This is a genomic window from Lacipirellulaceae bacterium, assembly GCA_040218535.1.
Classification (GTDB): domain Bacteria; phylum Planctomycetota; class Planctomycetia; order Pirellulales; family Lacipirellulaceae; genus Adhaeretor.
On record JAVJRG010000005.1, the window covers coordinates 1,441,785 to 1,499,455 of the forward strand.

Sequence of the window (57,671 nt, forward strand, 5' to 3'; positions counted from 1 at the left end):
GAGCGGCAACACGCCGACGACTTGAGAACCAGAAACGGCTCTCACCATCGCCGATTGAGGTCGGCTCTTCGGAATTAGCTTCGACCCATTGTTGCTCCCGGATTGCTTCTAGCATGGCCGCCCAAGAGTAGGAGTCTCGGGTGGCCAGCGTGATGAAGGCTAGCAATAAGGAGGCTGCTAGTCCGGTTGCCAGATAGAGTTGTCGACGCAGTTTCCGTTGTTGAGGGGTTGGTGCGCTCGACTTCGGGGTGCTGGCAAGTATCTCTGACGATTCGGCTAACTCGACTTGATTAACGGGATAAGACTCTCTGTAGGCTTTGTCGAGGCGATGGCTGAGTGCGTCGGTGAATTCTTCCCGCAGTGGCGGAACTGCATAAGCGTCTTGCAGCTCGCGCTTGAGCGCCATCTCCTGGAATCCGTCGAGCGGATTGCCTTTGCCAGGATTGTCAATTCCAGAGGGCTCGTTCATGGAATCGTCGTTAGGTAATTTGGATTGCGACATGCTTTCTTGAACTTCTTCAACCGGCGGGGCGGTCGTGCAGTTTAGCGCTCGGGGTGAGGTTGCTATTAGTCGAGTTCGACAGGCTCTCGGTGATCATCTCAGGGAAAGCAACTCCATTGGTCTCGGGCTGGCTGCTTCCATTTCGAGTGCTTCGCTCGTCGACTGCTAATCGTGCGCTTCTCTGCTCAGCTTGCTTCTCTTGAAACTCATAGTGTCTGCGGAACTCGCGACGTGCACGGTACAGCGTCGCCTCAACTGCTTTCTCTGTTTCTTCCAATCGCACGGCAATCTCTTTCACACTCAGATTTTCTACGTACTTTAGTTCGAGTGCTGTTCGTTGGCGATCTGACAGAGTCTCGAGAATCTCGACGACACCTAATTGCCGCTCTGCTGTTTCCAGTTGCCCGCTGGGGCGTTCTTCTTTCTGTTGTTGGCTGGTGCGGATAGCCGACTGCTCGTAGGCGTGTTTGGTGCGTTTCTTTTTTCTAAAATGGTCTGCTGATTTGTTGCGAACGACAGCACGGAGCCAGGCCGCGATTGAGGTCTGTTCGAGATTCACCGCGTTGCCGCTGTTCTCATCAAGCGCCCGCAGCAGGGCGAACATGGTCTCGGCGACGACATCTTCAGCGACATGCCGATCATGCAGCAGCGCGTACGCATACCGCCATGCCGTGGGGACATGCCTTTCGTACAGAGCCTGCCACGCCTCCGCACAGGAACCCCGTGCGCGGCGCACCAGTTCGGCGTCGCTAAGCTGGTCGTTCAAAATATCCCTTCGCCCGGGCGTGGGAATCACGGCTAGTTGTTGTGAAAAGCCGTAAGGATCGATTGGGGGAGTCGGATTCAACCACACTGATCCGCAATGCAGAAGTGACCGACTGAAAATACCTCGCTAGAAAAGCTGCGTTTCGTACCCAATAGGAAAGCGAACATCACGTGTGCGGTTGTTTTCCGCACACGTTCCATGCTACCCGTTAGGTCGCCGCCACTGCACGCCCCACGCAAGAAAATGGGGTAGAAAGTAGGATAAACTAAATTGAGAGAAGGTTCTGAGAGCCTAAAAAGGTCACCAGTAGAGCCGATTAGGAATGATTTACGTAGAACGTCTTCTTTTCGAGGTAATTCTCCAGCCCGTACTTGCCGTCTTCGCCGCCGGTCCCACTTAGCTTGTAGCCGTTATGGAATCCCTGACGTTGCTCGCCCATGGCGCGGTTCACGTAGATTTCGCCGAAGTCGAGTTCGAGGATTGCCCGCTGGATTCGTCCAACGTCTCGTGTGAAGAGGTAAGCACTCAGGCCGTAATCGCTATCGTTGGCTAGCTGCAGGGCTTGATCATAGCTGTCGACTTTCATGATGGGGCTGACGACGCCGAAGACCTCTTCCTGCATGATTTCCATATCGTTGGTGACGTTGGTCAGGATGGTTGGCTCGTACCAATGCCCCTTCTCGAAGTCACTCCCCTCGGGGCGTTTGCCTCCAAGGGCAACTTCGGCTCCTTGATCGACCGCACGCTGGACCACCTGCTCCATCTGTTCCAGTTCGTGGCGGTTCACCTTCGGTCCGATGTCGGTGCCTTCCACCATCGGATCGCCAAGTTTCAAGTCGGCACTTTTCGCGATGTACTTTTCCAAGAACTCATCGTAGACCCCCGCTTGGATGTAGAAGCGTTCGCTGCAAGTGCAGACTTGGCCGCAGTTCAAGTACCGCGAGATCATCGCTGCATCGACTGCTTTGTCCACAACGCCATCGTCGAGCAAAATGAAAGGCGCTTTGCCACCAAGTTCAAGGCGCACCGCTTTGAGATGATCGGCACAGTTGCGGAAGATCTCTTGTCCGGTTTTCGTGCTGCCGGTCATGGTGACGAGCTTGGTGATCTTGTTGCTCACCAGTTCGGCACCCATCGTCGAGCCACCGCCTGTGACGAGATTCAGCACACCCTTGGGAATTCCCGCCTCTTCGGCAAGTCGGCTCAAGGCTAAGGTGGCTACCGGAGTGACTGCGGGCGGCTTGACGACCATCACGTTGCCAGCAGTTAGTGCTGGGCCGATTTTGCGACAGGCTAGCGCCAAAGGAAAATTCCAAGCAGCGATGCCGACACAGACGCCGTAGGGAACCTTGTGAATGTAAATGTGCTCGTCAGGGTTGTCCGAAGGATAGATGTCTCCCTCAATACGGCGTGCTTGCTGGGCTGGGTAGTTCAGGAAGTCCGCGGAGACATCGACTTCTCCAAGAGCAAGTGAGTAAATCTTTCCTTGCTCCAAGGTTAGAATGCGAGCGAGTTCCTCGCGATTTTCACGAATAAGTTCGGCTAGACGGATCAAATAGTTTCCGCGCTCAACGGCTGGCGTTGCTACCCAAGCCGCTTGGGCTGAGGCCGCGGATTCGAGCGCCAGTTGGGCGTCGCTTGCGTCACCTTTAGGAACGCGAAAGAGAACTTCCTCAGTGGTGGGGCTTTCAACATCAATCCACTCGCCCGTTGAGGCTTCACGCGAGGCTCCGTCGATCCACATGGAGTAGTGGTCGATTCCGTCGATGGTTTGTTTGTGAGGCATACGTGTTTCTGGGGTTGTAGTTGGTTGGGGTGGGTGCGGCTAAGCCGCGAGCGGCCAATTCTTTCTTAGCGGCCCATCCAGCCGCCGTCGACGAGGAGAGTCGTGCCGTGGACGTAGTTGGCGGCTTCCGATGCGAGGAATATGACGGGGCCTTTGAAATCATCGGGATCACCCCAACGTCCTGCCGGGATACGGGCGAGGATCTGTTCACTGCGGACCGGGTCGTCACGCAACGCTTGCGTGTTGTCTGTGGCAATGTAACCGGGTGCGATGGCATTCACGTTCACGCCTTTGCTTGCCCATTCGTTGGCGAAAGCCATCGTTAGTTGGCCGATACCGCCCTTGCTGGCTGCGTAGCCGGGAACTGTGATGCCGCCTTGAAAGGTGAGCAGTGAAGCAGTGAAGATGATTTTTCCGGCCTTGCGTTGAACCATTAGTTTTCCAAATTCGCGAGTCAGGATGAATTGGGCATTCAGGTTCACTTCAATCACCTTGTCCCAGTATTCATCAGGATGTTCAACGGCTGGTTTGCGCAGAATGGTTCCGGCGTTGTTCACCAATATGTCTACGTTACCAATGTCGGCCCTGACATTACCCATGAAGCCGTAGAGTTGTTCGCGATCGCTGAAATCGCATTGGTAGGCTCGAAAGCTTCGGCCCGTTGCTTCGACCTCTTGCTCAACCTCGCTGCCTGAGGACTCTAGCGAAGCCGAAACACCGACGACGTCAGCGCCAGCTTCAGCAAGGCCGATTGCCATCGCTTTGCCGATGCCACGCTTGCAGCCGGTGATGAGAGCGGTTTTTCCTGAGAGATCGAAATCGTTGTTCATGGTTTGATTCAAGGTTGGTCAGGAAGTGGTGTCATTCCGACGGGAGGCTCGCCGACCGAGGAATCGGGTTAGTACTCTCGTTCGCCTTCTAACCGGATTCCTCAGTCGCTGGCTCCTTCGGAATGACAAGGAAGGCTAGTTAAGATCGGCAGTCGATGAGCGTTTTAATCCCATCAGGGTTGGCGTCAATGGATTCGAATGTCTGTTGGACGTCATCGATTGGATTAATCGAAGTAACTAGTTTGTCGAGATGGAGTTTGCCTTTTGCAGCCAACTGGATTGCTTCGTCGAAATCTTCTTCTTCATAGAGCCGGGCTCCAATCAATTCGATTTCGGACCAGAAGAACTTAAACAGATTCACGGGCTTTGGTTGAGGGTGGATCGCGACCATGACGATGCGACCCCTGACGTTGGGCAGCTCGGTCATCAATTCAACCCCAGGGGCTGAACCGGAGACCTCAAACACGCAGTCCGCCATCGCGCCGTCGGTGAGCTTGCTGACACTTTCGGGCACATTACTCTTGATCGGGTTCACAATCTTGAGGCCAAGCGACTCTGCCAACTCGAGGCGAGACTCGTTCACCTCGGAGAGTATTACTTGCGCCCCTTTTTCTTTTGCGACTAAAGCGATAAGCAACCCAATCGGGCCGCCACCGATCACCACCACATTTTCGCCTGCCTTGACACGACCTAACCGAACATCGTGACAGGCAACCGCGGCAGGTTCAATCATTGCGCCATGTTCCAGGCTCAAATCGTCAGGTATTTTGTGCAGTGTATAGCCTGGAACCGTCCATGAGGACTGCATGCCGCCGGGCAAATCGATGCCGATGAACTTCAGGTTCTTGCCAACATGGGCGTAGCCCTTGTCGAATGCCGCGGGCTCGCCAAACTTCAGGGGGCGAACAGCAATGCGATCTCCTGGGCTGACTGACGTAACTCCTTCACCGACTTCTGCCACGGTCGCAGAAGCTTCGTGCCCGATGATCTGCGGCATGGCGACTCGCTGGTCCATTGCGCCGTGGAAAATGTGCATGTCCGTGCCACAGATTCCGCAGAACGCAACCTCCAGGCGGACTTCGCCTTCAGCAGGAGCCAACGCTTCGCTCCTGCCGACTTGTATCGTTTTATCGCCTTGGTATTGAGCGCTTTTCATAATTGGTGAGTTCTTATTTGGCCACGGATCGCACGGATTTCACGGATTGGTTTCGATCGTGTCATTCCGACGGGAGGCTCGCCGACCGAGGAATCCAGTCTCAATGAATGTTCGTCGACAATTCTAGATAATCCGTGCTGCCGACTATTAGAGTTTTTTCTTGTGCAAAAAAATGTCTTTCACCCTGCATCACTTTTTCATCCGTGAAATCCGTGTCATCCGTGGCTAAAACTTGAGGATTCATCTCGTGAGAGTTTTACGCTGTGGTGCCACCACCGCTCCAACTTAGTTTATAGACGGTGGTTTCTTGGTAGGTCTCGCCTGGCTTCAAGATGCTACGCGGAGCCCCTTCGATGTTCGGGCCATTGGGGTACTTCGAGGTCTCGATGCAGAATGCGCGGAACTGACCGAACTGATCGCCTGACTCACGTTGCAAATCGTCTGAAGTATAACGTCCCGTGTAAAAGAGTGTTCCCGGCTCGGTGGTGAAGACTTGCAATGTGCGTCCAGAGGTTGCCTCGGTCACTTCTGCGATCTTTTGCAACTCGCCTGAGGGGTTGTCGAATGCGTAGAAATGTTCGAAGCCCATCGGTAGTTCCTCGAAAGCGTCGCCGATGCGCTTTGCAGTGTTGAAATCGCAGACCGTGCCGGCAACCTTGGCTTCTTCGCCGACGGGGACGTTCGTTTCGTCAGGGACCAAATAACGATCGCTATTGAGTTTCAGGTGGTGGTCGAGAATCTTGTCTTGGAAACTGTTGAGATTGAAGTAAGTGTGATTGGTCAGTGAAACGGGCGTCGCCTTGTCCGTTTTCGCAGAGTAAAAAATGCGAAGTTCATTGTCGTTGTTGAGTCGATACTCGACCGTGACTTCGAGATTGCCCGGAAACGACTCCTCGCCATCGGGGCTTGTCCGAGAAAGAACAAGCACGGCGGCGTTGTCCTCCGTTCGGGCGTCATCTGCGTTCCAAACGACTTTGTCGAAACCGACGATGCCGCCGTGCAAATGGTTAGGGCCATCGTTCGTAGCGACTTGGTGCTCCTGACCGTCGACGGTGAACTTGCCATCCTTGATCCGTGCCGCGTAGCGACCGACTAGACAACCAAAGTAGGGAGAGTTTGCCTTGTAATCGTCGCTGAAGTAGCCTGCGAGCGTATCGAATCCACAAGCGATGTCGCCACGGTTGCCATTCTTGTCAGGGGCGACCAGCGAAGTGACGGTTCCGCCGTAGGTGGTGATCTTGACCGTGATGCCGTTGTCGTTCTCTAGAGTATAGAGTTCGACCGGTGTGCCGTTATGGTCGCCAAACGGCGCTTTACTGATGTTCATTCTGCCGCTTCCTCCTTTGCGGTACTCTCAATGGTGTCGGTCTGCTTTGTGTCCTCAGCTTCGCCCGCAAATTTGTTACCGAGAGCGATAATCACGATGCCGACGACCATTCCAACCAAGCCAAGATATAGCAGTTTCTTCGCCTTGTCGGACGCTCTTGCCCACTCGCCTGCGACAATGCCGCTGACAATAGCCGTAACCACGCATGTAGCATTGAAGATCGCGTAGCCAACGGTGTTGCCAACGTCCCCAAGCTTAAATGCCGCGAAAGCAAATACGGCTGAAGCAGCGTAGTGAAAGAACGCCATGATAAGAATGAGAACGAAGTTCTTGCCAAAGCTGGGCGTCTTGAACGAGCCCCAGGAATTCTTTGACGTTAGTTGCCAACCGAAGTAGCCGGCCATGATCACGCCGCCGCTCAAGAAAATCGGCAGCATGACAGCTAGAGCGGTGATCCATTCTGCGTTGCCCTGAGCCTGGCTTGCTTCGTGCAGAGGAGGACGACCAACGGCGTTGGCGAAACTGAACCCCGTAGCCAACAGTCCCCCCACGACGGCGATCGTAATGCCCGTCGATACTGACTGCTTGCCGTGATCATCACCTTCTGACTGTTCCTCAGCCTTATTCTCAGCCTCGTCTTTCTCACGCTGAATACCTGCCTTGCCGTTGGCAACAATGCCAAGGAGAACACACGCCAGTCCGGCAAGAATCGCAATCAGGGCTTTTTGAGGCGGCAACCCATCTTGATAGAAGGGTAGTAGCGAGCCCACAAGAATCACCGTCCCGATAAAAATCGAAAACCCTAGTGAGACGCCGATGTGATGGATGGCTTTTCCCCACATCATCACGCCGATGCCCCACAAGACACTGCTCACTACCATCTGGGGAAGAATCTCTTTCACGGCTTCGGTGCCGTAGATTTCTCCCACCCCTTTCATCATCGCAAACGTCGCGATCAGTGGGACCGCGAACATCGTGAGCATGAAGAACAGGCCCCAGGTGTTTTCTTCCTTGAAGCCTTTGGTGAATTTTTCTGGGAGGGCATAGAGGCCGAGCATGACCCCTGCGACGAGTGCCCAAGCGATTCCTTCGACCATAGTTTGAGTCCGATGTGGGTGGGGCTGGATGAGATTGAGAAAAAGGTTGTGCTACCGCTCCAGCGAAGTAGATTCGCGAAGCCACCTTCATTGCATATTGTCTACGATGCGCGATTGTAGCTAGCAATCTCGGCTTGGTCTACCGCTCTGCTAGCGTTTGATCGCGAAAGGTCGGCAGACGATAACGCTCTTGCTGCTCTTGGGACATGTCGATAAAGACACAAGAGCGTGAAGTGAAATCCTGACGATTCCTCTGAGATATTGCGAGTCTACCGATGGCTGTCGATTCCAAGAAAGTATTGCTGACCTTCCTAGTGCTGAGCCTTTTCGTATCGCCAACAGCAGCCCAGCAATACTACTACCAGCCGAATCAGGGCTACTATCGCAACGATACTCGCGAGGGAACTATCGTGGGGGGCGGTTTGGGCGCGCTGACCGGCGCTCTCATTGGCGGAAGCAAAAACTGGGAAGGTGGGGCGCTCATCGGAGCCGGTGTGGGAGCACTCACGGGTCGTGCGATTGGCAGCGCTCAAGATCGGGCCGACACGCAGCAAGTGATCGTGGGAAACTCGATCGCTAATCAAGCCAACGCCCAAGCTGCAGCAACCGCTGTGACCAACTTCGACCTCACTCAAATGACCGCTGCCGGACTGAGCGACGATCTGATCATCAGCACGATTCAAAGCCGCGGAGGTCGATTTGATTTGAGTCCAAATGGTCTTATCTCACTCAAGCAATCCGGCGTTAGCGACCGCGTTGTTCTGGAAGCACAGCGCGCAGCGGGACGTGCCGTGCCAACGCCGATCAATCCCCGCCCAGTGGTCCAAGTCGTTCGGCCAGCTCCGGTCTACGTTCGTCCGGCTCCTGTGATTCATTACTACCACGGTCCCAGAGTTTATCGGCATCACTATCATCGCGGATGGTAGCGTTCTACAGGCGTTCTACATCGACGTAGTAAGCCCCAACTTCGGTCCCATCATCAAGGATGAAAACGCCTGTGAGGTCGATTGGGCCAGCTTCCAAAGATGCTTCAAAGCGGACTTCATCTGCACCTGCACCTAAGTTTTGCTGTTGGAAGTGATCTCCAAGCTGCAGTTTTGCGTGCCCAATTTCCAAAGCTTTTCCCTTGGTTTCACGATACGCAGCCAGGCCGGGTGAGGGCTCACCTGCTGGCAGTGAAGAGGCAATCGGGTGAGCGATGCTCGCTGGCCAGCGTCGAAGCGAAATCTGATACTTGCCAGCCTCTTCGACATGAAGCGCCCAATGACCGACGTTCTGTTTTCCAGCTCGAATGAACGATTGATTCCAAGGGACATCGCCTTCGTCGATAAGCCAGTCGTGAGCGGTTAGGCGAGTTGGATTCTCTGCCGGGTTTCCCACGACGATCCGCGCATCCTTTTTGAAGGTCGGCTGCAGGCTTTCCCACCACTTTTCGTAGTCGCCACGTAGTTTACGGACAACTTCGGGGTACTGCTGGGCGACATCGTTCTTTTGGTTTGGGTCGAGTTCGATCTCATACAACTCCTTGCCATCAATGAGCCGCCATCGCTGCGACATGGTGCTACTCTGTCGCCACTTGATCGGATGCAGCACACGTTGCGAGTCTGTAATGATCACACGATCGGGCCATTCAGTCGTATGGTCGCGGAGCAATGGCACAAGCGATTGGCCCTCATAAAAATAGCCTTCCTTCCCCGGCAAGTTACAAAGTTCCTGTAGCGTCGGCAGCAGATCAACATGGGCAGTCAGTTGCTCAACATCGACCGCCTGACTGACGCCGCCCGCTGGCCAGTGGATGAAGCAGGGCACTCGGTGGCCGCCTTCGTACTGGCTGCCCTTCTTCCCCCGCATTCCGGCACCGTAGATTCTTTCCCCAGTCGCAGTGCCGTTGTCCGTCATGAAGATGAAGATTGTATTCTCACTCAGGCCCGCTTCGGCCAGCCACGTCCGCAAGGCACCGACGTTTTCGTCAATGTTGGCGATCATTCCGAAGAAGATCGCCTCGGCTGGACGTTTGACCTTGTCTTTGTAGGCTGCCGTGTATTTCTCGGGGCAGTGAAACGGTCCGTGCGGGGCGTTTGTTGAGATGTACGCGAAGAACGGCTTGCCCGCTTTATGCTGTTCTTGAATGAATCGCTTCGCCTCCGTGAAGAAAACGTCTGTGCAATAACCATCGTACTTCTCTTGTTTACCGTTATGAAAGTACGTGTCATCGAAGTAGGCGTTGTTCCAACTGTCGGGCGTTTGTCCGATGCCACCACCGCCGTGGCGGACTACTTCTTGGAAACCACGATCCTCAGGCCGGAAGGGATAATTGTCTCCCAAGTGCCATTTGCCAAACATTCCCGTTGCATAGCCACCCGCATAAAACGCTTCTCCGAGTGTCGTCTCACCGGGAAGGATCATTGACCTGCCCATGATGGTGTGCCAAGTGCCCGCCCGATTGGAGCAGTGGCCGCTCATCAGTGCACCGCGGGTTGGTGTGCAAGTTGGGCTAACGTGGAAGTTCGTCAAGCGAACGCTTTCCGCGTGAAGTGCATCGAGGTTCGGTGTTTCGAGGATCGGATTGCCATGGCAGGAGAGATCGCCATAGCCCTGATCGTCGGTGATCACCAAGATGACATTCGGCGGCGCGGTGGAGCTGCCTCTGGCGATGATGGGTAAAACGAGAAGGAAAAGCGTTGAGAGAAGTCGAAGCATTCGAGAGTAGAATCCTTAGTTTGGAAACACGGATCACACGGATCGCACAGGTTTATTTTGAACAGGAGAGAACGGAGCGAACAGAGAAACAAAGATTCATACCCTCTGTTTTCTTCGTTTTCTTGTGTTAGATAATCCGTGCAATCCGTGGCCTAAATAATGAGTTAGTAGCGGTTATTGATCTTAGGTAACAAATTCCCAAACGCTTCGGTAAGAGCCTTCTTTTTGCAGGTAGTCTAACAGATCCGAATAGAATTGGTGCCCGCCCAGCGTGGCGCTGTCGCCGATGATACGCAGTGCCCGACGGGAGCGGGTCAGTGCGACGTTCGTACGGCGTGTATCTTTAAGGAAGCCGATTTCTCCTTGCGAGTTGCTGCGAACCATCGTGATAATCACAGCTTCTTTCTCGCGGCCTTGAAAACCGTCGACGGTGTCGATTTCCAGACCTTTCACCTGGAGATGATTCTTGAGCAGTCGTACTTGTGCTGCGTAAGGGGCAATGACCGCGATATCCTCCGGCACAACCCCCGCATCGAGAAACTGCTTCACTTGCGAAGCGACCCAGTTGGCTTCTTTCGGGTTGCGTTTGCTTTCGCCATCGGGTTCTAGTTCCTCATCCCAACCTGCTCCCGCTGTGTCCCAGAACTCCAGGATGGGGTCATCCTCAAGTGACTCGTCAACGCCGGGCACTTCAAACAAGCGGTGGTGCTTTACAGACGCGTCAGCGACTAGTTCTCCGTCGTAGAAATGGTCGCTCGAGAACCGCATGATCTTTTCGTGCATCCGATACTGTACAGTCAGGCGTTTGAAGACTTTCTCGCCGAAACTTTCGACAAGCCTTTCCATCGGGCTGATCCGAAACCCTTCTTGCGCCGCTTCTTCGGAGAGGATCGTCGGCGGTAGCTGGCAGTGATCGCCTGCAAGGACCAGACGCTTCGCGCGTAACATCGCTTGCCAAAGTGCGGGCTCTGTACTTTGGCAGGCTTCATCGATGACGACCAAGTCGAATTGACGGTCTCCGAGAAGTTCTTCATCGATTGTTAAAGTCGTGCAGATCACATCCGCAGAATTCAGGACTTGCTGAATGATATGTTTCTCAAGAAGTCGCGCCTGTTGGCGGAGGCTCTTCGCCTCCGCGTAGAGATTGCCACGGTGCTTGTAAGCGTTTCGCGATCGCGATGGTCGCGAAGCAGCTCGCATCAGGTTTTCAGCGTCGCGATACATTTCTTGCACGATCAATCGCGAGTCGTCCGCTTCGACCAGTTCATCCAGGGTATGTCCGCGTAGTGACTCGAACACCCGCGCCGGATGTCCAACACGAATGACCGCTGGCATCAGGGCGATTAGCCGTCCCAGGAGATTGTCCACTGCGGTATTGCTTGGGGCACAGGCGAGCACTTTCTCGCCGCGGCTGACTGCTTGATAAATCACCTCCGCCAGGGTCGTCGTCTTGCCAGTCCCAGGAGGTCCGTGGACGACGGCCACATCACGCGCGGAGAGGGCAAATCGAACCGCTTCCTCTTGTGGCGGGTTCAGTTGCGTGGCGAATTCAACTGGCGGGTGTTTATCGAAACGCAGTTCTTGTTGGGCGAGCAAGCAATCTCGCAAGCGGGCTTGCGAGCCGGAGAGCATCCTCGCTCTGGCAATGGCGGAAGCTTGCTTCAGTCGCGTCCGCTCGTCAGGGGACAGATCGAGCCGGAAGTTGCGCGCTTCAGGCCATTGGTCGAGAGCTATCTGAATAGTTTCCGAGGTTCTGCGACTGACGACTCCAGGCAGACTCTCACCCTGCGGGTTGGCATTATCAGAGACAATCACCGGCGAGCCAACTTTGAGCCGATTCATGGGGAGGCGTTCGGAGGCTGGCTTGGCGAAGTCGATGAGATTTCGTCCTGCCAGGCCAACACGATGATCGACCATGCGAAGGTTGACGATCGTCTCGCCCGTTCGCTCAGGGTTGCCAGCCTGTTTGCGAAGCCGCCGATCAGCAAGCCGCTGACGTTCCGCGGCACCTTCCATTTCGAGCCAGCGTTCGATCTGGTCGAAGTATCCTTCGGTTGTCGCCCACGCCACTTGCCGCTCGTTTCCTGTCGCTGAATACTTTGGTTGGTTGGCGTTTTGGGTCCGAGAGCTGACGTCTCACCGCTCGGAAGTTTTTCGATACTGCATTCTGGCAGGTTCGCTGGAGCTAGCTAGCGGGTTTGTCGATAGAACCAATTCGGCAGCCGCCGTGTCTGCCAATCAGCCGTCCCTTGCGGCTAAGCGGACGTTTTGGCAAAATACCCTGCTTGCACAGCCCAAAAGCACCCCTAGCTCAACTGGATAGAGCATCGGTCTACGAAACCGAAGGTTGCTGGTTCGAATCCAGCGGGGTGTACTTTCTCTAAGTGCTCTCTAGCACAGAGTTTTAGTTACCTGCCGGCATTCGGCAGTGCGGTTCTCTATTCCTGCCTAGGTCGAGCTTTTCTTGATCGGGCTGATCGCCAAGAACGGTTCTTACCGTCTTTGATGATCCAAGTGAAATCTGCATCAAAGCAAGCATGCAAGTCCGCTCAGCTTTTCATATTGGGGAACTGGCTACAGATGAGCTCTTCGATTGGTACGAACTTTTGACTAGCGGAAAGTCTTTGTCTGATTCACTTCTCTGGTCGAACTGACGACGCATTTAGTGCTCTACGATGTACGCTGAATACCAATTCAACTCAATCGACAATGCTTGCCAAGACCGCACAGATTCCACCTTCTTACGATCCCTGCCGAGCAAGTGCTTTGCATCCCTGAGGAAATTGCTACTTCTTTAACACTGATTGGCTTACTCGTGTACCTAGGAATGAAGGTCGGCAGAGCCTAAGTTATAGAACTGAGCAAGTGATCCAAGTCAGTATCCGCAACTCAGCCACGAACTCTGTCTTCTAAGGACACATATAGAGCACACTCTTGGCCAAGCCTGATCGAAATACTTTGCACTTTCTTTTGCTGAGATTACCGTTTTTATTGCTGTCCAGCATTGTCTGTATCTGCACAGTTACTTCGGGTTGCGATGTTTCACAGCCTAGCTCTGCTGATCGAGGAGAGGCAGAGACTCCCGAGCCGACACGACTGAAGGTCAACGTCGCACCTGTCACTTTCAGTGAAGAGGTCTTCGAGCGATCCATCGCTTTTGGCACGATCAAACCCATCCGGTCAAGTTCTCTCGGATTCGCTCGTGGTGGGCGGGTAGCAAAGGTTCGCTACAAGGTTGGCGAATTTGTCGCCGAAGGCGAAGTCATTGCGGAGCTTGAACAGGAAGAATTGGCGGACCAGCAAGAGAGACTCGGCAAGTCTCTTGCGGACGCTCAGTCTCAGCTTGCTGCCTATCAATCGCAAAACAATCGACAACTCATTACGCGAGCTCAACAAGACATTCAGCGGCTAAAGGCGCAGCAGACGGAGCTTGGGCGGGAATTATCCAAAGGCTTGATCGTTGCCCCTTACCGCTGTCAGCTTGCAGAGATTAACGTGACCGCTGGTGATATGGTGCCGAGTGGAAGACCCTACTTTCAGATTCTCGAAGACGCGCCGCCGGTCATTGAAGTGAACCTACCAATCGCCCAGGCGAGCCAGACGAAGGTCGGTGACACGGTCTGGATCAAACGGGATGAACAACTGCGACCTGCGACCGTAGCGAGCAAGTCACCCGAGCTCGACGCGTCGTCACGTACACGACTAGCGACACTCAACTTGCCCGGTCTAGGAGATGATGCCAATGGAGAAAATGACACCGAAGAGAGTGTTGATTGGACGATTGGCGAAGTCGTCGAGGTGCATTCTTGGAACGGCAGCAAGAACACGGGCTTTTGGCTCCCTTTTTCTGCTTTGCAACGCGAGGCCAACGGCTTGTGGTCGGCATTCGTCATTGAGGGCGAAGGGGAAGGACAAACGGTGGAACGGCGCATCGTCGAAGTGCTGCAACTTGAAGCTGAACACGCCTTAGTACGCGGTTCACTTACGGTAGGCGACTTGTACGTCGTTGAGGGATTAAATCGAATCGTGCCGGGGCAAAGTGTCGCTGGACAGCTCGTCGAGCGAGAATTCACACAGCCGGGGCCGCCGGAGGTGGGTGAATGATCGCCCATTTCCTGTTTAAGAATCCGCGGATTTTGTTGCTCCTTGTCGGCGTGATTGTCGTGGCGGGGCTGTCGTCATTCGTGTTGATGCCCCGGCTTGAAGATCCTGTGCTAGGGAAACGCGTAGCGGTCATTAGTACCGTCTTTCCCGGTGCGGATGCCGAGCGTGTCGAGTCGCTCGTGACCATTCGCATCGAGAACCAACTGCAAGGCATCGCGGAAATCAAGGAGATCCGCTCCAACAGCCGGACAGGCATCGCCAACCTTGTCATCAAGCTGAGCGACGAGGTCGACGATGTTGAGGAAGTCTGGTCACAAGTCCGCAACAAGCTGGCAGATGTCGAGGCCGATTTACCCACAGGTTGTTTCTCACCCGACTTCGAGATCTTTCCCCTCAAAGCGTTCGCTGCGATCGTCGCGGTGAAGTGGCGGGATGCGAGCGATCCTCAGCTTTCCATCCTACGCAAGCTGAGCAGCCAGCTTTGGCAACAAATCAGCAACTTGCCGGGCACCGAGTCGGTCGAAGAGTTCGGCAACCCCGGCGAAGAGTACCTGATCGAAGTTGAGCCGACCGTTTTGGTGGCGACGCAGCTGTCGACTGCGGCGATCGCTGGTCAAGTCTCGGCGAACATTGCAAGCCAGCCGGCGGGTTACGCGCGGGGCGACGATTCGCAGTTGTTGTTGGACCTCAAGCCAAGCGACTCGAACATCGACAAGCTGCGAGACTCGACCATCCGGTTTGGCCCGCGTGGCCAGTCAGTCCGGCTGAGGGAGATCGCCACCATCGAGAAGCGCACAATCACGCCAAAGACCGACGTCGCCCTGGTCGATGGCGAGCCGGGAATTGTGCTGGGCGCATTTTTCGACGACCGGCTACGTGTCGACCATTGGGCTAACTCCTTGCGAGAGCTCGTGGCGAAATTCCAAGACGACTATCAGGCCGAGCTCGACGTTGAGATCATCTTTTCCCAACAGGAATTCATCGACGTCCGGCTAAACACCTTGCTGCAGAATCTATTCCTCGGCGCGGCGGGCGTCACGTGCGTCGTGCTGCTGTTGATGGGCTGGCGAAGCATGATTGTGGTGGGAGTGACTTTGCCGCTGTCTTCGCTCATGGTGCTGGCCGGGATGCGGACGATGGGAATCCCGATGCATCAAATGTCGATCACCGGGCTCATCATCGCGTTAGGTCTGTTGATCGACAACGCGATTGTGATTGTCGAAGATGTCCGGGCAAGAATCTTCGGCGGCGAAACCACTCAGGATGCGATTCGCGAAAGCATTCGCCATCTAGCGATGCCGTTGTTCGGCTCGACGTTAACAACGACGCTCGCCTTCATGCCGATCGCCATCCTCCCCGGCCCCCCTGGCGAGTTTGTCGGGACGATTGCCATTAGCGTGATCCTAGCGATTAGCTCTTCGTTTCTCCTAGCGATGACCGTCGTGCCGGCGCTATTAGGCCTGATGCGAATCAGGACCGACCAACGCGGCACGTTCACCTATGGGATCACGAATCGACTGATTCAGTCGGTTTACGTTTGGTCCCTAAAGTTCGTTTTTCGCGTGCCGATCCTCGGTGTCGTGCTCGCATGCGCGTTGCCCTGCCTCGGCTACTGGGTGGCGGGGCAGTTGCCCAATCAGTTCTTTCCCCCCTCAGATCGAAAGCAAATCCAAATTGAAGTCGAATTGCCCGCTCGTGAGCCGATCGCCAAGACCCTCGCGACGGTCGAGACTTTACGGACGAGCCTGGTAAAGAATCCGGCGCTCGAACGTTTGCACTGGTTCATCGGGCGAAGTGCGCCGACATTCTATTACAACGTGGTCCCTAGCCGGCGAGGCACACCCTTCTACGCGCAGGCGATTGCGGAACTTGCCGCGGGACAGAAGGCGACTGCCGCGGTACGCGCACTGCAATCCGAACTCGACGCCAACCACCCCGAATGTCGCGCAATTGTCCGCCAATTAGAGCAAGGTCCGCCAATCGACGCCCCCATTGAGCTGCGCCTGGTTGGACCGGACTTGCAGAAGCTTCAGGAATTGGGCAATCAGTTACGATTGCTCCTCAGCCAGACGCCGCACGTGATTCACACGCGTTCCGATTCGGAAGAGACAATCCCCAAGCTGATCGTCGATGTCGATGCCGAACAGTCGGCTCGGACGGGAAATAACGAAACTCAAATCGCTTCCCACCTTTACACGACGCTTGAGGGCGCACCGGCGGGCAAACTGCTCGACGGTGATGAGGAATTGCCGGTTCGCGTGCGAATGGCTAGCGAATCCACCACCGGGCTTGATCGCCTGGCCGCACTGCAACTCGGCAGTGGTCGTCCGACTCGACCAAGCGGTCCTCCCGGAACACCACCAGCCGCAAGTGTTGCTGCGCCCCTGGCAGCGATTGCGGATTTTGAGCTCGGTTCCGACGTGGCCGCTTTGGTGAGAATCGACGGTGAGCGAACCAACGAGATCAAGGCTTACTTAACCGCCGGAGTCTTGCCGGCGGTCGTGCTTGAGGACTTTCAACAACGACTGGCAGAGAGCGGCTTCCGTTTACCACCGGGATATCGGCTTGACATTGGTGGCGAAGATGCGGAGCGTGCCAGCGCGGTCCAACGACTGGTAGCCAATGCGGGAGTGTTGTTCACGTTGATGATTCTGACACTCGTCGTCTCGTTCCGCTCGTTTCGTTGTGCGTTGATCATTATTGTCGTTGGGGGCCTCACGATCGGTCTGGGGCCGTTGTCACTTTGGTTGTTTGGATTCCCCTTCGGTTTCATGGCGATTGTTGGCACGATGGGATTAGTTGGTCTGGCAATCAACGACTCGATTGTCGTGCTCGCGGCAATCCGCAACAACGAGGCTGCCCGGCGTGGAGAAGTCTTGGCGTTAACGAATGTTGTCGTTAGCTGCACGCGACATATTATTGCGACAACGATCACCACGATCGTGGGGTTCCTACCGCTAATTCTCAGCGGTGGAGGGTTTTGGCCGCCTCTGGCGATCACGATCGCCTGCGGCGTAGGCGGGGCAACGCTAATGGCCCTGTACCTGGTCCCCTCTCTGACACGTCTATTACGTGTGAAGTAACACGCCCCAGCTCGCCGCTCCTCGCCAGCTTTTGCCATGATGCGCGTGGACAAAAGATCGCGTAAGCCTGTCCCTCTCAAGTTAAGCAGTCAGTGGTATTGGCGATTATCAAGTATCTAGTGTATCAGTGAGACAAGGTCATCGAATTTGCTTCTTGGCCTCGATACCTGTCATAATCCAAACAAATTCACTAAAATACCAGACTTACGACAAGACGCTCAGAGTACCCACTCCCCATGCCGCCAGCCGCTACACAAAGGGTAGGCACCAGCAGCAACGCCTTGATCGATGGAAGTCCACTCAGCATCAACCAGGTTGCTGCCATCGGACAAGGACATCGCCAGTTGCAACTCAGCGAGGACGCTGCGCTGCGCGAGCGGATCACCGCGGCGGCGGAACTCGTCGACCATGCCGTTGAAAAAGGGTGGCCCGTCTACGGAGTGACGACCGGCTTCGGTGGCATGTCAAACCTAGCCGTGCCTTGCGATCAAGCGGCTGCTTCCCAGCAGAACCTCTTGTCGTTTCTGGCAACAGGAGCTGGCTCACCAATCGACCCTCGTCATGTGCGGGCAGCGATGGCCTTGCGTGCCAACGTGCTCATGCAAGGTTATTCCGGCGTGCGTTTGGAAATCATCCAGCGACTTATTACCTACTTGAACCGAGGCGCAACGCCGGTCGTTCGCGAGTTGGGTTCGATCGGAGCAAGCGGGGACCTTGTGCCGCTTTCGGTAATTGCTCGAGCGATCACCGGTCATAGTAACTTCGTCAAAGTGCAAATCGATGGCCGCACTCTCGACGGACCGGCTGCACTTCGCGAACTCGATCTGGAGCCTATCGAGTTACGCCCCAAAGAAGGCCTTGCGCTAGTCAACGGGACGTCATTTAGTTCCGCAATCGCTGCGAATTGTGTCGCTGAAGCACGGCGACTCATGGCATTGGCCTTCGGCGCGCAGGCAATCATGCTTCGTGCCTTGAACGTGCAGGACGAGCCGTTTGCCGCCTTTGTTCACCAGCGTAAGCCACACCAAGGACAGGTCTGGTCTGCGAAAATCATGCAGCGGCTGCTCAACGAAGGGCGGGAATCGCTCAATGGCAGCGCCCATAAGGAGCTACCGTCCGAGCATATTCAAGATCGCTATTCGCTGCGCTGCTTGCCGCAGTATTTCGGGCCAATCGTCGAAGGCTTGGCTCGGGTGATCAACGTTGTTGAGACTGAAATGAATGCCGTCTCTGACAACCCGCTCGTTGATGCGGAGAATGGTCGTTTCTATCAGAGTGGGAATTTTCTTGGTCAGTACGTTGGTGTCGCGATGGACGACCTCCGCCGTCACCTCGGGCTGATGGCCAAACATCTCGACGTGCAGATCGCCTCGCTGGTCACCCCGGCATTCAGCAACGGCCTGCCTTCTTCGCTGCGCGGCAACGACGCGCTACCCTACAACATGGGCCTCAAGGGGCTACAGATCACCGGCAATTCGATCATGCCAATGCTCACATACCTTGGCAATCCATTGGTCGAACACTATCCGACACACGCAGAGCAATTCAACCAAAACATCAACGGGCTGAGTTGGGGCGCTGCCAATTTCGCCTGGAGGTCGGTCGAGCTGTTCCAGCATTATCTGGCAGTGGCCTTGTTGTTTTCTGTGCAGGCTATTGATTTGCGTGCCAAAGCAACACTCGATCACTTCGACGGTCGAGCATTACTGGGCAGCTTGCTCGCACCACTCTACACGAAAGTCTGTGAAGCCGTTGGCAGCGAATCTGGTCAGGAACGCCCGTTCCTGTTCGACGACGCGGACCAATGGCTTGAACAACATCTGGCAACGCTTCACGAGAACATTGCTGCACATGGGAGTGTCGTAAGTGCCGTTCAGCCGGTACTCGACTCGTTCGACGAATCTCCGCTCTGTCGAGGGTGAGCAAGGCGACCTTACGATCACCGGGTCGACGAGAGTTTATGAATATTTGCGAACACTTGACCGCCGCGGCAAAACGCTTGCCCGACAAAGAGGCGATTGTCTTTGAAGGCCAGTCGTTCTCTTTCGCGCAGCTCGAACAACTTTCGGCTCAAGCAGCAATGCGACTCAGCGAGGCAGGTGTGGGGCGTGGCGATCGGGTGGCAATCATGTTGCCCAATGTGCCCGCGTTTGTCGTGTGGTACTACGCCTCGCTCCGACTGGGGGCGATTACCGTGTCGATCAGCACTCGCCTCACCGAGAAAGAAGTCGCCTTCGTGGTTTCCGATTGTGAAGCAACAGCATTCGTCGCTGACACGGAAACTATTCAAAAGCAAACGGAGTACCTCCCCGACTGCGTCGCCAAGACATTCGGCGTTTCTGACTGGGCCGACCAATGTAACGGAGAAAAGCTGAAGGATTCACCCGACGGAGAAATCTCAGATTGGATCGATGCAGATCCCGACGAAGCCGCACTGATTCTATACACATCAGGCACAACGGGTTTCGCCAAAGGCGCGACGCTATCGCACAACAATGTGCGTTCCAACGTGCTGGAATTTAACCGTCTCTGCGACATGCAGCCCGACGATCGTATTTTGATCGCGGTGCCGCTGTTTCATTGCTTTGGTCAGAATGCGTTGTTGAACTCAGCGTTTAACGTTGGTGCAACGCTCGTGTTGCAGCGTGGCTTCGATATCAACGAGTCGAAACGCTTAATCAAGCAGCAGAAGGTGACGCAACTCTACGGCGTCCCGACGATGTTCCAGCTCTTCAACGAGAGTTGCACGCCCGCAGACCTTGCGTCGGTGCGTTACTGCTTCTCGGCGGCTGCCAAGCTTCCAATCCAGGTCAGTCGTCACTGGCTAGAGAAGTTCGACCAGCCAATCTATGAAGGCTACGGCCTCACAGAAACCTCGCCGTTTGCCAGTTACAACCACCAAGAGGACTACGTGATGGGCTCGATTGGCACGCCTATCGATCAAGTCGAGATGAAGATCGTCGATTCCGAGACCGGCGAGACCTGCCAGCCAGGAGAGTTGGGTGAGATCGCCATCCGCGGACCGAACGTGATGCTTGGTTACTGGAATCGGCCTGATGAAACCGCTAGCGCGATTCGCGATGGTTGGTTTCACTCGGGTGACATCGGTCGCCAGGACGAGCAGGGTTTTTTCTATATCGTTGATCGCGTCAAAGACATGATCGCGGTCGGTGGGTTGAAGGTCTACCCGGCTGAGGTAGAGCGAATCCTGCTCGACCACGCGACGGTCTCGCAAGCCGCTGTGGTAGGGTTACCGGATGACGTTTTCGGCGAGCGCGTGGTGGCGTTCGTGGTATTGACGCCTCAAACAGCAACCAACGGTGCTGACCTGCATGAGCAACTGCAACAGCATTGCCGCGACAACTTGGCGAGTTACAAAGTGCCAAGGCAGTTTGTGCCGACCGAGGAATTACCCCGCAACCCCTCGGGTAAAGTTCTCAAAACAAAGCTGCGTGAGGTCGACCTGAGCAGCGAAATCTCGACCGCTGCAACTTCCACCGACGAGTTGGCAGCGCACCTAGCCGCTTCCTCTCCCGCGACGCGCGAGCCAACGCTCTGGCCTGAGTTGAAAAAGAGTTATGCGACCAATCGCCCGCAAGTCGCCACCGAGTTTATACAAAACATGCTTCAGGTGCTCAGTGGTGAGGACGACCGCTTGGAACCAGACGCGCGGTTCTTAGAGGCAGGGCTCGACTCGCTGATGATCGTCGAAATGAGTAGCCAGATCCAAGCAGAAGTCGGCCCGACTTGCGAAATCCCGGCGACACTACTGTTCGACTACCCACGCGTTTGCGACTTAGCGGAGTTCCTGGTCCAGACTTTTACAGCGGACGAGCAGCCGTCATCACTCCCCACTAATGACTTGCCAGAGACCGCGTCAGCGGCCAGTCGCGAACTCGCCACCTTGCGACAAGAGGTGGCTGCAATGTCCGAGGACGAAGCACTCCAAGAGCTCATGAGAGAGCTTGAAAGTAGCTGAGTGCGTACTATTTGCACTGATCAAGAATTTAGTCTGCTAAGACACCTTTCATCACGACATGACCGAGCAACCGAACAATCAACTTTCGCCGAATAAGCAAGCACTGCTGAAGATCCGTGAACTCAAGCAGCTACTTGCGGAAGCTCAGCAAGGTGCTGCTGAGCCGATCGCGATTGTCTCCATGGCTTGCCGCTTTCCGCGTCGCTCGCGCACGCCCGAGGAATTTTGGAAATGTCTGCTGGAGCGGACCGACGAGGTCAGCGAGATTCCCGAAGATCGCTGGGACTTAGACGCCTTCTACGATGAAGATCCGGAAGTCCCAGGCAAGATGTACGCTCGCCAAGGAGTGTTTCTCGACAACCTCGATCTGATGGATCCCGAGTTCTTTGGCATCTCGCCGCGCGAGGCGACGTGGGTCGATCCACAACAGCGACTGCTGATGGAAGTTGGCTGGGAAGCACTCGAAAGGGCCGGTTGGCCAGCCGAAAAGATCGGCGAACAGACAGGTGTGTTCGTTGGTTGGATGCACAACGACTACCAGAACGAAGCCAGCGATTCATTCCTGAATCTGAACCCGTACATTGCCACGGGTGCCGCCGGTAGTTTCCTGTGTGGACGGCTTGCTTACTATCTTGGCTTACAAGGCCCCAGCCTTGCGGTCGACACGGCATGCTCCTCATCGCTCGTAGCACTGCACTTGGCATGTCAAAGTCTGCAGCGCGGCGACTGCGAGCGTGCGTTGGTCGGCGGCGTAAACGCCATCGTCTCACCGACGACAAATATTCTAACGTGCAAGCTTAAAGCCCTTTCACCAAATGGGCACTCGCGCGCGTTCGACGCGGCTGCCGATGGTTACCTTCGTGGTGAAGGTTGTGGTGTTGTGACCTTGCGGAAACTGTCTGATGCCCAGCGCGCTGGCGATCCCATCTTGGGGATAATTCGCGCGACGGCTGTTGGTCACAATGGCACCAGCAGCGGACTCACGGCACCTAATCCCAAGGCGCAAGAGAAAGTCATTCGCCAGGCGCTCGAACGAGCAGGAATCACCGCGTCGGACGTCGCGTATCTCGAAGCACATGGCACGGGGACCGAACTGGGCGATCCGATCGAAATCCAGGCCGCGGCCGCCGCACTCGCGCAGGCACGCGACGCGGATAATCCACTGCTGGTGGGCTCGGTAAAAACGAACATCGGGCACCTTGAGGCAGCGGCGGGAATGGCTGGGCTGATCAAAGTGTTGCTGGCCATGGAGCATCAGCAGATCCCGGCTCAGTTGAATTTTGACGAACCGAATCCGCACATCCCCTGGGACAAACTGGCCGTCAAGGTGGTCACCGAAGCAACCGACTGGCCGAGCAATGGTGAGAAGCGCATTGCCAACGTCAGCGCCTTCGGCATGAGCGGCACGAATGCGCACGCCGTCATTGAAGCACCTTCTAAGAATGAAATTCAGGTGCCCGTGACGGCGGAAATAAAGCAATCCAGCGAACCCAAGTTGGTTGTTTTGAGTGCGAAGAGTGAGGAGGCACTTCAGGAATTCGCCGAAGGATTCGAGCAACATCTTTCCAGCAGCGAACAAGATCTGGCAGACATTGCCTATACGACCTGCGTGGGTCGCAGCCATATGGACCAGCGTGCGGCGCTTGTCGTACGTGACCGAGAGCAGGCGATCAATGAATTGAAGACCCTTGCCCGGCTCGGCAAATCCAATTCGCTTTTCGTTGGCAATGGTCGACGTGCCCCTAAAGTCGCTTGGCAGTTCACCGGTCAAGGTTCGCAATACGTCGGGATGGCTCGCGGACTTTATTCGTCGCAAGAGGTCTTTCGAGAAGCCATCGACCACTGCGATCAATTGCTGCAGCAGTGGCGTCAGGCGTCGCTCACCGAGGTGATGTTCGAGCACCCTGAACTGATCAACCATACAAGCTGGACCCAACCGGCAATTTTCGCCGTCCAAATGGGGCTTGCCCGACTGCTAGAAAGCTGTGGTTTGAGGCCCGCTGCTGTCCTCGGCCACAGTGTCGGTCAGTACGCAGCAGCCTGCGTCGCGGGCATCATGACCTGGGACGAAGGGTTACATCTCATCAGCGAGCGCGGTCGGCTGATCGGCGAATTGCCCGCGGGTGGTCGCATGCTGGCCGTGTTCGCGCCGCCTGCTGAAGTCGAAAAGGGCATTGAGAGCGTTGCTGAAGTCTCATTGGCCGCACTCAATGGCACCCATACCGTTATCAGCGGAACCGAAGCGGCGGTCGCCGAGGTCGAAAAGGAGTTCGCCGCACGCAACATCAAAACGAAGGCGCTGACGACCTCACATGCGTTCCACTCCGCACTGATGGACCCCGCCCTCGCACCCTTCCAGGCGGTCGCTGATCAGGTGGAGTTTCAGCCGGGCAGCCTGCCGCTGGTCTGCAATGTCACAGGTCAAGCGCTGGCGGCGGATGCGGTGCTTGACGGTGCTTATTGGGCGAAACACATTCGCGAAGCGGTTCGCTACGCCGACGGGATCGAAGCCGTCCAACAACTTGGTTGCGACGTGGTGTTAGAGCTCGGCCCGCAGGCGGTGCTGACGCGCATGGCCGCCGCGAATTGGAAACAGCCCGCCACTGGACTGATTAGTTGCTTGCAAAGGGGCGGCGAAGATGCGAATTCGTTGCTGCAAGCAATCGGACAGTTGTATGTTCACGGCGCGACACCCGATTTCGATGCGGTTTACGCGCGCAAGGATGTAAGACGTGTCGTCCTGCCAACCTACCCCTTCCAAAGACGTCGTTTCTGGGGGCCGGACAAGCCACGTGCGTTCCATGCCGAGTTCCACACGGCCCACCCGCTCTTGGGCAGCAAGGTATCGTTGGCCGGTATCAAAGATGAAACACGCTACGAGAGTTTCATCGAACCCGATAGCCCGCCTTGGTTGCCCGATCATGAAGTGATGGGCCACACGGTTGTGCCAGGTGCCGCGTATGTCGAAATGGCATTGGCGGCGGCGGGGCATTCTTCGGTGAGTGAACTGGCTTTCGAGCAGCCGCTCAGGCCTGCCTCTCGTACGGCATTGCAAACCATTGTGCGACAGAATGATGACGGTCAGAAGACGCTCGAGGTTTTTTCCACGCCCGCCGGTGAAAACAATTGGACGCGGAACTGCTCCTGCAAGTTCGACGAGACGCCAGGCGAACGCCCCGAAGCGATTGATCGCAGCAAGCTCGAAGCCGCCTGCCCTGAAACGGCCTCGCCCGAGGATTTCTATCGCAAAATGCAAGAGTTGGGGCTCAACTATGGGGCGAAGTTCCAGACGATCGCGTCGATTCACTATTCAAAGGAAGCCGTCCTCACGCATTTGAAGACCGTGGGCGACATCCGCGGATTCACGATCCCCCCGACGCTTCTCGACGGAGCACTACATTCCCTGGCGGTGGGCCTACTTCGCGACGACGACGAGAACCTCTACCTGCCGGTCGGCATTGGCAAGTGCACCGTGTTCCAAGCGATCGAAAGCGAAGCTTGGTGTTACGCGAAATGGAAACAGTCAGAGGGAAAACTCCGTACCGCCGACATCACGCTGCTAACCGAAGCGGGCCAAGTTGTCGCCGAAATCGAATCACTCCAGGTGCAACAGATCAACCGTGCAGCACTGCGTCAGCTCAGCGGTGCTGGTCCCGAGCGGCTGCTCTACAACTTCGCTTGGCAGAGTTTCCGCCTACCGCCAGCCACAACGAAACAAACCAAGTGGTTGGTCGTCTCGACGGACCAGTCTGATGATTCGCTGGCCAGCCAAGTGGCGTCGAGGCTCAAGTCTCAAGACCACTCAGTGGTTCAACTTTCCCTGACGAGCAACACCGATTTCGAGCAGTTGTCTGATTCGCACTTTGCGATGTGCCGAGAGGAACTCGCCAACTGGGAACAGCTATTCGACGTGTCAGCCGCACCCGACGGTATCGCCTGGATCTTCGACTGCCATCAGCAGGCCAGTAATCAAACGGACGGTGGCGGCGGCGGCGAACTTCCCGAGACGACGAAGCTTCAATGCACGGGCCTGTTGAACCTGATCGCAACGCTGCAGAAGCGTAACTTACGAAAGCTCGAATGCGGACTTCAGCTTGTCACCAGCGATGCGATCGCCGCCAAGGAAGCCGCGACAGTCGATGCTCATCAGTCACAATACTGGGGCTTGGGTCGCGTGCTGGGCGCTGAACATCCCGAAATGCGTTGCCGTGTCATTGATCTTGCCTCCGAAGAGTCAGCGACGACGGAGACGGTCGGTGCCGTCGTTGATATTCTGCTGACCGAAACCCACGACAGCCAGTTAGCCATTCGCGCTGGGCAGTTCACGGTACCGCGACTGAATCAGGCGGCCGTTTCCCGCAGGTCGGGACCACCCCTGCAAGTTCATCCAGACGCCAGCTATCTGATCACCGGCGGCTTGGGAATGCTGGGCCGGCAGGCTGCCAAGTGGTTGGCGGAGAAGGGAGCCAAGCAGGTCGTGCTCGTTTCCCGACGCGAGCCCGACGCGCCAACCCAGGAATTCCTCAACACGATCGAGACGCTCGGCTGCCAAGTCGTTGTCCACACTGCAAGCCTCAGCTCAGCGGACGACGTCAAGACGCTCTTCGACCGCTTCGGCAACGACCTCAACCCACTAGTCGGCGTCATCCATGCCGCGGGTGTGCTCGACGACGGGCTGATTGGCGATCAAACCTGGGAACGGTTCGAAAAGGTGCTCGCACCAAAGATCATTGGTGCAACCCTTTTGCACGAATTCACGAAGTCATTACCGCTCGACTTCTTTATCCTGTATTCTTCCGCGGCTTCAGTACTGGGCTCGCCGGGGCAAAGCAACTACGCGACCGCCAATGCCTATCTCGATGGCTTGGCTTGGCAGCGGCGCGCACTTGGTTTGCCGGCCCTCAGCATTAATTGGGGACCGTGGACCGAAGGAATGGCCGACGACGAGCGAATTCTCAAACGCTTGTCGTTGCAGGGCATCACCCCGCTGGCCGTCAGCGAAGCGCATGATGCGATGGAAAAGATGTTGGCTGCCGATCTTGTGCAGACGACCGTGATGGATGTCGATTGGCAGCGAATGCGGATGGGCATGGGTGGCGAGTCTCCCGCTTTGCTCGCGGAGTTGGTCTCCACCAAACAGAAATCGCAGGCAGGCGAATCGGAGTTAGTCGTCAAGCTGAAACGACTCCGCGGTGATGCCCAAAGAAAACTGTTGGTCACGACGATCCAAAACACCTTGCAAGGGATTCTCTCTACCCCGGACCTTCCGGAAACGGATCGTCCCCTGATCGAGATGGGTCTCGATTCCTTAATGGCGGTCGAGTTCGGCACGGAACTGCAATTGCTTCTCGGCGACCAAATGGGCATCGGACCCACGATGCTGTTCGACCATCCGACGATTGACGCGATCTCTGATCATGTCTTGGAATTGATCGTCAGCGATGCGGAGGAGACTTCTAACGAATCAAGCGAGCCGGCCAAGCCGCTCGCTGAGACGGCGCGGGCCGAACGCGAAGATGTCGCGATCGTTGGTATGAGCTGCCGTTTCCCTGGGGCACGCGACCTCGACGAATTCTGGCAGAACTTACTCAATCAGGTCGATTCGGTTCGTGAAATTCCGGATGACCGTTGGGACATCGATCGCTTCTACAGTGCCGACCGCGAGCCTGGCAAGATGTATACGCGCGAGGGCGGTTTCCTCGAAGACATCGCGGACTTCGACGCGGAGTTTTTCAATATCTCGGATCAAGAGGCTTGCTGGATCGATCCGCAACATCGCATGCTGCTCGAAAATAGTTACCGGGCTCTCGAAGATGCCGGCATTTCGCCGCACCCGTTGACCGACGCAAACGTCGGTGTGTTCATGGGCATCATGGGCCAAGACTACGCTTTTCTGCCAAGCCTTGACGACGAAGAAGTGATCCGCGAGTTCCGCGGTGCCGGCCTCTCACACAGTGCCGGCGTGGGACGCATCAGCTACCTCTTTGGCTTCGAAGGTCCAAGTGTCGCCGTCGATACGGCAAGCAGCAGTTCCCTGGTCGCACTCTTCCAGGCAGTACGAAGTCTGCAGGACGGCAACTGCAATATGGCACTCGCCGGGGGCGTCAACGCGATTCTGGCACCGGTCAATTCGCTGCTCATGTCGAAGGCCGGATTGTTGTCTCCCGATGGTCGTTGTCGTTCGTTTTCGGCCAGTGCTAACGGCTTCGGTCGGGGCGAGGGCTGCGGGGTTGTCGTGCTCAAACGATTGAGCGACGCCCAACGCGACGGCGATCGCGTCATGGCAGTCGTGCGGGGTGGCGCGGTCGTCCACAACGGATTCACCGGAGGCATCACGTCACCCAGCAGCAAATCACAAGCACGCGTCATCGCCGAAGCACTCAAGGACGCCCGCCTCGCACCCTCGCAAGTCCAGTACTTGGAGGCGCACGGCACAGGCACCGAGTTGGGCGACCCGATGGAGTTGGCTGCCGCGTCGTCGGTCTACGGCAAGGGGCGCAAGCCCGACGAACCATTGCTGGTAGGCTCGGTCAAAGCGAACATCAGCCATCTCGAAGCAGCCGGCGGGGTGTCGGGCTTGATCAAAACCGTACTTGCTTTGCATCACGGTATTCTCCCACCGCAAATGCACTTCGACGAGCCAAGCTCGCATATCCCCTGGAGCCGTCTGCCTGTGAAGATGGTCAGCGAACAGACGACGTGGCCGGAAACGGAGCAACGCGTCGCCGGGGTGACCGCTCTGGGACTGGTTGGGACGAACGCTCATGTGATTCTCAGTTCGTCCGCGAATATTGCCAACGAGGGTGAAGCTGATGAAACGATGCTCGCCTCACCAAGACCGACCCAACTCCTCGTATTGAGCGCCCGCAGCGAGATCGCACTACAGGAGCTTGTGGTAAAGCACTTCGATTACCTAAGCGATCATCCCGAAGTCGATCTGGCAGACTACTGTCATACCCTGGCGACCGGACGACGCCACCACGAATACCGCACTGCACTGACCGCGTCGTCGCGGGAAGAGATGTTAGAGCGACTCGCCGAGGGAATCGACCAAGAACCATCCGGGCCGTCGTTTCATCGCAACGGTAGTGCCTCCCAAAACGGCGCACACATGAACGGGGCGACCGGCGGCTCCGAACCACGACAATCGAACGCTGCGATGAGCCATTCGACATCAGCTCCAAAAATCTCCTGGCTGTTCGGCGACTTCAGCACCACGACCTTCGAGAGAGGACGCGAACTGTATCGCGCCGAACCCGTCTTCCGCGAGTTGATCGCCAGCTTCGACCAGCGTTTGGCAGAACACTCAGCGGCGACCAACCAATCGCACGCTCCTCTTGAGGAATGGTTCACGAGCGAAACCAATGCGAACCAGTACAGCGAAGTTCACACTTTCGCCGTGCAAGCAGGCCTGGCGAAAGTCTGGGAATCGTGGGCCATCGAGCCTGAGGCTGTGGCTGGCTTCGGAGTGGGTCAGTATATAGCCGCGTGCGTAGCGGGCGGATTGTGCTTCCTCGATGCGCTGACGCTAGTGGTCCAGCGGCAGGAGATACTCACTCAGAAACAGTCGCTCTCCCAAGCCGACCAAAGCGATGAGCTGAGAGCCGCACTCGACGAATTTGAGACTTTCGCCGATACCATCAACTACTATCCGCCCAACCTGCCGCTGATTTGCAGCTCCAGTGCCTCCATCGTCCCCGTGCATCGTTCACTTGGCGGCAGCTACTGGCGGCAACACTGCTTGGACGTTCCTCAAATAGAGGAAAGCATCGAAACACTTATCCAGCAGGGAGCCGATTACATTCTCGAGCTCGGAACGGTAGATGCTGCGAAACCAAACGACAACACAGCGACATGGTTGCCCTCTCTGGACGACAACACCGATGCGACGACCTCTATGCTAGCTGCCCTCGGGCAGTTGTACTTAGCCGGAGCACTGCCCGACTTCAAACAGTTCAACGGCCACTGGCAATTTGAAAAACTGAGCTTGCCGACTTATCCCTTCCAGAAGAAACGCTACTGGATCACGGAGATCTCGGATCACGTCGAGCGACCGGCAGAACCTATTCAGAGTTAGTGTCATTCAAAATTGACGACGGAAGCAAGATGAAAGAGCATAAACCATACGATGTGGTAATCCTCGGCGGCGGGCTGGCGGGTCTGACGTTGACCAAACAGTTGCTGATGAAGCGCCCCGAAACGCGGATCGCCGTGATCGAAAAGCGGACCTTTCCCGTGTCAGAGGCAACGCACAAAGTGGGCGAGTCGTCGGTCGAAATCGGCGCCCATTATTTTGCCGAGGAGCTGCAGCTCAAAAAACATCTGACCGATCACCAGTTGCCAAAGTTCGGCCTTCGCTTTTTCTTCAAAGAAGCCTATCAGTCGCTTGCCGAAGGAACCGAAGTTGGGGGAAGCCACTTTTTCTCGGCACCCAGCTATCAGATTGATCGCGGACGCTTCGAAAACTACTTGGCGGAGACCGTCACGGAAATGGGGGCCACGATCCTCAGCGGTTCAATGCTGCGAGAAGTCCACCTGGAATCAGCCGACGGAAAATCCTCACCGACAGACCATCGCGTTGTCGTTACGCGCGACGGCGACGAGCAAACCTTGCACGCCCGTTGGGTGGTCGACGCGAGCGGTCGAGCGAGTTTCTTGAAACGCAAACTGAATCTTTCCGAGGATCTCAACCACGACATTAACGCCGTTTGGTTCCGAATCGACGAGACCATCCAGATCGACCAGTGGTGTGACGACCAAAATTGGCAGGTGCTCACCGGTAAAGTAGCCCGCCGATGGCTGAGTACGAATCACTTGATGGGCGAGGGCTACTGGGTCTGGCTGATTCCGCTAGCCAGTGGCTCGACGAGCATCGGCATCGTGGCTGATCCGCGTATCCACGCCTTACGCGACATCAACAGTTTTGAAAAAGCCCTAGCTTGGCTCGACAAACACGAGCCCGAGTGCGCCGAGAGCATTCGCCCACACCGCGAGAAAATGCAAGACTTCCTGGCCATCAAAAAAATGTCGCGTGGTGCACGCCAGGTGTTTTCCGCCGATCGGTGGGGCCTTGTGGGCGAAGCGGCTGCGTTTCTCGATCCGTTCTACTCGCCTGGCAGCGACTTCATTGCCATTGGCAACGCGATGGTCGGTAAACTGATCGATGAAGACCTCGCGGGACGCCCCATCGAGCACCTAGCCCCCACACTGCAAAGTGTTTTCCTCACGCTCTTCCAAAACAACCTGCTCACCTACCGCGATCAGTATCCGCTGTTCGGCAACCCGCGCATCATGGCGCTGAAGTTCGTCTGGGACTATGCCGTCTACTGGGGCTTTCCGGCCCTGTTGTACTTCAACGGCAAGCTGACCGACGTTGGGTTCATTCAGTCGCTCGCCAAGGGGATCGAAGAAATCCGCGAGATGAACTTGAAGATGCAGCAGTTTTTCCGCGGCTGGTACGAGGCCGACCCGACGGTACGGGCCGAGTCCGCGTTTGTCGATCAGAGCCAAATTGAATTGATGACCCGCCTCAACGCCGAGCTGCGCGAGAAGCTCGACGATGCCGCATTGAAAGCACGCTTCGCTGACAACGTCAATTTGATCCGCGACCTAATGTACGAGATCACCGACCGCATCCAACGCGTGCAACCAGCCGTCCAAACGGATATCCCCGAACGCACGGCAACGGAGAATCGCCTAGAAAACGTGTTCGAAGTTTTGAACATTTAAGAGCAGTTTAGAAAACAGTTTCGTAACCCGAAGCGTGAGCGAGGGGCCGTGCTGTCAGGGTTTTTCCCTCGCTTACGCTTCGGGTTACGATTAATGAAACCACTACCGGACGCGGCCTTCAGATTTCAAACAGCAACCAAGTGAACCTACGAGACCGACAATGGAACAACAAACCGACCTCACAATTCTCGGTGGTGGCTTGGCAGGGCTCTCGCTAGCGCTGCAAGTGCGGCAAGAAGCTCCGCAGGCCAACATCACGGTACTCGAGAAACGCAAACACCCCGTTCCCGAAGCGGCCCACAAGGTGGGTGAATCCACGGTCGAAGTCGCCGCCCACTATTTCGGACGCGTACTCGGCCTGCGCGATCATATTCTCGACCAGCAATTACCCAAGCTCGGCTTACGGTTCTTCTTTCCCTCGGGCGACAATTCACGAATCGAGAACCGCTTGGAACTCGGCGGTAAGCGTTACGCGCCGTGTCCGAGCTACCAACTCGATCGCGGACGCTTCGAAAACTTCCTCGCCGATCGCTGTTTGTCACAAGGGATTCGCTTCCTTGACCGTGCTGATATTCAATCGATCGAGATCAATCGCCGCGGCACGCACCAAGTGACCTTCGAGACCGAGGGCAACACTGAGTCCGTTGATGCACGTTGGGTCGTCGATGCCAGCGGTCGCCGCGCTTTCCTCAAACGGCAACTCAAACTCGAAAAGTCGTCGCCGCATCGGGCAAGCTCCGCCTGGTTTCGTTTCGCAAAGCACATCAAGATCGACGATTGGTCTCAGGACCCCGTCTGGAGCGAAGGGCACGAGGGTAAGACGGGGCGTTGGTACAGCACGAATCATCTGATGGGCCAAGGTTACTGGGTCTGGATGATTCCGCTGGCGTCGGGCTCAACGAGCATGGGCATCGTTGCCGCCGAGGAATTCCACTCGCTCTCGAACTTCAACTCGATGGATAAAGCGCTCGCCTGGCTCGAACAGCACGAGCCGCAATGCGCTGCCGCGGTCAGAGAAAACCTGGACGAACTGCAAGACTTCCGTGCGATCAAGCATTACGCCACCGAATGCAAACAAGTGTTTTCTGGTCGTCGTTGGGGCATCACCGGCGAGGCCGGCTTTTTCCACGATCCGTTCTACTCGCCCGGCAGCGATTTCATCGCGTTCTCCAACACGTTCCTAACCGATCTGATTCGCCGGGACCTCGCTGGCAAGGAGTTTCGCATTCGCGCGTTCTCGTACGACCGTATCTTCAAACGGTTCTACTACGGCACGAAAACCGCCTACCAAGACCAGTACTGCCTGTTCGGCAACCCAACGGTCATGCCCGTGAAAATCCTGTGGGACTATCTGATCTACTGGTCAATCACCGGCTTCATTTTCATGCAAGGCCGGATCTGCCATCAGACGATGTACCTGCGCAACATGTCGAAGCTGTCGAGACTCGGCAAGCTGAACCACTTTATGCAAGACTTCTTCCGCCAATGGCATCAGGCAACCGCCGACGACCAGTCGACCGGCGCGATCAACATCTCCGAGATGCCGATCATCCGCCAAATGAACACTCGCCTGCTCGAAGAAATGAGCAACCCTCAATTCTTCAGCCGCTTCAACACCAACCTGGAGCAACTAGAAACACTCGCCTGCGAAATCGTCGCCCAATCCGGCCAAAACATCAGTTGCCCCTTCCGCCGCCACTCCAAAGCCGCGGTCCTCGACGATACTTTCCAGCCGGTGTTCAACCCAAAGCCGAACGTCTCGTCACCGGCGGCGGTTGGGGTTTAGGTTGGAGTTGCTCCTGACTATTCGACGAAGAAGACAAGGCCGAAGAGCTGTGCCTGATTCTGAGTCTGGGTTCTATCGCGAGTTTCTAAGGCCCAGAAGCAACGATTTATTTCTCGCCGGCAAAGCCTCCATTCGCAAAGTTTGAAATTACTTCCTCGGGACCGGATTCGACGGCCAGCAACTGTTCGATCTCTACGCGGCCCCCGGCAAAAGAACCATCTGGCGAACGATCCTACTCACGCTACCAGTTCAGCCGCGATCTGACTTGTGCACGCCGCGGACTTGGAAATTGTCCTCTGGCGGCTCGTTGTCAGGCGCCCTTTGTTTCCTCGTCGTTGCAACAATAACCGTAGAAAAACAGCCCACTTCCCAGGACGACCCGCCGGAAGTTTCTTTAAGCAAAGCGGACAAGCAATCATGCGTCAGCTTGAGTCCCATTAGAAAGCGTGAATCTGCAAACTATCGAGGTGTGTGGCCCACAGACGACGTATAGTTGATTCCCTAGCCTGAGCAAGCCAGCGATGGTACCAAGCGCCCGACCTTCGGCTTTGCTAGGGCTCGCTGCTAGAGCCAGTGCCACCCGCCGAACCGTGAATGAATTACAGCAAACTATCGTGTACGCAGTTCGCAGAAAACTTGCGATTACTCTCTAATCTGCCTACAATCTCACAATTACTGGTCAAGCACCTGCAATGGCGACTCGCGCAGTATTCGCACGGAGAAATGAATGTATGAAGCGCCGTAAATCGAGTGAAGTGAAACTAACGAAACGTCGGCGTCGCCAAAGACTTCGCAAAATAAGAACTGCCGCTTTGTCTCTTGGACTTGCCACTGCCTGGGGGACCGAGGCGGAAGCAGATGTCACGTTCAAACTCGAACTCGCACCACAACAGACACTTTTTAATGCTGTCGTGCTTTATGGCAACAACGTTTCGACCGCAGCGCGTAGGTACTTGGGAGCAATCCCCGGCGGTGAAAAAACGACAGTCTTCCAAACCTTGGTCGGCGACGTTGTGCCAAACGGGGATTGGACCGTTGATCCTGCTTCCTACGTGACGACTACGTCTGGGTTTAGCGATGCCTTTTATGCGATTGTTGGGCTCTACGACAACAACGGAGCAATTGGGGTCATGGCGACGTTTCCTCGCGACACACCGGCTGTAGGCGCCGAATGGTCCGCAATCTTTGAGGATCCTGCTCTGAACTCATTCCGCCATCACACCGAGGCTGCAATAGTCGCATCATTAGAAAGTGTAGCGGATCTTCCCGGGTTCCCAGACACTTACATAGACATTGACGCCACAAAGTTGATGGAGACCTACGGTGGGCGTGATGATGTTTATCGCAATGCTTCGTCATTTTTTGACATGCCTCCGATGAATACGCCCTACGGCGACGAAGCCGCCTTACTGTCATTTAGTAGTGCCACATTTACCGGCACAGTTACCGTGTCAGTTGTTCCGGAGCCCGGGGCTTCATTTCTCTGTATGGCCGGCGTGGGGCTTGGAATGGCAGTCCGTTGGAGAAAGAGCGGTAGTCAGCCGTGAAATGAGGCTCAGCGCTTGCATCATTGCGAAGGACGAGGAACGTCACGTACGCCGCTGTCTCAATTCGGTAATTGGCGTTGTCGATGAAATAGTTCTCTTAGATACAGGTTCAACAGATCGAACTGTCGAATACGCAAAGGATCTCGGCGCGAAGACTTACTCATTCTCTTGGGAAGACGACTTTTCTGCCGCGTACAACGCTTGCATCGAGCACGCTTCTGGAGACTGGATACTCCTTTTGGACGCCGATGAGGAATTACTTCGGGAGTCTCTTGGCGATTTACACGATTGTGTCCAAAGCAGCGACACGATTGCCTACGGATTACTCCGCCGGGACCTGCGCGATGCTAGCAACCTTAGTGTCTTCACTAAAATGTTGCAGTTCCGCCTCTTTCGAAATCGCCCCGACCTGCGTTTCATTGGCCGCATTCACCATCAATTTCAGAATTCGCTGGAGGAGATCGCACAACGTGAGGGCATGCAAGTGCTCACCAGCAGCATCGAGTTCAATCACTACGGCTACATTGATTCGAACAAGCGACCAAAGCTCCTGAGGGCTGAGAAGCTGATGGCTCTAGAATTGGAGGATCGTCCCGATCAATTTTACTACTTAGTCGAGTTAGGAAGGACACGGATCGCGCTAGGTGACGACTCAGGAGTCGATCTCTTGAAACGCGCTGCAGAACAGGCTGCCGCGGAGGATCCGCAGGCGTCGGCCAGTCCAGGGCAACTCGCGCAGCTTCTTGAGCATGTGCTTGCGGCTGATGTACTACCCAAAGGTTTCCCGATCACGCGTGAAGAGGCAGATCGTATCGCCATTCAACGCTTTCCTCGAGCGATCCCGCTGCTCTGGCAGAGAGCGCTGGCAAAGTACAAGTGCGGTAAGTTTGGCGAGAGTGCTAGGCTACTGGAAAAGATTCTGCATCTTGCTCATACCGATGACTATGACCGGCTAGCAAGTTTCGCCCCGGACATTATGGACAGTGACGCCAAGCTCAACCTTGGTGCGTGCTATGCGCGACTAGGCAAATTAGGCGACGCGCTGCGCTGTTTTGATGAGCTGGCGGAAGACCGGAAACACGGGAGGGCAGCAAGCGTAAACGCCACATTGATCCGTGAGATCATTGACGACTCGTAGAATAGGAGCAGGAGAAGGATACCGATTCGGTGTAGCTTCTCCTATTGCTAAACTGCCGCTGTCTGCGCTTAGCAACGCAGCTTGGATATCGAAGGGGCAATAGTATGGCTTCGCATTTTAGGGACCGGAGATACACACGGCTAAAACATCCAGCCGAGTTAATAGCCCTGGATGGCACGGCAGTCCCGACAGTCCATAGCACTGGTGCAGTTCACCCCGCTCACTTGCGTACCCGCATTCTGTCGATTGCGTCATAATCGCTGACCTCGGTCTCCGGCCAACTCGCTCAGGAGGTTTCATCTCCGGTCTACCCCAAGCGGAGCCTGATTGGTCGAGATTGTACGAGTTGTGTCGGGCTGGTGCTGTTTCGCTGTGCTGGCAGCCAGCTTACCCGCCAATTCTGCGCACGCACTCACCAAGTGCCCAAAACCCGTTGCTGAGCCAACCCGCCGAATTCATTAAAATGGATAGGCCCGAAGTTCTACTCCCTGCTGACTAGCCCCAAAGTGACTCCATTCTGTCCACGGCACCAGCAATTCTGCCGACAGAATCGAGACCAAATCGCAGCCACGTAGCTTCCTAAGTCGTGCTAGGCAGCAGAGTTATCCTCGGGAGGAGATCTGTCTACCGGGCCTATATTGTCCATTGGATTTTTCTTTTTCGAACTGAACGAAATCCGAAGCGATCGCCAGGCAGAAGTGCTTCTGGCAGCGTGCTGAGATTCAATCCATCGGTTGAACAACTGAACATGATTCAACGAGAGGAGCGAATGCTTGGAATTTCATGCCTATCAATCCGCAGCGAGGCTTCACGAAGGCTAATAGAGAATGTAAGCCGATCTGCTCGGAGCCTTGGCCGGCTGGAGGTCAGCTCGGAAAGAAGTGGATGGGCAGCTCTTGAAGTCGGACGGCTGCCGGTTGCGCGAAAGATTCAAAGACGATCCCCAAGAGATTTCATCCGAGACCCTGGGTTGGTCGAAAGCGAGGCACGGCGACGAGTCCGCATTTATCGTGGCGACCTATTTTGGATCAGCTTTCTTTGGCTCGTAGGCCGCCTCACTCGATTTTGAAGCCCGCTCATAAACACGCACGTAGTCGACGAGCATTCTCTGCGGCCACTTGCTGCTTTCGTCGGGTTGGGCTTTCTTGACGAAGTCGCCGCCGATCGCGAGGTTCAGGATGACTTGCATCGGTGCGGTTTGCTGGCTGAGGAATCCGTCGACTTCGTCGTCGGTGAGTGTCCAGAACTTTTCTCCGTCGACAAAGAAGCGAATTTCTTGCTTCTCCCATTCGGCGGCGTAAACGTGGAAGCCCTCGTGATAGTTGACTGGTTTGTCTTCAACTTGCTTGCTGTAAAGCTTGAACTTGAAGTCGTGCTTGTAGGGCTTTCGGCTACCGAAATGAAAAGCGCCGTTCACCTGGAAAGGTTGGTCGCCGCGGTTCTCCATGATGTCAATTTCACCTTCGCTCGGCCAAGGATGCTTTCGCCAATCGGGAAGAATCCATATGGCCGGCCAAGTGCCGCGGGTTGAGGGTAGTTTCGCGCGTACTTCCCAGCGGCCATGCTGCTTGTACCACCGGCTGACGACCTTGCCTGAGGAATACGGTTGGCCCTCATGGGGCGTGTCGTCGGCGATCAAGACGAGGTTGCCGTCCGCGACGCTCACGCGGGACGCGACGTAGGCTTGCTTCTCATTGTTGTGCGGCTTGCTGCCGATGAAGATCTCCCACTTTTTTTCGTCCAGCGATTTGCCATTGAACTCGTCGCCCCAGATTTGAGTCCAGGTCGGCTGCTTGGCAAAGGTCGCCTGGGAGGTGAAAGGTAATACGAGGGTGGCCACCCAAAACCAACGGAGTAGGTGCATGGGAGCATAACTTGTCAGGAATTGTTGTGGCATGCGTGGATTTCGAATCGTTTTATTGGTACACCAGTTTTGGGGCGTAAGTGTTACGCTCTATGATTCATCTGAGTCGAAAATGCACCCAAGTTCAAGCATGATCCTACTGATCGACAACTACGATAGCTTCGTGCATAACCTAGCCCGCTACTTCCAGTTGCTAGGGCAGGAAACGCGCGTGGTAAGGAATGATGAGCTTGGCGTCGATGAGATAAGGGCGATGAAGCCAGCGGCGATCGTGCTTTCTCCCGGTCCATGCACCCCAAACGAAGCGGGTTGCTCGCTGGAGGTGGTGGAGGCTTTGCATCGCCAAGTACCCATGCTGGGAATCTGCCTCGGCCACCAGACCATTGCCGCGGCGTTCGGTGGTCAGGTGGTTCGTGCGGATGAGCCTCGGCATGGCCGGACTTCTGAGATTGAGCACGACGGGCACGCAGTATTTGCGGGGGTGCCCGCGTCGTTGTCCGTATGTCGTTACCATTCGCTGATCGTCGAAGAGGAGTCGCTGCCGGCGGAGCTTGTGGTCACAGCGCGAAGTACGGACGATCAGGCGATCATGGCTCTCGCTCACCGCGAGCTTCCGGTAGTTGGTTTGCAATTCCATCCTGAGGCCGTCCTTACGTCCCACGGGTTCCGATTGCTCGCAAACTTCTTGCAGCTTGCCGGCACCGAGGTCGATGTTAGCGTCAGTGAATTAGCAACCGCTGAAAATCGAACGCCGCCGCCGTTAGAAGAACCAGAAGGCTTGGGTGTAGCGCCGGGTGGACCGATTACTTTTTGACTGGCCATTTGTATGGTTCGATGAGTTAGTTGCGGGTGGTAGAATTCACTGCATGACTGATTATCCGCGTGAACCACCTGACGGACTGCCTGCTCTTGGTGCGAATGGACGCATCCTGGAAGGGCTTGTGACAACGCTCAATCCGGACGGCACGACAAATCTTTCCCCCATGGGGCCGATTGTCGATCGTCAGCTCGGCACTGGGGGAACTGAGTGGTTGCACTTTCGTCCCTACGCTCCCTCGACGACGCTGGAGAACATGAAGCGAACGGGGCGAGGGATTCTGCACGTGACCGATGATGCTTCGTTAGTAGCTATGGCCGCAGTTGGGAAGCTTCAGAAACTGCCGAACATGCGAAAGGCTTCCGGCTTTGAGGGGATGATTCTTACGCAGGCGTGCCGTTGGTTTAGCTTTGAGGTCGTTGGACTCGATGATCGCAGTGAGATGCATCACGTCTATGCGAAAGTTGCTGAGAAGGGAACCCTGAGGGAGCACTTCGGCTTTAACCGGGCGTCTTCCGCGATTCTGGAACTGGCGATCATGGCGACCCGAATCAAGTTTTTGCCCGCAGAGGAGATTCGCTCAGCCGTCGAAAGACTCTCTCCCGTTGTGGTGAAGACAGGCGACAAGAAAGATCTGCGAGCACTGGAGACGCTTGGGCAGCATTTCGATTCTCAGTTGGTGGCGTCGTGAATGCTGGCGATGATCTGCTGGAAGGAAAGCCGACCAAGCCGGTCCGCGTGAGTTCGCCTAGTCGGCTGCACTTCGGACTACTTCGGTTTCGTGCCGACCAACCCGGCGAGCGTAGTTTCGGTGGCCTGGGGATGATGATCTCCGACCCGCAAGTTTCAGTGGAAGTCGAACTGTCCAAAAAATGGTTAGCCAAAGGGCCGCATGCTGAACGGGCACTTGAGTATGCGCAGTTGACGGCAACCCATTTGGGCTTCGAGGATTGCTTCGTCATCCGCGTGCTTGATGCGCCGGCTCAGCATGTGGGGCTTGGATTGGGAACGCAATTGGCGCTCTGTACTTCGGCTGTCGTGTATCGAGCGGGTGGGGTTGCCGATCCCGCTGCAGATGCTTTGGCGAAGATCACTGGGCGAGGAAATCGCAGCGCTGTCGGGGCGTATGGTTTTGAGCGTGGCGGGCTGATTTTCGAGAATGGGTTTGTCGATCAGAATGAACTTGGTGAATTCGTAGAGCGAGCTGAGGTTCCCGAGGACTGGCGCGTCGTCCTCATTACCTTACCAACAAAGAAGGCCATTCATGGCTTAGCCGAGCAACAGGCCTTCGAAAAAGTGCCCCGGGTCGCTGAAGCGACCACGGCCAGGCTTTGGGAGTTGGCGGCAGAGCAGATCTTGCCCGCTGCGAAAGCGAGTGATTTCGACATGTTTAGCGAGGGAGTCTACGCGTATGGTCGCAGGGCAGGGGAGTGTTTTTCCGACGTGCAAGGCGGCGCTTATGCGACGCGGGAGTTAGCCTTGGCTGTTGAGAAGCTCCGTAGCTTGGGAGTGAAGGGTGTCGGGCAGTCTTCGTGGGGGCCGACGCTGTTTGCTTTTGCTGAGAGCGCGAAGGCGGCGGGCGAAGTCGTTGAGAGGATTGAAGCTCTGCCCGAATTTACGGATGCAGCTCTACGTGTTACAGAAGCAGACAACCGTGGGCGGAAGCTCGGTTGTGGCTAGGGGCACCATTGATCGACGATTGCGGTGACTTCTTCGCTTTCCAGCCGTTCGTGAGCCAGTAAGGCATCGACGATCGCGGCGATGGCGGACCAGCAGTGGTCGTCGCTGAACGTCGTGAACAGGCTGCTGGCAGCTTGTTCGAGATACCTGACGCGGCGACGCCCGTCAGGCATAAGCTCTGCGGCCGCTTTCCAGGCTTGCCGCCAGTCCTCAGCCCATTCGGCAACGAAGCCGGGGTGAAGTGGTTCCCCACGGTAGATCATTTCTGCTGCGGGACCAGCCAGTGCGACGAGGACTTGCCGCTCGGCAAACTCCCGCGAGGTGAACTCGCTAGTCCGCCAGAGGATCTCCGCGTCCCCGTACCGCTCTGGGCCGTCATCCCAATCGGGCCGGATGGTGATGCTTGTGACTCTTGCACCGAGTCGTGTCGCCATGAAAGCGTGCCCCGCTTCATGGTACGCGATCAGTTCTTCGTTGTTCAAAACAGACCGTGTGGTGGGTTCAAAGCAGACCGTAATTGATGAGCGTTTGTTTGAGAGAAGCTCTTTGTTCTTCGCTGAGTGGCGTCATCGGCAGAAGAAGTTCGCCGCTGTCACGGCCCAGCATTTCCATCGCCGCTTTCACAGGAATGGGATTCGTTGAAAGGCCGAGCATGTCACGGCAGAGTGGAAATAACTTTGTGTGCGAAGCTCTAGCCTTCGTGTAGTCACCTTCGCTGGCGGCTTTGACGAGTGCGATCATGTCTTGTGGGACGATATTCCCGACAACAGAGATCACGCCCTCAGCGCCCACGGACATCAATGGCAGAGTAAGACTGTCGTCGCCACTAAGAACGGTAAGGTTCGTCGAGGCGAGAATCGAGGAGGCTTGATCTAGCGAGCCGGTCGCTTCCTTAACGATCGCAATGTTCTCTAGCTCCGCGAGGCGAATGATCGTTTCGGGTTCGATATTCTTGCCCGTGCGGCCAGGGATGTTGTAGACGCACTGTGGTAGGCCCGTTTCTTCGGCCAAAACCTTGAAGTGCTGGTAAAAGCCTTCCTGCGTCGGCTTATTGTAATAAGGGGCCACTTGCAGGGCGGCATCCGCCCCGGCTTTCTCCGCGAACTTGGTCAGGCGCAATGCCTCAGCGGTACTGTTGGAACCGGTGCCCGGCATGACTTTGATGCGACCGTTGGCATGCTCGCAGACGAAGGCAATAACCTTCTCATGCTCCTCGTGAGTAAGGGTCGGCGACTCACCGGTGGTGCCGACGGGGCACAGGCAGTTGGTGCCGGCCTCGATTTGGAAGTCGATCTGCTGCTTGAAGAGTTCGTAATCGACCTCGCCATCTTTCAGAGGGGTAACGAGGGCGACGGAGAGTCCTGCGAAGTCGGTGCCTTTGGTGGCCATCAGTTATTCCTGTTGGTTGCTTTAGGTTCGCTGCGTTTCGTAGCGAGTATGATAGACGCTTTAGAGAGTTGTTCAATTGGGGAGTTCATGGCGTCGCGCCGTGCGAGGCGTAGCTCGCGGGCTAGAGAGGACCGTAGAGTCGAGCGCGTTTAGCTTATGAGCTGTTTCATGTCGCGGACGGCTTGTTCCAAGCCGACCATGATTGCACGGGCGATGATGCTGTGGCCAATGTTTAGCTCGCACATGTTTTCAAGAGCAGCGATCGGTTTCACGTTGCGGTAATTAAGGCCATGGCCCGCGTGCAGGATGAGGCCGCTCTCGATGATTTGCCGGCCCGCTTCGGCGAGTTGCGCGAGTTCCTTCTCGCCAGCGTGATTGGCTGTCGCTTCCGCGTAGGCTCCCGTGTGAAGCTCGACGGCCTCGACTCCAAGATCTTTGCCGGCTTCGATTTGCTTCGGGTCGGGGTCTAGAAAAAGGCTGACGACAATCCCTGCATTTTGCAATCGTTTGACTACCTCGCCGACTCGTTCCTTCTGTCCCGCCACATCGAGCCCCCCCTCGGTGGTGACTTCCTCCCGGCGTTCTGGAACCAAGGTTGCCTGGTAGGGGCGCGTCTGACACGCGATTTCGACGACGTCGTCCTCGCAGGCCAGCTCGAGATTCAGTTTTACCGCGACCGTCTGCCTCAATAGGTGAAGGTCGCGATCCTGAATATGGCGACGGTCTTCGCGGAGATGTAGCGTGATGCCATCGGCACCGCCGAGTTCCGCGAGAGAAGCCGCCCAGACGGGGTCGGGCTCATTGGTCTGGCGGGCCTGACGGACCGTGGCCACGTGATCGATGTTAACGCCGAGTTGAGGCATTTGAGCGGTAAGGGGCTGGAGATTCTGGAGTTGGGGGCGAGGGGTTCGTCTCTTAAGTAGACCCCCAGACTAGTAGGAAAGTTCGCTCACAGAAAGTGGTTTCGATCGACTCCTCAGCTCCGTGGTCAGCGTGGGGGACTCTGTCAGTGGCTAATCGCTACGATTGGAAATATCGCTTCTACTATCAATTTGTCGCAAGTTCTCAACGTGGCAGCATGCGCAGAACTGTGAGCTACACTTCCATAGCATGACGTGATTCCCTCGACCTTCCAGCCACGTCAGGCAGCTTCTCCCCAAGCCGTAACGCGACCAGCCCAGACGCATCCCACTGCGTTACGACCTTTTCATCTGATCTATTCTGAAGAATTTAGAGAGGGAAGAAACCACCATGGACTGCCAAACATTAGCGAGTCGAATTCAAACCCTGCAACCCGAGGCCTCGCCTCAGGAAGTCGCCCGGCTATGCCTATTGCTAAGCAATAGTCGCGATGATCTCGATGCACTGGAAACCCCTGAAACGCTGGCTGAGGCTTGGAACGAAACCGGCTTGAAGCTGCAGGCCTCGACCGATCAGCATGCTGCTATGACGCAAGAACTTGAGGATCTTGCGAACTCGGACCCTGAAGCATTCTCTCAGGACCAGATCTGGGTGCTCATCCGGGCCATTAAGGTGCAGAGCCAAGTGCTGCAGATGTATATTGGGCAGCAGGCGTTGGATGTTTGATCGCTTGCGGCTAAGCCCCGTAGCGCGGTGCGAGCACCGCGGCGAAATGGGGGTTATCCTCCGCCGAGTTCTTCGAGCATAAGCATTGCAAGGCTCATGTAGATGACGATCCCGGCGATGTCGATGATTCCGGTGAGGAAGGGGCTGCTCATCAGCGCTTCGTCTAAACCGAGACGTCGGAACATCAACGGGAGCAGCGAACCAACGATGGTCCCGCAAATCACGACGGACAAAAGCGTGATCGGAACCACCAGCGCTTGCTGAGATGTCAGGTCGGGTTGCAATACGCGAACGACGACAAACCCGAGCAGAGCTAAAAAGCCGCCGAGGCAGAGCCCGGTCACGATTTCTCTGCGTACTACCTTCAGCCAATCGCTCGGGGTGATGTCTTTATTCGTCAGTGCGCGGATGACGAGCGTTGTCGATTGGGTACCGCTGTTACCTCCGCTGGAAATGATCAGCGGTATGAAGAGCACCAGCCAGGTCACCTTCTCCAACTCGACTTCATACTCCTTCAGCGCCGCGGCTGTGAGCATGGCTGCGATAAACAGCACAGTGAGCCACACTCCCCGTTTCCAGGCGAGTGTGTACCAGGGCGTTTCGAGATAAGTCTCGTCCAGCGGATCGACCGCACCGGCGAGATAGGCATCCTCTTCCGCTTCTTCGCGAAGAACGTCGATCACATCATCGTGCGTGATGATGCCGACTAGGTGTTGTTCATTGTCGACCACGGGAATCGCAAGAAAGTCGTAGTCAGCGACTTTCGCGGCGACCGTTTCTTGATCGTCGGTGTCGGTCACGGTGAGCAGGTCACGCTCCATGAGATCACTGATCTTTGTGTCAGGGCGACCCAGATGGGTAACCAACTGTCTCGCGGAGACCAAGCCCCGAAGGTGGTTCTCATCGTCGACAATATAAATGTAGTAAATCGTCTCGTGATCAGCCGCTTGGCGTGCAACTTCGTCGAGAGCCTCGCGTACGGTGAGCGATTCTGGCAGGCGAGCCATGTCGCTCGTCATCACCGCACCCGCAGTTCCCTCGGGATGCTGAATCAGCCGCTGGATATCGCGGCGCTCTTCGGTTGGCAGCAGCGGAAGAATGGCTTCGACCGAGTCGTCCTCAACCTCCTTAAGAACGTCCACCCGGTCGTCGTGAGCCATGCTGGCGATCAGGTCGCTAGCTTGCTGGGGATCGACCGTCTCGAGGATTTCGACTTGGAGCTGCTCGGGGAGGTAGGAGAAAAGGTCGACACGCGTGGCTACATCAGCCGCTTGGAGAACCTGCCACGACTCTTGGGGCTCAAGCCCCTCCATGAACTCTGCTGTCCGAGCCGGATGCAGGGCCGTGCAGAACTCGCGCAGGCCCTCAGAGTCTTGCTCTGCAAGCATTTCGCGAAGTTCGGGGAGGTAGAGGGTGTTGATCATTTCGGGGTATCGGTGGCAAGCTGTCTCTGTACTTATGTTGACATATTCGTGACCGCAAATTAGCTTAAAGCAACGCACCTAGGGAAGGGAGCCTCGCTTATCTTGAGGTCAGACTCTCTTCTCGCTTGACTTCACTCGAATTACTTTTTGCGAAGGCTCTGCTGCGGCAGCAACGTCGGCACACGCTCATCGTTGTGTCTTTGTTCTCTGCCCCAGCATGGCTTCCGTACCGAGCCAACTATGAGTACTCGCTCCTCGACTGAGCCCGCTACGTCTGGACCCGTCTCCGCTTCTGAGCTCGCCTCCGCTGAGTCCGCGACGACTGACGCTGCCAGTTTGGCCTCAGACTTTTTGGATTCGACCGAAACGCGAACCGACTTCGCTGGTTGCCAGGAAGCCATCGGCTACACGTTCCACGACATCAGCCTACTCAGCGCTGCGCTCACGCATGCTTCCGGAGTCTCGCATCGTCTTGCGTCGAACGAGCGAATGGAGTTCCTTGGGGACGCCATTCTAGGGGCCGTTGTTTGCGAGCGTTTGTTCCACCTCTTTCCAGAATACTCAGAGGGGGAACTGACGAAAGTAAAATCGGTGGTCGTCAGTCGAGAAACTTGCGCGTTGCTTAGCGAAGAGATGGGGCTCGATCAGTTCCTCATCTTGGGCAAAGGCATGGCCTCTGACCCACAAGTCCCCAAGTCGGTTTTGGCTGCGGTATTTGAGTCGCTCGTCGCGGCGATTTATTTGGATGGAGGGCCGGAACCGGCTCGTGAGTTCATCTTGCGGCGTATTGAGAACAAGATTGAAGCGACGGTCTCTACGGAGTTTGGCGGCAATTTCAAGTCGCTGCTCCAACAACATGCCCAACGCGAACATGGCGTGACACCCGTTTATGAACTGCTTGACGAGAAGGGGCCTGATCACGCCAAGTGTTTCCAAATCGCCGCCCACGTGAGCAAACAGCAGTTCACACCAGCTTGGGGGCAGAGCAAGAAAGAAGCAGAGCAGAAGGCGGCGCAGAACGCGATCTGTGAAATCCGTGGCGATGAAACGCCGCATACTCCTGAAGAAGAATAAAACTCTCGGTAATTCTTGAGTTTGACGGCTGCGCATCTCCCGCACGAGTGGCTATGATTGGGAGCACGTGGTTTGTAGCCCCACGGACTCGTCTCTCTTCTGCGTGCCTCTTCGAACGGCTTCTCGGTCCCTAAAGAGTAAAGTAAATGAATTCAAGAAATGCCCGATTAGGGATGGTGCTTTTCCTCGTTTACCTTGCACTCTACGGCACCTTCGTTCTTGTGAATGCTTTTTCACCGGAGACGATGGAGAGGACTCCATTTGCTGGCGTAAATTTGGCTATCCTTTCGGGTTTCGGGCTCATCATCTCGGCCTTCTTGCTCGCCTTAATCTATGGAGCGCTTTGCGGAGACGAGGACGTCTTCTCCGAGGGTACCTCGGAAGCGGAAGAGAACCAGCAAGGAGGCGAGGCTCGAGAATGATTTACGAACCCTCTTCCATCGCGCTGGCAATCTTTTTGCTCTTCGTTGGCGTCACGCTCGGGCTCAGTTTCTATCTGGGGCGGAAAGCGAAGTCGTCGGAAGGCTATTTTGCTGCCCATGGGCAGATTCCTTGGTTCGTCAACGGCGTTGCTTTCGCGGGCGATTATCTTTCAGCCGCTTCCTTTCTAGGGATCTGCGGCATGATTGCTTTCTACGGCTACGATGGGTTCCTCTATTCGATTGGCTATCTGGCCGGCTGGATTGTTGCCTTGTTCGTTGTTGCCGAGCCCATGAAACGCCTTGGCAAGTTCACCTTCGCCGACGCGCTGAATGCGAAATTCAACTCGAAAGGAATCCAGTTTGTTGGCGGCGTGAGTACGCTGGCGGTCAGTGTGTTTTATCTGATTCCTCAAATGGTAGGCGCTGGGGTCCTGGTACAGCCGCTACTTGGGTGGCCGCACTGGGCGGGGGTGCTGGTCGTCGGACTGGTGGTGATCTTCATTGTCGTCACGGCAGGGATGGTTTCGACCACCTGGGTGCAGTTTCTCAAGGGCTCGCTCCTGGTTGTGTTTAGTGCCGTGCTGACCGTGATGATTCTCCAGCGAGGTTTCGAGGTCGATCCAGAGATCCCTCAGCCTCAGACCGTGACGAAGAATCCCGACGGAAGCGAACTGATGAACGGTTTACCCTTCGGTAAGGAGTCGGGACAAGGTTCGCTGGCGCCGGTCGGTTCGATCTCCAAACTGCCAGAAGGTAAAGAAAGAACAGGGCCGCTCGGTCCTTTGGAGTTCTTTAGCACCCTGCAAGAAAGTGAAGTGATTCTGTGGAGCAAGGAAACGACCAAGGCGGAGGACGGAACGGAGACGACCGTCTACACGCCCAAGCCAACCGCGGGCAGCAAAGTCTTGCGACCCGGTGAACATCCCAAGTTTGCAGGGATTCGCGGTGAGGAATTCAGCGACAAGCTGAATTTTCTTTCGTTGATGCTCGCTCTCTTTTGCGGAACGGCGTCGTTGCCGCACATTTTGATCCGATACTACACGGTCAAAGACGGAGCAGCGGCTCGCAAGAGTACGATCGTCGGTATTGGCTGCATCGGTTTCTTCTATGTGTTGACGCTCTATCTTGGCTTGGGGGCGATGACCAGTGGCGCGATGGATGTCACCGATAGCAATATGGCTGCGCCACTGTTGGCGAAAAGTATGAGTGAAATGTTGTTCGCGATTATTTCGGCCATTGCTTTTACGACCGTGCTGGGCACTGTGAGTGGCTTGATCCTGGCGTCTGCCGGAGCCGTTGCTCATGATCTTGTCGGCTGCCTCTCTAGCAGAACGCTGAGTGGAACCGAGCAAGTTCGGATCGCGAAGTTCGCTTCGATCCTTGTTGGTGTGATTGCAATCGTCCTGGGCATGCTTTTTCAAAAACTGAATGTCAGCTATCTCGTTGGCTGGGCGTTCAGCGTCGCGGCTTCCGCGAACTTGCCGTCGCTGGTGATGCTGCTTTTTTGGAAAGGGACTACCAAGGAGGGTGTCATCGCCGCGGTTGTGGTCGGCATGACAAGTTCCCTCGCTTGGATTCTCCTCAGCGCAGACACGTACTCAGCCGTTTACGGCTTAGCCCCCGAAGACGCCCTAGCCCCATTCAGCCAACCGGGGATTGTGACGATACCGCTTGGTTTCCTTACGCTTTTCGTGGTTTCGCTGCTCACACAGCCGAAGAGAGCGGGTAATTAGTGTTCTCGAAAATAGGACACGGCGGGAATCCGCGGGTAACACGCCGGTAACACCGCATTTCTAAGATACTTACATGTCGCCCAGGACGCAGGCCGACACTTGCGACTTGTTTGGCGACCGCTCGGTGAGTGCACCCCGAGCAGTTGCTAGCTTCCTGGTGGCGATCAAATCAAACTGACAATAGGAGACCAATTATGTTACCGCACACCATAATGAAAAGTTTTGCTTCAGAAAGGCGCCCCCTAGGGATGATCCTGCTGACCTTTTTCTCGATCGTTCTGATCTCGCTGCCGACCAACGGGGCGGTTGCGACAGAGTTACTTGAAAAGGCGATCTATACTGAAGAAACGGTTGGCGACTTGGAAAAAGCGATCGCCATCTATCAGAAAGTTCTTGCCGAAGGAAAGAAGTCCGCCGAAGCCGCAGCCGAAGCCCAGTATCGAATTGGCGTCTGTTATGAAAAGCAAGGCAAGAGCGAAGAAGCGGCCAAGGCCTTTCAGGCTGTCATTGATGACTTTCCAAGTGCCAAGGCGTGGGTCGCTAAGGCGAAGAGTCATCAGCCTGGCCAAATTGAATTGGTTCCCGTCCCGTGGGGCAATGGGGATGAGATGATCTACGAGATGAAGCTCCCCACGGGAATGGGCGTCGGGCACCAAGTATTCCGTGTTGCTGAGACCGAGCGAGAGGGAAAGACGTATTGGAAATGCTCCGCCTGGCAGACCGTGACGATAAACGGCATGTCCGGCAAGAGCCATGTCTTAGCAGATTACGCAACCTTTGCTCCTATCGAAAGCCGATGGAAACATACCTTGCTTGGAGACTCCAAAGCAAAGTACAGCGAAGGCAAAGTCGAGATCGATCTGATCAATAAAGAAGAGCCCGTAACGCTCGAGTTCGATGAGCCCGTCTACGATAACGAGCAAGCAGCTTTGGCATTCCGACGTTTGCCCCTTAAAGAGGGATATAAGACGACGATGGAGATTAGTGCCATCCTGACCGCTACGAGAATTCCGCTCGGTATGGAAGTCACTAAGGTGGAAACGATCAAGACACCTATGGGCGAGTTCGAATGCTTCAAATTGGAGCTGGATATTGCTCAAAATTTCTGGATCTCGAACGATGAGCATCGCTATATCGTTCGCTTCGAAGCTGGTGGTGTCGTTGCAGATTTGACAGAGGTTCGGCCCTATAAGCCGAATCAGGCGACCGAAGTGAAGCGACCTTACTTTTCAGTAACACTGCCGCCAGATTGGTATGCCTACACGCCTGAACAGCCAGACGATGATAGTCCTGAGACGACGCTGATTGATCCCACAGCTTCACTAAACTCGCGCATCGAAGCAGGGCCGTTGAACAATGTGAAAGACGATCATGATTCGACGGAAGCATGGCTTGAAGAATCGATCGAGAACTACCGAAAGCGGACGAAGGACTTCGCGGTCAGCAGCGAGGGAATCCAAAGTATCAAGGTCGGTGATCGCGAGGCGGTCTCGGCTGTTTTCGAGTACTCTGACGGGAGCAAGGCGAAGAAAGCTCGTCGTGTATGCCTATTCGGCGAGACCTCGGCGGTGAACTTGAGATTCACAAGCAATGCTGAGGACTTCGACCGCCTGCAGCCTGAGATCGAGAAGATACTTGCAAGTCTCAGGATCAAGTAAGGAATAAATATGTCCAACGACCGCCTCGCGTGGCCAATCCTGCTAATCCTATTGACGGTTCTCGTCCCGTCGCTGGGAGTGGTGTGGATGATGCGCGAGGCGGTTTCGAATGAAAGGCTCGCCGCAAGTCAAAGACTTCGGGAAGCGTACCAAGTGCAACTCGAGTCTGTCGTCAAAAATGTCGAGCAGGATTGGAGTGAACGACTCGCCGAAATCTCCAAGCTTGCGAGCAAAGGATCTCCCAGCTACGCGTTCAAAGAGATTGTCGAGAAGAAGTTCTGCGACAGCGTTCTGATTCGGGATCAAGAGGGCGTGCTGCTTTACCCTGATGAAAACCCGAGAGTCAACGAATCACCGAATGACTCCGATCCGCGTTGGTACCGTGCCCAACGCTTCGAGTATGTTGACAAAAACTACCGGGCGGCTCGGCAGGTGTATGCCGAGATCAGTCGAGATCACGAAGAGGTCCTGCAGCGCGTTACTGCCCAACTGGCTGAGGTTCGCTGTCTCCTGAAACTCAACGAGCGGGATGAGGCCGCTATAGTTCTAAAGTCGATTCGACAGCAAGAAAATGCGTTTGACCGACAAGGTCGGTCATTGGCCGCGGTCTCTGAATTGCGATTGCTGCAAATTCTTAATCGAGAGTCGGCAAGCTGGAAAGAGATTGCCAAGAAGCTTGAGCAGCGTCTCGGCAATTATCGAACGGTCTCGATGCCATCCTCGCAGAGACGCTTCCTGATGGCGGAGTTGCAGGCCCTTACTGACGAGCCGATCTACTGGCCAACCCAAGCTGCCGAAAAGTTGGCCGCAGAAGTCGCCGAGACACTCGGTGCCTCTCCTGGGGGCTCAAGATCTCTAAGCAAAACGAACCTTCCAGAGATTTGGAGTCAAACGTCGCAGGATAAACGCCTTGTACTGCTGATGAGTGAGGAGACCATTAGGCGAGAACTCGCCACATTCGCGAAGGGGCAATCGTTACCCGAGGGAGTTGAGTTCGTCGTTACCTCAGCCAAGGAACCTGATCAAGCTTTAGTGAGTATGCCCATTGGACAACGATTGGGTCCTTGGAGGGTGAGTCTCGTAGCGACTGAGGGTGATCTCTTCGAAAGGAATTCTCAGCAGCAGAAAGCTTTTCACGCATGGATCGCCCTGATTGTCATTGGGACGACCTGCGTCCTTGGGTGGCTACTGGCGGCAACCATTCGGCGTCGTCTGCAATTGGCACAATTAAAGAATGATTTGGTTGCAACCGTTTCCCACGAGTTGAAGACTCCACTGGCAGCCATTCGGCTGTTGGTTGATACGCTCTTGGAAGCGGAAGATCAGCCAGATCGAAGCACCGGGGACACGCGAACGCGCGAGTATCTGGAGTTGATCTCTAAAGAGAATTCCAGACTCACACGACTGATTGAGAATTTCCTCACGTTCAGCCGGATGGAACGCAACAAGCAGCGTTTCGATTTTCAGCCGATTGACCTGAGTGAAGCAACCAGAAAATCAGCCGAGGTCTTTGAAGAACATATCGGCGAGCTGTCATCTCCGTTGACGCTTCGGTTGGCTGGTCCGTTGATGGTCTCAGCAGATTTCGACGCGCTGGTGACGGTCGTCGTGAATCTGCTGGAGAACGCCTGGAAGTATAGCGAAGACGACAAAGAGATCGTCCTGGCAACCTCGACGGACGGGTCCAACGCAGTTGTCGCCGTTCGCGATCATGGAATTGGCCTCTCCGCACGCGACCAACGACGTATTTTCGACCGCTTTTATCAAGTTGATCAAAAAGTTTCGCGAACTCGCGAAGGCTGTGGCCTAGGCCTGAGCATTGTCCATGCGATCGTCGAAGCACATGGTGGCGAGGTTTCCGTCGAGAGTCAACTTGGCGAAGGCAGCACCTTTGAGGTTCGGCTGCCGCTGGTTGAAGTTAAGCAACAACAGGATGTCGCTAGCGAAGTAGCGGGGGCCATAACATGAGCACGACACAGCGGATCATGATTATCGAAGACGACGCGACCTTGCTGCGAGGGCTCACTGATAACTTCACCGATGCCGGCTTCGACGTTGACAGCGCGTCGGACGGAGCTGTCGGTCTCGCTCAGACGCTCGCCCAACCTCCTGACGTGATGTTGCTGGATATCATGCTCCCGAAGCTCAACGGCTACGAGATCTGTCAACGCGTTCGCAAAGAGAAACTCGACTTCCCGATCATCATGCTGACCGCCAAGGGCCAAGAGGAGGAGATCGTCCGCGGCTTGGAATTGGGTGCCGATGACTACGTCACGAAGCCGTTCGGAATCCGCGAATTACTAGCACGCGTAAACCGATTGGTTCGCCGCCAAGAAAGCGAGATGCCTGAGGGCGTAGAAATCGGTGACGCGGTTTTCAACCGAACTTCTCAGAAACTGACGCGAGAAGGCGTAGAAGTCCCTTTGACTCGCAAAGAATACTTGCTGCTGGAGTACTTCGTCTCTCAGAGTCATCGCGCGCTGACACGGCGCGACATCATGGACCGTGTTTGGGGCAGGGCAGTGATTGTCAGCGGGCGCAGCGTCGACCGCTGCGTTGCTACATTGCGCAGCAAGATCGAGCCGGAACCCAGTCGACCGCAATTCATCCACACGATTCGCGATGTTGGCTATCGGTTCGAGCTTGGTTGAAGAGTGAGTCGAAAAGATGGTAGGCGGCGTTGCTCGGTTGGGCATCGAGTAAAGTCTTTTACTCTTCTGCCGAGCATTCTGCCGAATCGGTTCCCTTATCGCCGCCGCCAGTGTATTTTGTATGCAATTGAGGCTCGTCTTTCGTAGAAGCCCGCCTCAACTCGCTCTCATCCGCGGCAGGGGATCACGTCATGAAGTTTGTCTCGTTTTTGTTCTTTGTTTCCCTGGCTCACTTCCTGTGGCAACCAGTCGAAGCTGTCGGTGAAGACCACTCGCAAGAAACTGCAGAAGCCTTTCCCTACGGTCTGGTTCCTGAGCAAAAACCAGACATCCCGTTGAGCAGGGCGATGAACCGTGTATACGAAGGTAGCTATGGCGGGCTGGACTGCGCCCGTAATGAGTTCTTCACGCGATTCAAGTACACTCCGCTGCAAGGTTTTGACTACCACGGCCATGATGGAACCGTCTCGAGGCGCGATGCCACGAAAGTAATTCGTGTGAACGGCAAGTACTACGTCTGGTACACGCATCGCCAAACGCCCACTCCGCCGGACTACGAGGGCGGTGCTGGGGAGACGATCCCTTCCCGCGATTGGGACCTGGCTGAGATATGGTATGCCACCAGCAAGGATGGATTCGTCTGGGAAGAGCAGGGCGTTGCCGTCGAGCGGATGGAGAAGCCCAATGCCGGCTGGCGATCGGTTTCGACTCCTGACATTCTTGTCTGGAAGGGGAAGTACTACTTGTATTATCAGGCCTATTTGATGATGCCCGGCAGTCGGACGTCGAGCGCTACTAACGGCGACGACTGCCCGGTTTCGGTTTCCGTGGCCGACTCGCCAGACGGACCTTGGACACCCTCGAACAAGATTGTCGTCCCCAACGGTCCGCCCGGTTCATGGGACCAGTACGTGATTCATGACCCTTATCCGTTGGTTTACAACGGAAAAATCTACCTCTACTACAAAGGCGAAATGGGGGGCCAGCCCCCGGTGCGAGCCCAAGGATTGGCAATCGCGGACGATCCTCTCGGGCCGTTCAAGAAGCATCCGTTGAACCCGGTTATCAACTCGGGACATGAAACCTCGCTCTTTCCATGGGGCAAGGGCTTGGCCGCGATCGTCAGCCGGCACGGGCTCGAACACAACACGATTCAATACGCACCAGACGGCGTGAACTTCGAGGTGAAGGCCATTACGGGCCTGATGCCGATCGCACCGGGTGCCCACGTGCCCGATGCCTTCACGAACACGGACGACGGTCGTGGCATCACTTGGGGATTGTGCCACTTTCGCAATCTTGGTCGTGAAGATGGCCGCAGCCACAGTATGCTCGCACGGTTTGATTGCGATCTGAGTCTCGACGTTCACGACCCAGAAATGAAAGAGAGCGATATCTTCGTCCAGCCGAAGATCTATTTCAATTTCGGACTGAGCGAGGAGCAAAGAAAACGTCTCGGGGCGCCGGCGGCGGATCCGAACTTCGTCATCCCCGAGTAGCAAACGTTTTGAGCTGACATCTATTCGTCGCTAGCCTGGCCGCTCAATTCTCAAAAAACCTTACTGGTATCCACTATGAAATTCTTCGCCAAGTATCTGGCCCTTTTATTCATCTTGCAGATGCAACTTACGTCAGCAGAAGAAGAGCCTTCAAGCGGTTTTCCGTTCGTCCTACCGAAAGAAAAACCTAACCGCCCCCTCAGCGCTGCAATGGAACGGAACTACACTGCCTACTCCGCTCCCCGGCCCGAGGACAACGAGTTGTACTCGCTCTTCAAATACACGCAACTCAAGGGTTTTGACTACAACAATCACGATGGCACCATCTCTCGGCGTGATCCTTCCAAGGTGATCTTCGCAAATGGCAGGTACTACGTTTGGTACACGCACCGCGAGACGCCAACTTCTCCCAAAGGTGCGAGGAACTCCACCGAAACGATTCCCTCTAGCGATTGGGATTTGGCGGATATCTGGTATGCGACAAGCAAGGACGGGTTTACGTGGGAAGAGCAAGGCGTCGCCGTGCCGCGTCCGCCGAAACCACAACCCGGTTGGCGTTCGGTTACAACAACCGACATCTTGGTTTGGAAAGGTAAGTACTATCTCTATTACCAAGCCTTCATGGAGGCCAGCGGCACTCGTGGCGACGATTGTCCGGTGGCCGTTTCGGTAGCTGGTTCACCCGACGGCCCTTGGACGCCGACCCACAAGATAGTGATCCCCAATGGGGCGGAGGGCGAATGGGATCAGTACTCGATCCACGACCCTTACCCGTTGGTTTACAAAGACAAGATCTACCTCTATTACAAGTCGGATTGCGATGGCGATCCGCGGCTCGTGCGGATGCAGGGGCTAGCGATCGCCGACGACCCGCTAGGCCCTTTCGAAAAACATCCGCTAAACCCCGTGATCAACTCTGGCCACGAAACGACCCTTTTTCCATTCAAGGAAGGCATCGCTGCCTTGGTGATCGGTGATGGCAACGAACACAACACGATTCAGTATGCAAAGAACGGCGTGAACTTCGAGATCGCCTCGATCGTGCAAATGATGCCTGGCGCCGCGGGGCCATTTGTCCCCGATGCCTTTACCAACACCAAAGATGGCCGTGGAATTACCTGGGGAATCTCACACTTTACCAATTACACAAATTGGAACCAAAACCACGCCATCCTCGCCCGCTTCGACTGCGACCTGAGCCTCGACCTAAACGACCCGGCGATGAAGCATCACCGGGCGTATCTCCGGCCTGAGCAGTATTTCAAGCAAGGGTTGAATCGAAAGCAGCGTGAGCGGATTGGCGGGGCGAATCGACTTTTGCAGAATTCGAAACCGTAAAGCATATGCGAGTTTAGCCCTATTGCCAATTCGTTGGGATGATCATTCAGTTGCAGCAGTTGCTACTTTCATGTTGGCAAAGTAGCGACTGTCGTTCACCCAATCGTCACGCGTGTAGGTTATCGTCGAGCTATCGGTCTCTTTGACTTCCAACTTTTGCAGACGGAAACCCATATCCGTGATCTCCGTAAATAGGAGGTGAGCAAGATTTTCGACAGTCGTCGGGTGCGAAAATCGCTTGAGCTTGAGCTTCTCGCCCGTCCTTAGCATATGTTGGGTCAATGTCTCATACAGCGGATCGTTAACGTGGATCATCATCCCGTGATCGTATTCACGCTTCAAGAAGGGCTCGATCTTCGCGTCGAAATCGCCGAACAGTGTTGTGAGTGCACCTGTCCGCTCGACCTCGAAATGGCAAGTTAATCCATAGCGGTGACCGTGCAAGTTGCTGCATTTGTCTTGTAGCTCTTCATTGCGATGCGCTGCATAAAATTTGTAACTTTTTTCGATGATCATCAGAGCGACCTCAGTAGTTGAGCAGAATGTGTGAGCGTGTTAGCCGAGAGACTTTCCGTTGATGAAGGACAGAAACTCGCTCCGACTTGATAGATTCGTCTTGAAAGTGCCACGCAATGCACTGGTTACCGTTGAGCTACCATGCTTCTTGATGCCGCGAATTGACATGCAGGAATGCTCTGCCTGCACCACGACACCTACGGCAGTGGTCTTGAGTTCCGACTCGATCATTTCGGCAATCGTTTGTGTCATTCTTTCTTGAACTTGGGGGCGGCGGGCGACCTCCTCGACAACGCGGGCTAATTTGCTGAGGCCTGTCACTTTACCTTCAGGAATGTATCCAACATGGGCGACGCCGGTGAAAGGCAACAGGTGATGCTCGCACATGCTCGTGAACGGGATGTCCCTCACGAGGACGAGCTCGTTATACTCCTCAGGAAACGTGACCTGAAGATGACGCGTGGGATCGAGGCGTAAGCCTTCAAACATCTCAGCATACATCTTGGCGACACGACGGGGAGTTTCTTCAAGTCCTGGTCGGTCGGGATCTTCGCCTACGGCTTTAAGAATTGTTCGAACGGCTGTCTTAATGGCGGCCAGGTCGACTGAATCCTTACGCGTAGTGTTTTGAGTCTTTCGAGAATGAGTGACTGGAACCGCGGTTCGGCTTGAGACAGACTGATCGGAATGGTCGTCGACGTCAATTAACTGGTTCATGTTTGCCTTGGGTTTGCAAGGGAGCAGTAGGGATGAGGAGGCAGAGTCCTCCTTGGACGAGGCCCTACCCGTATTGCAAGACGTTTGGTAACCCTTGGCGATTCGATTCTATTCGGACCCCATTAAGCCAGTAGCTGGCGATGACTGTAATAAAGATGTTATTTTGAGGATCGCCCTTTACCCGCCGACGATGTGGTTGCAGGTGGCCGATTTTCGATTTTCTGAGAAATTCCAACGATCTTGGTGTTTATCTGCCTATTTCTTCGGTTTCAACGCAGTTCAGAACCCTCAGATGGTCGGAAAGGAGAAGCCCATGTTTGGACTATTGAGCAGCAAAAAGAAACGACTGGAAAAGAAATACGCTCTTCTCTTAGATGAATCCTACAAACTTAGCCATAGGGATCGAAAAGCAAGTGATCTGAAAATGGCCGAAGCGAATCGAGTCTTGGAGCAGATCAAGGGTTTAGAAATGAGCTCGAATCAGAGCGACACGTAGCGCAATGCATCGGTTCGCGATGTTCTCTACAGGGTCGCAACCTTCGAGTCAGGGCGAAGAACCTCCCAGTAATGGGTGTTGCTTTTCTTCTATCATAGTCGCTGAAGCGTTACACATCGGTTATCCTCATGGCAAGATGTCTGTGTTGAGCTTTGGAAAGTCACCGACGCTGCACAAGATCTCCTACCGCATTGCATATTGCTTAACGAAACGCGTAATGTGCTCAGGGGCCTGCCATGAAGTTGAAAGATTGGTTTTCTAGGTACCAAGCATCCTTCTCCTACATTGGGCTGGTTTTTGCAGTCCTGTTTTTTGCTGCTTCGCTCTCGCCCTCGCTGTTGCCACGTAACTATATCGTGCAAGGCCTGCTTTCTGGTATTGAATTGGCAGTTGGCTACGGTGTTGGCTGTCTGTTCGTTTGGGTCTGGAAGTATCTGGAGCTTCCTGAGTTCGGAGGCAAAGCGACACTTGTCGGAAAGCGAGCTATCACAATTTTTGCGGCGGTTTTGGCGTCTGTTTCTCTCTGGCGGGCGACCATCTGGCAGAACTCGATTCGTACCCGGATGGAAATGGAACCACTCGAAAGTGCCTACCCGTTTACGGTGTTACTGATCGCTCTCGTCTTTGGGGCGCTGTTGGTTGGAGGCGCGCGCCTTTTCGGAAAGAGCTGTGCGTACGTTATCGAGAAGATCAACCGTGTCTTCCCACGCCGAGTGTCGAACGTTTTAGGCATTTCGCTTGTCTCGGCACTCGGGCTTTTATTTGTGAACGGAGTCTTGGCCAAGTCCGCGTTGAGCGTTGCTGATTCGGTTTTCTCTCGGATTGATGCGAAAGTCGATGCAGGCATTGAGCAGCCTGAACGCAACGTTCTATCAGGAAGCACCGATTCACTCATTCTTTGGAACACTATCGGCCGTCAAGGCAAGGATTTTATCTCGAAGGGGCCGACGCAGGAGCAGTTGAGCGATTTTTTGGGAAAGCCGGCTAAGCAACCTGTGCGGGTTTATGTTGGTCTCAGGTCGCGAGACACGCCCGAGGAACGCGCAGAGCTTGCCTTGGAAGAGTTAAAACGGGTCGGCGCTTTTGAGCGCTCTTTACTTGTTGTTGCGACCCCCACGGGAACGGGCTGGCTAGACCCTGGTGCCACAGACACGATCGAATATTTGCACGCGGGCGATACAGCCATCGTAAGTATGCAGTACTCCTATTTGCCGAGTTGGATCACGATCATGGTCGATCCGAATCGTTCACGGGTAGCTGCGCAAGTGCTGTTTGA

40 protein-coding genes and 1 tRNA gene (2 of these 41 cut by a window edge) are annotated in these 57,671 nt (G+C 55.4%); 25 read left to right on the top strand and 16 right to left on the bottom strand.

Translation table 11 applies throughout. The annotated features are described in order from the left end of the window. The 7 genes from RIB44_06075 to RIB44_06105 all read right to left on the bottom strand — a co-directional run. A protein-coding gene (locus tag RIB44_06075; protein ID MEQ8616143.1) for a DUF1549 and DUF1553 domain-containing protein crosses the window boundary here: on the bottom strand, positions 1 to 502 show its 5' end (the start). Its footprint begins 2,300 nt before the window's first position; 502 of the gene's 2,802 nt are visible here — the first part of the coding sequence; its start codon is at positions 500 to 502; its stop codon lies beyond the left edge, outside the window. Positions 503 to 518: 16 nt separating this feature from the next. Then, positions 519 to 1,349: an RNA polymerase sigma factor gene (locus RIB44_06080; protein ID MEQ8616144.1), complete on the bottom strand. Its 831-nt coding sequence runs from the start codon at positions 1,347 to 1,349 to the stop codon at positions 519 to 521. Between the two features lie 235 nt (positions 1,350 to 1,584). Then, on the bottom strand, positions 1,585 to 3,054 hold the full coding sequence (aldA, locus tag RIB44_06085) for an aldehyde dehydrogenase (GenBank protein MEQ8616145.1): 1,470 nt from the start codon (positions 3,052 to 3,054) through the stop codon (positions 1,585 to 1,587). A 65-nt stretch (positions 3,055 to 3,119) separates the two neighbouring features. Next, positions 3,120 to 3,884, bottom strand: a complete 765-nt coding sequence (locus RIB44_06090; protein ID MEQ8616146.1) for an SDR family oxidoreductase — start codon at positions 3,882 to 3,884, stop codon at positions 3,120 to 3,122. Positions 3,885 to 4,023: 139 nt separating this feature from the next. Then, positions 4,024 to 5,040: an alcohol dehydrogenase catalytic domain-containing protein gene (locus RIB44_06095; GenBank protein ID MEQ8616147.1), complete on the bottom strand. Its 1,017-nt coding sequence runs from the start codon at positions 5,038 to 5,040 to the stop codon at positions 4,024 to 4,026. Positions 5,041 to 5,296: 256 nt separating this feature from the next. Next, positions 5,297 to 6,367 (bottom strand): aldose epimerase family protein, encoded by a 1,071-nt coding sequence (locus RIB44_06100; GenBank protein ID MEQ8616148.1) that lies wholly within the window; start codon positions 6,365 to 6,367, stop codon positions 5,297 to 5,299. Beyond that, positions 6,364 to 7,464 (bottom strand): L-rhamnose/proton symporter RhaT, encoded by a 1,101-nt coding sequence (locus tag RIB44_06105; protein ID MEQ8616149.1) that lies wholly within the window; start codon positions 7,462 to 7,464, stop codon positions 6,364 to 6,366. The genes RIB44_06100 and RIB44_06105 overlap by 4 nt, the downstream gene beginning before the upstream one ends. 275 nt (positions 7,465 to 7,739) lie before the next feature. Between RIB44_06105 and RIB44_06110 the strand changes: the two genes are divergently transcribed. Next, positions 7,740 to 8,390: a glycine zipper domain-containing protein gene (locus RIB44_06110; protein ID MEQ8616150.1), complete on the top strand. Its 651-nt coding sequence runs from the start codon at positions 7,740 to 7,742 to the stop codon at positions 8,388 to 8,390. Positions 8,391 to 8,394: 4 nt separating this feature from the next. Here RIB44_06110 and RIB44_06115 read toward each other — a convergent pair whose 3' ends face one another. Next, positions 8,395 to 10,164, bottom strand: a complete 1,770-nt coding sequence (locus tag RIB44_06115) for an arylsulfatase (protein ID MEQ8616151.1) — start codon at positions 10,162 to 10,164, stop codon at positions 8,395 to 8,397. Between the two features lie 183 nt (positions 10,165 to 10,347). Then, positions 10,348 to 12,234, bottom strand: coding sequence for an AAA domain-containing protein (locus tag RIB44_06120; protein MEQ8616152.1), 1,887 nt, complete (start codon positions 12,232 to 12,234; stop codon positions 10,348 to 10,350). A 230-nt stretch (positions 12,235 to 12,464) separates the two neighbouring features. On the opposite strand from RIB44_06120, the gene RIB44_06125 reads away from it, so the two are divergent. The 10 genes from RIB44_06125 (at position 12,465) to RIB44_06170 (ending at position 35,530) form a co-directional block, all read left to right on the top strand. Then, positions 12,465 to 12,538, top strand: a tRNA-Arg gene (locus RIB44_06125). A gap of 560 nt (positions 12,539 to 13,098) precedes the next feature. Further along, a complete protein-coding gene (locus tag RIB44_06130; protein ID MEQ8616153.1) occupies positions 13,099 to 14,268 on the top strand; it encodes an HlyD family efflux transporter periplasmic adaptor subunit in 1,170 nt (389 codons plus the stop codon). Further along, entirely contained in the window at positions 14,265 to 17,351 is a 3,087-nt protein-coding gene (locus RIB44_06135) for an efflux RND transporter permease subunit (GenBank protein MEQ8616154.1), read from the top strand. Before RIB44_06130 ends, RIB44_06135 begins: the two co-directional genes overlap by 4 nt. Positions 17,352 to 17,587: 236 nt before the next feature. Then, a complete protein-coding gene (locus tag RIB44_06140; GenBank protein ID MEQ8616155.1) occupies positions 17,588 to 19,273 on the top strand; it encodes an aromatic amino acid ammonia-lyase in 1,686 nt (561 codons plus the stop codon). A gap of 38 nt (positions 19,274 to 19,311) precedes the next feature. Further along, positions 19,312 to 21,330, top strand: coding sequence for an AMP-binding protein (locus RIB44_06145; protein MEQ8616156.1), 2,019 nt, complete (start codon positions 19,312 to 19,314; stop codon positions 21,328 to 21,330). Between the two features lie 58 nt (positions 21,331 to 21,388). Then, on the top strand, positions 21,389 to 29,407 hold the full coding sequence (locus RIB44_06150) for an SDR family NAD(P)-dependent oxidoreductase (protein ID MEQ8616157.1): 8,019 nt from the start codon (positions 21,389 to 21,391) through the stop codon (positions 29,405 to 29,407). Between the two features lie 29 nt (positions 29,408 to 29,436). Then, on the top strand, positions 29,437 to 31,059 hold the full coding sequence (locus tag RIB44_06155; GenBank protein MEQ8616158.1) for a tryptophan 7-halogenase: 1,623 nt from the start codon (positions 29,437 to 29,439) through the stop codon (positions 31,057 to 31,059). A gap of 160 nt (positions 31,060 to 31,219) precedes the next feature. Then, positions 31,220 to 32,845 carry a tryptophan 7-halogenase gene (locus tag RIB44_06160; protein MEQ8616159.1) on the top strand — a complete coding sequence of 542 codons (1,626 nt, stop codon included), beginning with the start codon at positions 31,220 to 31,222 and terminating at the stop codon, positions 32,843 to 32,845. Positions 32,846 to 33,576: 731 nt separating this feature from the next. Next, complete coding sequence (locus RIB44_06165) at positions 33,577 to 34,392, top strand: hypothetical protein (protein MEQ8616160.1); 816 nt, start codon at positions 33,577 to 33,579, stop codon at positions 34,390 to 34,392. Between the two features lies 1 nt (position 34,393). Further along, positions 34,394 to 35,530 carry a glycosyltransferase family 2 protein gene (locus RIB44_06170; protein ID MEQ8616161.1) on the top strand — a complete coding sequence of 379 codons (1,137 nt, stop codon included), beginning with the start codon at positions 34,394 to 34,396 and terminating at the stop codon, positions 35,528 to 35,530. Between the two features lie 1,018 nt (positions 35,531 to 36,548). Here RIB44_06170 and RIB44_06175 read toward each other — a convergent pair. Next, positions 36,549 to 37,427, bottom strand: coding sequence for a glycoside hydrolase family 16 protein (locus tag RIB44_06175; GenBank protein ID MEQ8616162.1), 879 nt, complete (start codon positions 37,425 to 37,427; stop codon positions 36,549 to 36,551). A gap of 97 nt (positions 37,428 to 37,524) precedes the next feature. Here RIB44_06175 and RIB44_06180 point away from each other — a divergent pair, with 97 nt between their 5' ends. The 3 genes from RIB44_06180 to RIB44_06190 are packed head-to-tail and all read left to right on the top strand — an operon-like array spanning position 37,525 to position 39,891. Beyond that, positions 37,525 to 38,208, top strand: coding sequence for an aminodeoxychorismate/anthranilate synthase component II (locus RIB44_06180; GenBank protein ID MEQ8616163.1), 684 nt, complete (start codon positions 37,525 to 37,527; stop codon positions 38,206 to 38,208). A 52-nt stretch (positions 38,209 to 38,260) separates the two neighbouring features. Beyond that, a complete protein-coding gene (locus RIB44_06185) occupies positions 38,261 to 38,902 on the top strand; it encodes a DUF447 family protein (GenBank protein MEQ8616164.1) in 642 nt (213 codons plus the stop codon). Next, on the top strand, positions 38,899 to 39,891 hold the full coding sequence (locus tag RIB44_06190; protein MEQ8616165.1) for a hypothetical protein: 993 nt from the start codon (positions 38,899 to 38,901) through the stop codon (positions 39,889 to 39,891). Before RIB44_06185 ends, RIB44_06190 begins: the two co-directional genes overlap by 4 nt. On the opposite strand, the gene RIB44_06195 is transcribed toward RIB44_06190, so the two are convergent. From RIB44_06195 to RIB44_06205, 3 genes are all read right to left on the bottom strand, one after another. After that, on the bottom strand, positions 39,888 to 40,373 hold the full coding sequence (locus RIB44_06195; protein ID MEQ8616166.1) for a hypothetical protein: 486 nt from the start codon (positions 40,371 to 40,373) through the stop codon (positions 39,888 to 39,890). The genes RIB44_06190 and RIB44_06195 overlap by 4 nt on opposite strands. Before the next feature lie 19 nt (positions 40,374 to 40,392). Beyond that, complete coding sequence (gene dapA / locus RIB44_06200; protein MEQ8616167.1) at positions 40,393 to 41,283, bottom strand: 4-hydroxy-tetrahydrodipicolinate synthase; 891 nt, start codon at positions 41,281 to 41,283, stop codon at positions 40,393 to 40,395. A gap of 146 nt (positions 41,284 to 41,429) precedes the next feature. Continuing rightward, positions 41,430 to 42,143, bottom strand: a complete 714-nt coding sequence (locus RIB44_06205) for a pyridoxine 5'-phosphate synthase (GenBank protein MEQ8616168.1) — start codon at positions 42,141 to 42,143, stop codon at positions 41,430 to 41,432. Between the two features lie 388 nt (positions 42,144 to 42,531). Between RIB44_06205 and RIB44_06210 the strand changes: the two genes are divergently transcribed. Beyond that, positions 42,532 to 42,867, top strand: coding sequence for a hypothetical protein (locus RIB44_06210; protein MEQ8616169.1), 336 nt, complete (start codon positions 42,532 to 42,534; stop codon positions 42,865 to 42,867). Between the two features lie 53 nt (positions 42,868 to 42,920). Here RIB44_06210 and mgtE read toward each other — a convergent pair whose 3' ends face one another. Then, positions 42,921 to 44,291, bottom strand: a complete 1,371-nt coding sequence (mgtE, locus tag RIB44_06215) for a magnesium transporter (protein ID MEQ8616170.1) — start codon at positions 44,289 to 44,291, stop codon at positions 42,921 to 42,923. 240 nt (positions 44,292 to 44,531) lie between these two features. On the opposite strand from mgtE, the gene rnc reads away from it, so the two are divergent. From rnc to RIB44_06255, 8 genes are all read left to right on the top strand, one after another. Further along, on the top strand, positions 44,532 to 45,365 hold the full coding sequence (gene rnc / locus RIB44_06220; GenBank protein MEQ8616171.1) for a ribonuclease III: 834 nt from the start codon (positions 44,532 to 44,534) through the stop codon (positions 45,363 to 45,365). 146 nt (positions 45,366 to 45,511) lie between these two features. Continuing rightward, positions 45,512 to 45,787, top strand: coding sequence for a DUF485 domain-containing protein (locus RIB44_06225; GenBank protein MEQ8616172.1), 276 nt, complete (start codon positions 45,512 to 45,514; stop codon positions 45,785 to 45,787). Continuing rightward, positions 45,784 to 47,520, top strand: a complete 1,737-nt coding sequence (locus tag RIB44_06230) for a cation acetate symporter (protein ID MEQ8616173.1) — start codon at positions 45,784 to 45,786, stop codon at positions 47,518 to 47,520. Before RIB44_06225 ends, RIB44_06230 begins: the two co-directional genes overlap by 4 nt. Before the next feature lie 212 nt (positions 47,521 to 47,732). Next, positions 47,733 to 49,178, top strand: coding sequence for a tetratricopeptide repeat protein (locus RIB44_06235; GenBank protein ID MEQ8616174.1), 1,446 nt, complete (start codon positions 47,733 to 47,735; stop codon positions 49,176 to 49,178). A gap of 9 nt (positions 49,179 to 49,187) precedes the next feature. Then, complete coding sequence (locus RIB44_06240) at positions 49,188 to 51,146, top strand: HAMP domain-containing sensor histidine kinase (protein ID MEQ8616175.1); 1,959 nt, start codon at positions 49,188 to 49,190, stop codon at positions 51,144 to 51,146. Beyond that, on the top strand, positions 51,143 to 51,829 hold the full coding sequence (locus RIB44_06245; GenBank protein ID MEQ8616176.1) for a response regulator transcription factor: 687 nt from the start codon (positions 51,143 to 51,145) through the stop codon (positions 51,827 to 51,829). Before RIB44_06240 ends, RIB44_06245 begins: the two co-directional genes overlap by 4 nt. Positions 51,830 to 52,020: 191 nt before the next feature. Continuing rightward, the gene (locus RIB44_06250; GenBank protein ID MEQ8616177.1) at positions 52,021 to 53,328 is read left to right on the top strand and encodes a family 43 glycosylhydrolase; all 1,308 of its coding nucleotides are present in this window, start codon (positions 52,021 to 52,023) and stop codon (positions 53,326 to 53,328) included. 120 nt (positions 53,329 to 53,448) lie between these two features. After that, on the top strand, positions 53,449 to 54,666 hold the full coding sequence (locus RIB44_06255) for a glycoside hydrolase (protein MEQ8616178.1): 1,218 nt from the start codon (positions 53,449 to 53,451) through the stop codon (positions 54,664 to 54,666). 42 nt (positions 54,667 to 54,708) lie between these two features. On the opposite strand, the gene RIB44_06260 is transcribed toward RIB44_06255, so the two are convergent. Together RIB44_06260 and folE are read right to left on the bottom strand one after the other, a co-directional pair. After that, positions 54,709 to 55,182: a 6-carboxytetrahydropterin synthase gene (locus RIB44_06260; GenBank protein MEQ8616179.1), complete on the bottom strand. Its 474-nt coding sequence runs from the start codon at positions 55,180 to 55,182 to the stop codon at positions 54,709 to 54,711. A gap of 39 nt (positions 55,183 to 55,221) precedes the next feature. After that, the gene (gene folE / locus RIB44_06265) at positions 55,222 to 55,899 is read right to left on the bottom strand and encodes a GTP cyclohydrolase I FolE (protein MEQ8616180.1); all 678 of its coding nucleotides are present in this window, start codon (positions 55,897 to 55,899) and stop codon (positions 55,222 to 55,224) included. Between the two features lie 94 nt (positions 55,900 to 55,993). Here folE and RIB44_06270 point away from each other — a divergent pair, with 94 nt between their 5' ends. Continuing rightward, a complete protein-coding gene (locus RIB44_06270) occupies positions 55,994 to 56,395 on the top strand; it encodes a Lacal_2735 family protein (GenBank protein MEQ8616181.1) in 402 nt (133 codons plus the stop codon). A gap of 236 nt (positions 56,396 to 56,631) precedes the next feature. Next, positions 56,632 to 57,671: the 5' portion of an alpha/beta-hydrolase family protein gene (locus RIB44_06275; protein ID MEQ8616182.1), read on the top strand. It continues 607 nt past the right edge of the window; the window shows 1,040 of its 1,647 coding nt (coding positions 1–1,040); its start codon is at positions 56,632 to 56,634; the stop codon falls past the right edge of the window.

Excerpts from the sequence above, each read along its gene's own strand:
- RIB44_06140 (MEQ8616155.1), top strand. The coding sequence starts at position 17,588 with ATGCCGCCAGCCGCTACACAAAGGGTAGGCACCAGCAGCAACGCCTTG.
- RIB44_06185 (MEQ8616164.1), top strand. The coding sequence starts at position 38,261 with ATGACTGATTATCCGCGTGAACCACCTGACGGACTGCCTGCTCTTGGT.
- RIB44_06260 (MEQ8616179.1), bottom strand. The coding sequence starts at position 55,182 with ATGATCATCGAAAAAAGTTACAAATTTTATGCAGCGCATCGCAATGAA.
- RIB44_06240 (MEQ8616175.1), top strand. The coding sequence starts at position 49,188 with ATGTCCAACGACCGCCTCGCGTGGCCAATCCTGCTAATCCTATTGACG.
- aldA (MEQ8616145.1), bottom strand. The coding sequence starts at position 3,054 with ATGCCTCACAAACAAACCATCGACGGAATCGACCACTACTCCATGTGG.
- RIB44_06235 (MEQ8616174.1), top strand. The coding sequence starts at position 47,733 with ATGAAAAGTTTTGCTTCAGAAAGGCGCCCCCTAGGGATGATCCTGCTG.
- RIB44_06165 (MEQ8616160.1), top strand. The coding sequence starts at position 33,577 with ATGAAGCGCCGTAAATCGAGTGAAGTGAAACTAACGAAACGTCGGCGT.
- mgtE (MEQ8616170.1), bottom strand. The coding sequence starts at position 44,291 with ATGATCAACACCCTCTACCTCCCCGAACTTCGCGAAATGCTTGCAGAG.
- RIB44_06110 (MEQ8616150.1), top strand. The coding sequence starts at position 7,740 with ATGGCTGTCGATTCCAAGAAAGTATTGCTGACCTTCCTAGTGCTGAGC.
- RIB44_06230 (MEQ8616173.1), top strand. The coding sequence starts at position 45,784 with ATGATTTACGAACCCTCTTCCATCGCGCTGGCAATCTTTTTGCTCTTC.
- RIB44_06170 (MEQ8616161.1), top strand. The coding sequence starts at position 34,394 with ATGAGGCTCAGCGCTTGCATCATTGCGAAGGACGAGGAACGTCACGTA.
- RIB44_06245 (MEQ8616176.1), top strand. The coding sequence starts at position 51,143 with ATGAGCACGACACAGCGGATCATGATTATCGAAGACGACGCGACCTTG.
- RIB44_06250 (MEQ8616177.1), top strand. The coding sequence starts at position 52,021 with ATGAAGTTTGTCTCGTTTTTGTTCTTTGTTTCCCTGGCTCACTTCCTG.
- RIB44_06100 (MEQ8616148.1), bottom strand. The coding sequence starts at position 6,367 with ATGAACATCAGTAAAGCGCCGTTTGGCGACCATAACGGCACACCGGTC.
- folE (MEQ8616180.1), bottom strand. The coding sequence starts at position 55,899 with ATGAACCAGTTAATTGACGTCGACGACCATTCCGATCAGTCTGTCTCA.
- RIB44_06255 (MEQ8616178.1), top strand. The coding sequence starts at position 53,449 with ATGCAACTTACGTCAGCAGAAGAAGAGCCTTCAAGCGGTTTTCCGTTC.
- RIB44_06105 (MEQ8616149.1), bottom strand. The coding sequence starts at position 7,464 with ATGGTCGAAGGAATCGCTTGGGCACTCGTCGCAGGGGTCATGCTCGGC.
- RIB44_06210 (MEQ8616169.1), top strand. The coding sequence starts at position 42,532 with ATGGACTGCCAAACATTAGCGAGTCGAATTCAAACCCTGCAACCCGAG.
- rnc (MEQ8616171.1), top strand. The coding sequence starts at position 44,532 with ATGAGTACTCGCTCCTCGACTGAGCCCGCTACGTCTGGACCCGTCTCC.
- RIB44_06145 (MEQ8616156.1), top strand. The coding sequence starts at position 19,312 with ATGAATATTTGCGAACACTTGACCGCCGCGGCAAAACGCTTGCCCGAC.
- RIB44_06135 (MEQ8616154.1), top strand. The coding sequence starts at position 14,265 with ATGATCGCCCATTTCCTGTTTAAGAATCCGCGGATTTTGTTGCTCCTT.
- RIB44_06090 (MEQ8616146.1), bottom strand. The coding sequence starts at position 3,884 with ATGAACAACGATTTCGATCTCTCAGGAAAAACCGCTCTCATCACCGGC.
- RIB44_06180 (MEQ8616163.1), top strand. The coding sequence starts at position 37,525 with ATGATCCTACTGATCGACAACTACGATAGCTTCGTGCATAACCTAGCC.
- RIB44_06150 (MEQ8616157.1), top strand. The coding sequence starts at position 21,389 with ATGACCGAGCAACCGAACAATCAACTTTCGCCGAATAAGCAAGCACTG.
- RIB44_06160 (MEQ8616159.1), top strand. The coding sequence starts at position 31,220 with ATGGAACAACAAACCGACCTCACAATTCTCGGTGGTGGCTTGGCAGGG.
- RIB44_06155 (MEQ8616158.1), top strand. The coding sequence starts at position 29,437 with ATGAAAGAGCATAAACCATACGATGTGGTAATCCTCGGCGGCGGGCTG.
- RIB44_06095 (MEQ8616147.1), bottom strand. The coding sequence starts at position 5,040 with ATGAAAAGCGCTCAATACCAAGGCGATAAAACGATACAAGTCGGCAGG.
- RIB44_06115 (MEQ8616151.1), bottom strand. The coding sequence starts at position 10,164 with ATGCTTCGACTTCTCTCAACGCTTTTCCTTCTCGTTTTACCCATCATC.
- RIB44_06205 (MEQ8616168.1), bottom strand. The coding sequence starts at position 42,143 with ATGCCTCAACTCGGCGTTAACATCGATCACGTGGCCACGGTCCGTCAG.
- RIB44_06225 (MEQ8616172.1), top strand. The coding sequence starts at position 45,512 with ATGAATTCAAGAAATGCCCGATTAGGGATGGTGCTTTTCCTCGTTTAC.
- RIB44_06175 (MEQ8616162.1), bottom strand. The coding sequence starts at position 37,427 with ATGCCACAACAATTCCTGACAAGTTATGCTCCCATGCACCTACTCCGT.